At 68.8% G+C, this 40,746-nt stretch carries 33 protein-coding genes and 1 pseudogene; 10 read left to right on the top strand and 24 right to left on the bottom strand.

Annotated features, from left to right (window positions below; all coding sequences use genetic code 11):
- The coding region (locus ACFFIA_RS00245) for a transposase (RefSeq protein WP_377243413.1) at positions 1–700 on the top strand (700 nt) is incomplete at its 5' end.
- A gap of 79 nt (positions 701–779) precedes the next feature.
- Here ACFFIA_RS00245 and ACFFIA_RS00250 read toward each other — a convergent pair.
- From ACFFIA_RS00250 to ACFFIA_RS00300, 11 genes and pseudogenes are all read right to left on the bottom strand, one after another.
- Complete coding sequence (locus ACFFIA_RS00250; protein ID WP_377243416.1) at positions 780–1,031, bottom strand: hypothetical protein; 252 nt, start codon at positions 1,029–1,031, stop codon at positions 780–782.
- Positions 1,032–1,167: 136 nt separating this feature from the next.
- Positions 1,168–1,428: pseudogene (locus tag ACFFIA_RS00255) on the bottom strand (LysE family translocator); the annotation flags it as partial.
- Positions 1,429–1,465: 37 nt separating this feature from the next.
- The gene (locus ACFFIA_RS00260; RefSeq protein WP_377243419.1) at positions 1,466–2,878 is read right to left on the bottom strand and encodes an FAD-dependent oxidoreductase; all 1,413 of its coding nucleotides are present in this window, start codon (positions 2,876–2,878) and stop codon (positions 1,466–1,468) included.
- Entirely contained in the window at positions 2,871–3,773 is a 903-nt protein-coding gene (locus ACFFIA_RS00265; RefSeq protein ID WP_377243422.1) for a dihydrodipicolinate synthase family protein, read from the bottom strand. The genes ACFFIA_RS00260 and ACFFIA_RS00265 overlap by 8 nt, the downstream gene beginning before the upstream one ends.
- A gap of 26 nt (positions 3,774–3,799) precedes the next feature.
- Positions 3,800–5,440: an FAD-dependent oxidoreductase gene (locus ACFFIA_RS00270; protein ID WP_377243425.1), complete on the bottom strand. Its 1,641-nt coding sequence runs from the start codon at positions 5,438–5,440 to the stop codon at positions 3,800–3,802.
- Between the two features lie 36 nt (positions 5,441–5,476).
- The gene (locus ACFFIA_RS00275; RefSeq protein ID WP_377243428.1) at positions 5,477–6,313 is read right to left on the bottom strand and encodes a carbohydrate ABC transporter permease; all 837 of its coding nucleotides are present in this window, start codon (positions 6,311–6,313) and stop codon (positions 5,477–5,479) included.
- Positions 6,306–7,292, bottom strand: a complete 987-nt coding sequence (locus ACFFIA_RS00280; RefSeq protein WP_377243431.1) for a carbohydrate ABC transporter permease — start codon at positions 7,290–7,292, stop codon at positions 6,306–6,308. Before ACFFIA_RS00280 ends, ACFFIA_RS00275 begins: the two co-directional genes overlap by 8 nt.
- Positions 7,289–8,533 carry an ABC transporter substrate-binding protein gene (locus ACFFIA_RS00285; RefSeq protein WP_377243434.1) on the bottom strand — a complete coding sequence of 415 codons (1,245 nt, stop codon included), beginning with the start codon at positions 8,531–8,533 and terminating at the stop codon, positions 7,289–7,291. The genes ACFFIA_RS00280 and ACFFIA_RS00285 overlap by 4 nt, the downstream gene beginning before the upstream one ends.
- A 58-nt stretch (positions 8,534–8,591) precedes the next feature.
- Positions 8,592–9,302, bottom strand: a complete 711-nt coding sequence (locus tag ACFFIA_RS00290) for a FadR/GntR family transcriptional regulator (protein ID WP_377243437.1) — start codon at positions 9,300–9,302, stop codon at positions 8,592–8,594.
- Complete coding sequence (locus ACFFIA_RS00295) at positions 9,277–10,353, bottom strand: exo-alpha-sialidase (RefSeq protein ID WP_377243439.1); 1,077 nt, start codon at positions 10,351–10,353, stop codon at positions 9,277–9,279. Before ACFFIA_RS00295 ends, ACFFIA_RS00290 begins: the two co-directional genes overlap by 26 nt.
- A gap of 2 nt (positions 10,354–10,355) precedes the next feature.
- Positions 10,356–11,507 carry a sialidase family protein gene (locus ACFFIA_RS00300; RefSeq protein WP_377243442.1) on the bottom strand — a complete coding sequence of 384 codons (1,152 nt, stop codon included), beginning with the start codon at positions 11,505–11,507 and terminating at the stop codon, positions 10,356–10,358.
- Between the two features lie 227 nt (positions 11,508–11,734).
- Between ACFFIA_RS00300 and ACFFIA_RS00305 the strand changes: the two genes are divergently transcribed.
- Both ACFFIA_RS00305 and ACFFIA_RS00310 read left to right on the top strand, forming a co-directional pair.
- On the top strand, positions 11,735–11,878 hold the full coding sequence (locus ACFFIA_RS00305) for a hypothetical protein (protein ID WP_377243445.1): 144 nt from the start codon (positions 11,735–11,737) through the stop codon (positions 11,876–11,878).
- A 255-nt stretch (positions 11,879–12,133) separates the two neighbouring features.
- Entirely contained in the window at positions 12,134–12,424 is a 291-nt protein-coding gene (locus tag ACFFIA_RS00310; RefSeq protein WP_377243448.1) for a hypothetical protein, read from the top strand.
- 315 nt (positions 12,425–12,739) lie between these two features.
- Here the strand turns inward: ACFFIA_RS00310 and ACFFIA_RS00315 are convergent, their stop codons facing one another.
- Together ACFFIA_RS00315 and ACFFIA_RS00320 are read right to left on the bottom strand one after the other, a co-directional pair.
- Positions 12,740–13,240 (bottom strand): hypothetical protein, encoded by a 501-nt coding sequence (locus ACFFIA_RS00315; RefSeq protein WP_377243450.1) that lies wholly within the window; start codon positions 13,238–13,240, stop codon positions 12,740–12,742.
- Complete coding sequence (locus tag ACFFIA_RS00320) at positions 13,233–13,565, bottom strand: hypothetical protein (RefSeq protein ID WP_377243452.1); 333 nt, start codon at positions 13,563–13,565, stop codon at positions 13,233–13,235. The genes ACFFIA_RS00315 and ACFFIA_RS00320 overlap by 8 nt, the downstream gene beginning before the upstream one ends.
- A gap of 134 nt (positions 13,566–13,699) precedes the next feature.
- On the opposite strand from ACFFIA_RS00320, the gene ACFFIA_RS00325 reads away from it, so the two are divergent.
- The 6 genes from ACFFIA_RS00325 (at position 13,700) to ACFFIA_RS00350 (ending at position 21,886) form a co-directional block, all read left to right on the top strand.
- Positions 13,700–14,617, top strand: coding sequence for a DUF6615 family protein (locus ACFFIA_RS00325; protein WP_377243454.1), 918 nt, complete (start codon positions 13,700–13,702; stop codon positions 14,615–14,617).
- Between the two features lie 247 nt (positions 14,618–14,864).
- On the top strand, positions 14,865–15,149 hold the full coding sequence (locus ACFFIA_RS00330) for a hypothetical protein (protein ID WP_377243456.1): 285 nt from the start codon (positions 14,865–14,867) through the stop codon (positions 15,147–15,149).
- Between the two features lie 101 nt (positions 15,150–15,250).
- Positions 15,251–15,697 (top strand): helix-turn-helix domain-containing protein, encoded by a 447-nt coding sequence (locus ACFFIA_RS00335; RefSeq protein ID WP_377243457.1) that lies wholly within the window; start codon positions 15,251–15,253, stop codon positions 15,695–15,697.
- Positions 15,698–15,701: 4 nt separating this feature from the next.
- Complete coding sequence (locus ACFFIA_RS00340; protein ID WP_377243459.1) at positions 15,702–16,808, top strand: Dyp-type peroxidase; 1,107 nt, start codon at positions 15,702–15,704, stop codon at positions 16,806–16,808.
- 107 nt (positions 16,809–16,915) lie between these two features.
- Positions 16,916–21,346, top strand: a complete 4,431-nt coding sequence (locus tag ACFFIA_RS00345; RefSeq protein ID WP_377243461.1) for an RHS repeat-associated core domain-containing protein — start codon at positions 16,916–16,918, stop codon at positions 21,344–21,346.
- 36 nt (positions 21,347–21,382) lie between these two features.
- Complete coding sequence (locus ACFFIA_RS00350; protein ID WP_377243463.1) at positions 21,383–21,886, top strand: hypothetical protein; 504 nt, start codon at positions 21,383–21,385, stop codon at positions 21,884–21,886.
- Positions 21,887–22,779: 893 nt separating this feature from the next.
- On the opposite strand, the gene ACFFIA_RS00355 is transcribed toward ACFFIA_RS00350, so the two are convergent.
- The 11 genes from ACFFIA_RS00355 to ACFFIA_RS00405 form a co-directional block, all read right to left on the bottom strand.
- Positions 22,780–24,228, bottom strand: coding sequence for a TIGR02710 family CRISPR-associated CARF protein (locus ACFFIA_RS00355; protein ID WP_377243465.1), 1,449 nt, complete (start codon positions 24,226–24,228; stop codon positions 22,780–22,782).
- 2 nt (positions 24,229–24,230) lie between these two features.
- Positions 24,231–26,411: a hypothetical protein gene (locus ACFFIA_RS00360; RefSeq protein WP_377243467.1), complete on the bottom strand. Its 2,181-nt coding sequence runs from the start codon at positions 26,409–26,411 to the stop codon at positions 24,231–24,233.
- An 8-nt stretch (positions 26,412–26,419) separates the two neighbouring features.
- Positions 26,420–28,843, bottom strand: coding sequence for a hypothetical protein (locus ACFFIA_RS00365; protein WP_377243469.1), 2,424 nt, complete (start codon positions 28,841–28,843; stop codon positions 26,420–26,422).
- Entirely contained in the window at positions 28,843–30,387 is a 1,545-nt protein-coding gene (locus tag ACFFIA_RS00370; RefSeq protein WP_377243471.1) for a hypothetical protein, read from the bottom strand. Before ACFFIA_RS00370 ends, ACFFIA_RS00365 begins: the two co-directional genes overlap by 1 nt.
- The gene (locus ACFFIA_RS00375; RefSeq protein ID WP_377243473.1) at positions 30,371–33,622 is read right to left on the bottom strand and encodes a DEAD/DEAH box helicase; all 3,252 of its coding nucleotides are present in this window, start codon (positions 33,620–33,622) and stop codon (positions 30,371–30,373) included. Before ACFFIA_RS00375 ends, ACFFIA_RS00370 begins: the two co-directional genes overlap by 17 nt.
- Positions 33,619–35,013 carry a protein kinase domain-containing protein gene (locus ACFFIA_RS00380; RefSeq protein WP_377243475.1) on the bottom strand — a complete coding sequence of 465 codons (1,395 nt, stop codon included), beginning with the start codon at positions 35,011–35,013 and terminating at the stop codon, positions 33,619–33,621. Before ACFFIA_RS00380 ends, ACFFIA_RS00375 begins: the two co-directional genes overlap by 4 nt.
- Positions 35,004–35,741, bottom strand: a complete 738-nt coding sequence (locus ACFFIA_RS00385; protein ID WP_377243477.1) for a PP2C family serine/threonine-protein phosphatase — start codon at positions 35,739–35,741, stop codon at positions 35,004–35,006. Before ACFFIA_RS00385 ends, ACFFIA_RS00380 begins: the two co-directional genes overlap by 10 nt.
- A 1-nt stretch (position 35,742) precedes the next feature.
- On the bottom strand, positions 35,743–36,411 hold the full coding sequence (locus ACFFIA_RS00390) for a vWA domain-containing protein (protein WP_377243479.1): 669 nt from the start codon (positions 36,409–36,411) through the stop codon (positions 35,743–35,745).
- A gap of 34 nt (positions 36,412–36,445) precedes the next feature.
- Positions 36,446–37,648: a TIGR02710 family CRISPR-associated CARF protein gene (locus ACFFIA_RS00395; protein ID WP_377243481.1), complete on the bottom strand. Its 1,203-nt coding sequence runs from the start codon at positions 37,646–37,648 to the stop codon at positions 36,446–36,448.
- 861 nt (positions 37,649–38,509) lie between these two features.
- Positions 38,510–39,481 (bottom strand): ATP-grasp domain-containing protein, encoded by a 972-nt coding sequence (locus ACFFIA_RS00400; RefSeq protein WP_377243484.1) that lies wholly within the window; start codon positions 39,479–39,481, stop codon positions 38,510–38,512.
- A gap of 26 nt (positions 39,482–39,507) precedes the next feature.
- The gene (locus tag ACFFIA_RS00405) at positions 39,508–39,783 is read right to left on the bottom strand and encodes a hypothetical protein (protein ID WP_377243486.1); all 276 of its coding nucleotides are present in this window, start codon (positions 39,781–39,783) and stop codon (positions 39,508–39,510) included.
- Positions 39,784–39,924: 141 nt separating this feature from the next.
- Between ACFFIA_RS00405 and ACFFIA_RS00410 the strand changes: the two genes are divergently transcribed.
- Entirely contained in the window at positions 39,925–40,428 is a 504-nt protein-coding gene (locus ACFFIA_RS00410) for a Scr1 family TA system antitoxin-like transcriptional regulator (protein ID WP_377243488.1), read from the top strand.
- Positions 40,429–40,746: the final 318 nt, after the last annotated feature.

Genomic DNA, 40,746 nt, shown 5'->3' on the forward strand with positions numbered 1-40,746 from the left:
GATCGCCGGGGAACGCGACCCGAAGACCCTCGCTCAACTGGCCCGCACACGCATGCGCACCAAACTGCCCCAACTGCAAGAGGCGTTCGTCGGCCGCTTCAGCGAGCACCACGCGTTCCTGCTGGCCCGGATGCTCGCCCAGATCGACACCATCAACGCCGATATCACCACGATCGAGCAGCGCATCGCGGAGCTAGTCGCCCCTTTCGCCGCGGCGGTGACCCGCCTGGATGAAATCCCCGGCGTCGCGACCACCGCCGCCCACGCCATCCTCGCCGAGATCGGGGTGGACATGACCCGATTCCCCACCCCCGGCCACCTGGCCTCCTGGGCCAAGTTCGCCCCCGGCGTCAAACAATCCGCTGGCAAGAACAAAGGCAACGGCGCCACCGGGCACGGCAACCCATACCTAGCCCGCACCCTGGGCGAAGCCGCCGTCGGCGCGTCAAAAACCAGCACCTTCCTCGGCGAGCGCTACCGCCGCATCGCCAGACGCCGGGGCAAAAAGAAAGCCGTCGTCGCCATCGGCCGATCCATCCTGACCATCATCTGGCACCTACTCAACGACGAGCAAGCCAGGTTCATCGACCTCGGACCCGACCACCACAACACCCGTACCGGCACCCAACACGCCATCCGCAACCACATCCGCAGCCTAAACGCCCTCGGCTACCAGGTCACCCTCCAACCCGCCACATAACCACACCAGCAACCCTCGACCCGGCTCCGCTGCGCTACACCGGGACGCTGCCGCACGCCCAGTAACGCTCATTTTCGGATTAGTCCTTACGGCCGCTGACGGCCAAACCGACGCCGAGCCCGACCATCGTGAGACCCGCTGCGCCAACCAGGTCCAAGTGCCGGGCGGAGCGGGCGAACCAGGACAGGACCGTACCCGCCGCCAAATCCCACACGGAATCCATCGCCAGGGCGATCGCGGCGAACACCGCGCCCAGGACCACCATCTGAAGGCTGGCATGCCCGGCGGACGGGTCGACGAACGGCGGAAGGATCGCCGCGAAGAACACCACCGTCTTCGGGTTCGTTACGCCAACGATGAATCCCTACACCAGCGTGCGACCGCCACCGATCGGGGGCCGCCTGCGCCGCAAGGGCCTCCCGCAGTGCCCGGCGGTGCCTGATCGCCTGGATCCCGAGGTAGATCAGATATGCGGCACCGGCAAGCTTGACGGCGGTGTAGATCACGGCGGAGGTCTGGACGATGGCACCGATACCAACAGCGACGGCCGTGGCCGCAGTGAGGCTGCCAGCCGCCCCGCCGACGACGGTCGTCAGCGCGGCCCGCCGGCCGTACGCCAGGGCGCGGCTGATCGCGAACAGCACCGCGGGGCCCGGTATCACTATCAACACGAACGACACGAGCGCGAAGGCGGCCAGACGATCAGGCGATGGCATGCGCCCAGGCATGACGATCAGGCAACCACTTCCGCCGCGCGGACTCACGCTAGTCGATGATCCCGATCCGTTCGATCAGGTCCGGGTCGGGTTCGGGGAGCGTGGCTCGCAACACGGCGCCGCCGCGCAGCAGTGCCGCTTGCAGCGGCCCGATCGGCACGTCGCGGATACCCACCCGGTTGTGCACGGCGTGTGCGGCCGCTGTGCCGACCGCCTGCCCCTGGGCCATGCACGTGGTGATGACCCGCGTCGAGCCGATCGCCTCGTGGCTCGCCGACATGCACTTGCCCGCCACGAAGAGGTTTTCCACCCCGCGCACGGTGAGGGCTCGCAGTGGGATGTCGTACGGGCGCACTGAACGCGAGTCGACCCAGCTGCCGTCGGGCGTGTGGATGTCGATGTGGTACGCGCCCACCGCGACGCCGTCGTCGAACGTCCGCCCGGCCTGGACGTCGTCCGTCGTCAGCACGTAGTCGCCCATGATGCGCCGGCTCTCCCGGATGCCCAGCATGGGGGCGATCTCCAGCAGCCGGGCCGATTTGAAGCCGGGCAGCCATTTAACGAAGAAGTTCATCAGCGGCATCACCTGCGCGTACGCGTCGGCGTACGCATCGGAGAGCGAATCGGCGTCGATCGGGTCGAACACCGCGACCTTCGTCGTGACGGCGACGAGTTCGTCCGGCGGGTGGGTCTTGACACCGACCACCCTGCTGGCGGGAACGTCGAGCTCGCCGGCCTCGGTGGCCTGCTTGATGAGCCCCGCGAAGCCGCCCAGCACGATGACCTGTTGCGTGGGCAGGCGTTCCCGCAGCCGGTCCAACGCCACGGGGTGGTCGGCGAGCAGGTCGCGGAAGCCGATGTCCGCACGCATGAGTCCGGCGACGAACTGCTCGCGGTCGATACCGCCGACCCGGAACACGAGCGTCGGCGCCTGGACGCGGCCGTCGGCCGTACGGCCCTTGGCCCAGTCGGCGCCGGCCAGCGCCGACAGGTCGCCGTCGCCTGTCGCGTCGACGAACACGTCGCCGGCGACGAGCTCGGAGCCGGACTTGCGCTGGACGACGACGCCGGTCACCCGGTCACCGGCGCGGACGACGTCGACGAGCAACGTGTGCAGCATGACGCGGACGCCCGCCTCGCGCAGCAGGCGCATCGCCACGCACCGGTAGACGTGGCTGTTCATGGACACCGCCGACCCGCACACCGGGTCGAGCGTGATCTCGGACGCTTCGCCCAGCGCGCGCAGCTCGGCGACGATCTCGCCGGCGATGCCGTCGACCACCTGCTGGTAGCGGCGGGAATGGAAGCCCAGCCACGGCAGGATCGCCGAGTTGCCGCCGACGAACCCACCGCTCTCGATCAGCGTGGTGGGAACGCCGGCACGCCCGGCCGCCAAGGCGGCGGCGAGCCCGGCGGCGCCGGACCCGACCACCACTACCCCGTCGACGCTCCGCTCAGACATGGCGTTCCTCGTCGGCGATGGCGGCAACGGCGGCCGTGGCCACGAGCGCGGCGGCGGCGGGGTCGAGCCGGGGAAGCCCACGCGCCGGATGAGGGGTGCACAGGCCTCGTTGGGCCACCGCGGCCTTGAGCCCGGCCAGCCAGTAACCCGGGCGGTACACCTCGCAGGCCCGGTCGAGCGCGGCCTGCAGGGCGTCGACCGTCTCCGCCGCCCCGTCCTTCCCGGCTCGCACGAGTGCACAGGCGACCGCCGGGGTCAGGTTGGCGATGCCGGGCACGGCACCGGCCGCGCCGGCCAGCATGCTGCGCCCGATGAGGGCCTCCGCGCCCTGCAGCACGGCGACGCCGAGCTGCCGCGCGGCTTCCAGCATGCCCTGGAACGCATCCCAGTCGCCGCTGCTGTCCTTGATGGCGACCACGTTGGGTGCCTGCCGCACGACGGTGGTCAGTATCGACGGGGTGATGACGCTGTGGGTGGCCGGCGGGATGTTGTAGAGGACGACGGGTAGGTCTGTCGCACCGGCGATGTGTACGAGATGGTCGGCGACGTGGCGGTCGTCGTGCAGGAAGTAGTACGGCGCGGTCGCGACAACCGCGGCTGCCCCGGCTGCCGCCGCGACCTCCAACGCCTCCACCGCCCGCCGGACACTCGGCTCGCCGATCCCGGCGAGCACCGGCACCCGTCCGCGAGCGGCCTTCACGAAGGCGCGCACCGTCTCCTCTCGCTGCGCCGGGGTGAGCGCCGGTCCCTCGCCGCTGGAGCCGAGGACGAACAAACCGGTGACGCCGGCATCGACGAGGTGGTCGGTCAGGCGGTGGATCGCCTCGACGTCGACCTCGTCTTCCGGGGTCAGTGGGGTGATCACCGGCGGGATCACGCCGTGCAGGTGCAGCATGCCTCTCCTCAATGTGGATCTTCGGGTCAGTAGGGCCGCACGTCCGGCGGCCAGCTCAGCTCGACGCCCCGCGCGACGAGATATTTCTGGAAGTCCTCGCGGAGGGCGTCCGTGTCGCGTACCGCCACGGGGGACACGCGCTGCTCGACGCAGAACGCCGCGAGCGCACCGGCCGCCTCGCCGATGTTCCACTCCACCGGGTGCACCCGGTAACAGCCGTTGGTGATGTGGGTGGTCCCGATGTTCTTGGCCGCAGCCACCAGGTTGTCGACGTCGCCGCTCAACAGGGCGCCGAGCGGGATCTCGAACGGCCAGGCCGGGTCGTACCGGCGGTCCCCGCCCTTCGTCGAGGGGTGAAGGTCGATCTTGTAGCTGCCGACGCCGACGCTGTCGCGGTACCGGCGCACACCCCGGTCGCCGCGGACCGACTGGGCGATGTCGTTCTGCGTGATGGTGTGCAGGGCCCGTAGCCGCCGGCCCTCGCGGATGTAAGGCGCCATGGCGAGGCCGTCGGGCGTTCCGGTGACGTCGCCGCGCAGGCGCAGGCCGGGGAAGCCGGTGCCTCCGTCGGCCCGCGGCGCCTCGGTCTGTAGCCAGTAGAAGAAGCTCAGGCTGAGCTGCCGGGCAGCCTCGATGTTGGCCGCCGCGACCTCCGGTGCCACGTCCACGATCGAGCCGTCGATATAGTCGTTGGCCGAGCAGTTCACGAGCGTGATGTCGCTCGGTGGAGCGGGGTCGAAGTTGCCCCGCGCGATCAGCCGGCGGAAGCGCCAGATGTCCTCGGTGGCGACGTAGGCACCGTTGTCGCCGAAGCGGCCGCGGTGGCTTGCCGAGACGATCACGCCCGCGTCGGTCGCCGGGTCCGGGTTGGGGCGCAGCACCCGCCGTCTCCGTTCTTCGTCGTCGGCCGCGGGTCGCGGCCAACCGACCTGAGGGGCGGCGCGCACGGGAGCGTCCGGCGCGGTCCAGCGTCCGTACTGCTCGGGCTTGTCGATCGTGTGGTCCTCACCGTCGAGGTGGTCCATCGCGAAGCACACGGTGAAGCCCTGCATCATCTGCGGGTCGCCATGTTCGGGGGCTCCGGGTTCGCCCGTCTCCCGCTGGCTTTCCGTGCCGGTGACGTAGGGCACGCGGGCCAGCGGCAGCAGGTCGCCGGTCTCGGTGGCGTCGAGCACGTACGCCGCGGTGAACCACCGGGCCTGACCGGTCCCGTCCGCGAAGCGCACCGCGCGCACCCGCGGGCCGTCGCGCTCCACCTCGTCGGGTACGAGCCCGGTGATCACCCGGAGCCGCCCGGACGCCTCGTGTGGCGACAGCATCTCCCGCAGCACGGCGAGAGCGACCCGGGGCTCGTGGCACAGGGCGCTCACCGCACCGCTGCCCGGGTTGAGGTGGACCGACACCCGCGCCCGTTGGGACAGCGGACAGTGCTGGCGGTAGTGGTCGCGTACGGCCGTCCGGAACCGCCGGTACGAGGCTGTCGCGCCGAACCGCTCGATCCACGGGTGCTCGTCCGGCGGCACCGCCTGTGAGGTCAGCTGCCCGCCGATCCACCGCGTCGGCTCGGTGAGGACAACCGTCGCGCCGGCGTCGGCCGCGGCCAGCGCCGCGGCGACGCCGCCGACACCGCCGCCGACAACAAGGACGTCCGCGTCGAACGCCGTCATGCTCGTACCCCTTCCGCTGAGCCGTCGCCGGGTCGGCTAGGCCTTGACCGCACCGGTCGTCAGACCCTTGATGAACTGCCGCTGCATGATGAGAAGGCACAGCAGCAACGGCGCCGTCGAGATCACCGTCCCGGCCGTGATCGCGCCCCATGGCGACTGCTGGACGACGGAGAAGTTCAGCTGCGAGTGCAGGAACGCCAGCCCTACCGGCATGGTGAACTGGGACGAGTCCGTCAGCATGACAAGCGGCAGCAGATATGCGTTCCACGCGTTCAGGAACAGCAGCAGGCCGGCCGCGCCGAGTCCGGGCCGTACGAGTGGCAGCGCGACCCGCCAAAACACCCGGAACTCGCCACAGCCGTCCAGCCGGGCGGCGTCGAAGAGCTCCTCCGGCAGCTGGCTGAAGTACTGCCGCAGAAGGAAAAGGACGAGCGCGTTGGCCGCCAGCGGCAGGACCACCGCCGCCCAGGTGTTGAGCAGGCCGATCTCTCGCATGATCGTGAACTGCGGGATCACCGTCGCGTACTCGGGTATGGCGAGGCTCGCGAGCACCAGCGCGAAAAGCACCGTGCGGCCGCGGAAGCGGTACCTAGCGAACCCGAAGGCCGCGAGCGCGGCGACCGCCAGACCGAGCACGGTCGTCAGCAACGAGATGCCGAGCGTGTTGAGCATCCACCGCGGGATCAGCGTGTCGAACGCGGCACCGTAGTTGGCCAGGGTGATCGACGTCGGGATCAGTGACGTGTCGCCGAGCTGGCTGTCGGGTTTGAGCGAGGAGACGAGCAGCCAGTAGAGCGGCAGCGCGGTGAAAGCAACCAGGAGCGTGACGGCGGCGCCGCGGAAGAGCCTCCCGCCGAGGGTGGTGTCACGCATGGTCCGCGCTCCGCAGCACCCGGTTCACGATCAACGTACTCGTGATGATCGCGACGGCGAGGACGGCGGACGCCGCGGCACCCTCGCCCAGGCTGAACTCCTCGAACGACGCCTGGAAGATGTACATGACCGCGGTCAGGGTCGACCGGGCCGGACCACCGTCGGTCAGGACATCGACCTCGGCGAACAACTCCCATGCCGCGATGCTCGAGGCGACGAGGACGAACGCCGTCACCGGTTTGAGGAGGGGGAAGGTGATGTAGCGGAACTGTTGCCAGGCGCCGGCGCCGTCGAGGGAGGCCGCTTCGTAGTACTCCTCCGGGATCGACTGCAGGCCGGCGAAGAGGATGACCGCGTAGTAGCCGAGGACGCGCCAGATACGCAGCAGGACGATGGACCACGGTGCCAGGTTCGCGTCGCTGAGGAACATCACCGGTTCGAAGCCGAGCGACTCCAGCGTGCCGTTCACGAGACCGACCCGCTCGTTGTAGAGCAGGTCGAACACGAGCGCTACGGCGATGAGCGACATGGTGATCGGCGCGAAGACGACGATCTGTACGAGGTTTGCGGTGCGGCGCTTGAGCTGCCTGAGGAGCACGGCCACGAACAGGCACAGCGGCACGAGCGCGAGCAGGAAGACGACGAGCATCCGGAACGTGTTCGACATGGCCCGGCCGAACAGCGTATCGGTCAGCACGGTGGAGAAGTTGTCGGTGCCGACGTACTCCGGGGTCGCGCCGAGCGGCCAGTCGACGAACGCCATGCCGAGCGCGAACAGTACCGATCCCGCGCCGAACGGAAGGAACAGCAGGAAGAACGGGGTGATGAACAGGTACGGAGCGACCCGCGGATGCCTACCCGGGCCGCGGGGGCGGTCCGGCCGGGCCGGTCCGCCCCTTCCGGTCCGCCCGCCCGACGCCCGCCGGCGAACCAGCTCGCCGACCGCCGCCGAGCGACCCAACAGTGCCGGCCGGGTCATAGGGCTTCGAGCTCCGAAATGATCGCCTTGACCGCCTCGCTGGGCGACTTCGCACCGCTGTACGCCTGGTCGACCGCGGCGGTGATGGCACTTTCGGTCTCCGGCCAGTTGAAGAAGTGGAACGGCGGGTAGGGCACGCTGCCGAGGTCCTTGATCACGCTCTGACCACCGAAGTAGGGGTCGGCCTTGTCGAGGTCGATCTTGTCAGCCGCCGGCTTGTAGGCCACGATGCCGATCGTGTCGATCTGGGCCTGGAGCCCCTCGTTGGTGAGCCACCACATGATGAAATCACGGGCGCCCTGGGGATTGTCGGTGTTCTTCAGCCCCGCGAAGAGGCTGCCACCGAACACCCCGGTCGTCTGTGCCGCGCCCGGCGACCAACGGGGCCAGGTGACCAGCCGCCACTGCCCGGACTGGTCGGGCACGTTCTTCTGCAGGTTGGTGCTTCCGACGCCGTAGTTCATCGTCCAGCCGACGATCTGCTCCTTGCGGATCGCCTCCCAGAACGTCGGGTCGGTCCACACACCGCGGTAGACGAGGCCCTCCTTGTCGAGGTCGACCATGAACTGGAGGGTCTGCGCGGCGAGGTTGGCGTCGGCGGCCAGTTCGCCGCGCTCGTTCCACCACGTGCCGCCGCGCGAGTTGTAGAAGGCGTTGAACATGTTGGCGCCGTTCGCGCCGGGCGGTTGGATGAACATGTACTGCTTGCCGCCGGAGGCCGCCTTGAGGCCCCTGGCGACATTGACGATGTCGGCCCACGTCGGGTCGTCCGGGACTTTCAGGTTGTGCTTGGCCAGTGCCGCCTCGTTAATCCACAAGCCCATGTTGCCGGGCCCCATGGTGAAGGAGTTGATCTCCTTGTCGTTGCCGACGAGGATGCCGTCCGCGAAGTTGTCCTTCTGCGGACCCAGCTGAGCCGTCATGTCGAGGAACTGACCGGTCTTGAACAGCCCGCCCGACTCCCGCAGCGGAAGATGCACGACATCCGGAAGGCCTTCGCCGCCCTGCAGTCCCACCACCAGCCGCTTGGAGACGTCGCCGACGGGCACCTCGACGACCTTCACCTCGTAGTCGGGATAAGCCTTGGCGAACCCCGACTCGATGACATCCGGCATCGTGCTCGAGAACGTCCAAATCTCCAAGGTCTTGTCGCCGCCCGCGTCGCCGGACCCGCCGGACGAACAGGCCGACAGGGCCAGGCCGAGCGTCGCCAGTATGGCCAGTCTTCGCTTGTACCGCATGCATGTCTCCAATCGCCAAATGGTCAGCGATCACAAGTCGCTTGGGTCGAACCGGTGTCTAGCCCGGCTCGCCGGTGTTGAGCCGGTGTCTTATGTCGTCGAAGTGACGGATCATGGCTTCGACGACACCTTCCTGCTTTGTCAGGGCCTCGACGATGTCGAGGTGCACCTCGGCGATCGCCGGCCCGTCAGGCGAGGCGGAGGTTTCGGCCGTTCGCAGTCGATGGAAGATCTCCCAGAAGAGATCGATCATCTGGGTCACGAGGGCATTGTCGAGCGGCTCGTAGAGCCGCCGGTGGAATTGCCGGTCGAGGTCGGCCAGCTCCGGTCCGCCCGGCTTGGCGCGGGCCATCGACTCCGCCAACCGCCGGAGATCCGCGAGATCGCGACGGCGGATCCACTCCGAGGCGCGCAGGATGAGGCCCTCCTCGAGGCCGGCGCGCAGTTCGAGCAGATTTCGCAGGTCGCGGTGCTGGAGCTGGAAAGCGTAAGGCAGGTTCTCGATGATGGGTTTGAAGGAGAACGGTTCCACGAACGTGCCCTCGCCGTGGACCGTCCGCAGCACACCGATCGTCTCCAGGCCCTTGACCGCTTCGCGCAGCGAAAGGCGGCTAAGGCCGAAGGTGGCCGCCAGCTCCTCTTCCGGCGGCAGCCGGTCGCCGGCGACGAGCCGGTTGTCGACGATGTACGTGCGCAGCTTGTCCTGCGCGTCCCGGTACTTCGGTGTCTTCATCGGACGATGCTCATGACGTAAGCCAGTCCATGTCAAAGCGGACGACGTGCAGGGGAGCACCGTTCGACGCGGACGTCTCGTTCGTCATGTAGACGACAACGATGGTGCCGTCTTTCGCCACGGCGACGTCCGAGTAGCGGACCGACGGCGCGCTGCCGGTGATCAGCTTCTCGTCGATCCAGGTCTGTCCTTCGTCGACACTGCGACGCACGTACAGCTGGCCGGACCGAGTGACCGTCATGATGAGTGTCTGGTTGTCGTAGCGGTCGAAGCCGAGGTTGTTGCTGGCGCCGAATGAGTGTTGGACGGTTCCGTTGTTCGAGTAGAAGTCGGCGATGCGTATCTTGCCGATCCGACCGTCGGTCGTATTACCGGTCCGCCATGGCACCAGGGCGGTGCGCGAGATCGCGCCGTCGATGAAGTACGGCTGGGCCTTCGTCTCGACCGTGCCGGCGAACTCCGGCGTCGCGGTCCAGCTGGCGCCGCCGTCGTCGCTGTAGAGCAGGCAGGCCCGCCCCGGCACGACGATCCTTCCGGTGCCCGGCAGGAAGGTGAATCCCTTGCCGCCGTTGGAAGGCAGCCCGTTGGTGTGGGCACTTGTGATCGTCGGTGTGGTGACCGGTCCCCAAGTGTCGCCGTCGTCCGTGCTGCGGCGCTGGTGGACCGTGAGCTGGTCGGTCGACCAGTTCTGCGGACCGACGGCGTACATGATGACCAGGTCGCCGTCGTTCCGGTAGAGCACGGGGGCGTAGCCGCATTGCCCACTCGGTCCGGCGGTCTGGTAGACGTAGCGCATCGGGCCCCAGGTCTGCCCGTTGTCGGTGCTGTGAAACGTGACGATGTCCGCGGCACCCTTCTCGTGGTGTCCACCGGGGACCGTGGTGGTGTACCGCACCTGCGCGGCGATCGTCAGCGACGTGCCGGTGTTGGCGATGATCGCCGGCAGCATGTGGTTGCCTGCGGAGATCTGGCCGACGTCGTCGAAGAATCCCGCGGTCCGGGCCGCGGCCGGCCGCGCGCGGGTCGCCACGGTGGCGGCCGAGAAACCGAGTGCGGCGGCTCCGACGATGAGTGTCCGTCTGTCCATGTTCAGCGTCCTTGTCCGGAGGGAAGAGGCATCGTGACGCGGTCCGCCGATGGGCCCAGCAGCTCGCGGAGCGAGAGGGTTTCGGTGGCGAGGTCCCACCGGCGGGTTTCGGGATCGGTGATGCTGAAGGCGAGAAGTACCCATCCATCGACGAGTGTCCAAGCTGGATAGTGGTACCAGAGTTGGTCATGCGCGTGCAGGGTCGGACCGCGCCGCCAGGTGTGCCCGCCATCGGCGCTGATCGATGCCACGAGGGTGTTTCGCGGTCCCGACATCCGGGCGTCAGGATCGAACCCGGCGTTGTGCAGCAGCAGCAGGTACCCGCCCGCGGCCAGCAGGACGCTCGGCGCAGACGGAGCGCCGACGCCCAGGGGAACCGGCAGCGACCAGGTCTGGCCGCCGTCGGTCGACCGGCTGCCGTAGACGTCGCCGAGCGCGGACCGGCCGGCCAGCAGAAGCTCGCCGCCCTCCACCTCGACGACGGAGCTCTCCCAGAGCCCGCTGAGGTGTCCTGCCCGACGTCCGGCGAGAGCGATCCGGGCCGTGACGTGCCACGTCGCGCCGCCGTCGTCCGACACCGTGATCACCACCTCGGCGACATCACCGGCGACCTGATGGCAAGGCTGGACCAGCCGGCCGGACGCAAGCTTCAGCATCCGGTGGTGCGACGCCGTGACGTAGCCCGCGATCCCGGTCATGTCGACCGGATCTGTCCAGGTCGACCCGCCGTCGGTCGAGCGGCGGAACAGCCGGCGGGCGGCTGCCGGGCTCTCCCGCACCGAGTAGCTCAGCCCGATGGTGTGGTCGTCGACCGCGAGCAGCGAAGGCTGCATGGTGTTGATGCCCGCCGTGTTGGGAACGAGGACCTTCGGCTCTCCCCACGTCGAGCCGCCGTCCAGCGACTCGAGGAAGCGAATCTCGGCTGGGTTGTTATCGCGCGAGTAGCGCCATTCCCGTCCCACCGCGGTGTCGGGCACCACCACATCGGGCGCCGCCGCGAACGCCGACCAGGCGAGCACGGTCCGGCCCGGCAGAACAAGCCAGGAGGCCTCGCTGTGGCGAGGCTCCGCGCGGGTGGCGGGCACAAGCATCCTCACGTCCACCACCTCGCCTCCCGCTCCGGGCCGCCGAACAGAACACCGTCCGCCGGACATATGATGTATGGCTCCAGTCATCTGATGTCCAGACGTTACCGTCAGATGTCTGCCGGGTCAACAGGTGACCTTGGAAGGCGGCAGGACGCTGCACGCTGTTGCTCGAACAGCACCGAAGGGCACCCGTTTGGGGACCGCGGTGGTTTACAGGTCAGCACATCCCACACCTACGACAGCAGCGAGTTGCTCACCGAGGTCGCCCGCACCAGCAGCCACAACCTCACCTGATGCGCCAGCGCGAGCTGGCACCGCTGCTGACCCGATCACCACAGCAGCGCCGCGGCGGGATCGACCACCCCTGGCCACAACCGCTGCCGCCAACCTGGTCCGGACAGTTCGACCGCCCCGAACCGCTGCCCTACATCCGCTGACCGATCACCCGTTGGTGTGCTCTGAACCGAGATTCCCCTCATCGGCGCCCGCGCAAGACGGGATGGGCAACGTGAGGATATGCCCGACCACCTTGTCATCTCACCGGGCGGAACCAGCGAGGGTCGCGCTGAGCGCCTGGGTGAGCAGGCTTCGCGGACCGGAATGCCGATCTGGGATGCCGATACCGGCAGTACCGTGCATCCTGACGGAACGATCACGCCACCAGCGCAGGCTGGATCGACCGAGGATTAGAGGTGGCCTCGATTCGCCAACTACCCTCCGGCAACTACCAAGCGGCAGTTCTGCTTGCTGGCGGCACCCGCACCACCCAGACGTTTCCGGACGAAAACACGGCGCTGGCCTGGGCAATCGAGATGGAGACCGAGCGTGATCGGCTTCGTGACCAAGCACGAAACCGCAGCGTAAATGTGCATGTCACGGCTCTGTTGGCGAAACTTGCGCACTTGGCCGACAAGAGACAGCTAACCGTCGAACACCGCGACAGATTGCGGGCCATCACCAGATCAATCCGCGCCGCGTCGTAGGAAAGGGTGGCCACATGTGGAGTGGATCAGATCTGGATCGATTCGATTGGAGCCTCTCACGGATTCGGACCGTGCCTACCGTCCCAGGCTCATCGCTCCGGAACATCCACGCTGGCGATGCGCTCACCCGTGAGGTTCGTGCGCGAGCTATGACCGGGGTGGTTGGTTAGTCGGTGGTCATTTCGGCCTACAGCAACCCGGCAAGTTCCGGCCGAACCGCCCGTGATGATGTTCCGGCTGATCTGGCGCTGTGATTGGCGCCCGTCGCCAGACGGGTTGGAGGTCAGCCAGTTCGCCCGCGCCAGTACCAGCGTGTCACGCCTGCGGTCCCAGACTGCGTCGGCGGGCCCGCACCGTGAAGCGAGGACCGACCCCGCTGTAGCCACCGCTGGTGGCGACGTCCCAACCGCGTTGTTGGCGCATCTGTTCCGCGAACGCGCGAAGATCACGAATCGTACAGCCGCAGTCGAGCCGGACCTCGACGGAGATGTAGGTGCCGTTCGGATTGCGCTCAAACTCGTCGACCTGCCAGCGGACCTGGTGCTCATGGTCTACCAGGCCGGTGCGGGCCTCGTCATGAACCCACCCCATACCACGCGCATACTGATCGAGATCATCGATGGCGAAAAGGTCACTGCGGTAGTTGCCCGGCCAGACCGCGAACAGGCGCGACTGCCCCGCCAGAGCCCGCTGGCAAGCGGCCCTGTCGGCGCCCTGCGACACCGCGCCGCCGGCTGCCACCTCGATGTAGCACATCGTGCCCAGTTCGTACGGGAACTCCGTGCCCATCGCACCCGCGCTGCGCGGCTCAGCCATCGCGCAACCAAGCACTCGCCTGGAAGCACGCGGTAAGCCACAGCGCCTCCGGCTGATTCAAGATCACGTCACCGATGATCGGGACCCGAGCGAACGCCGAAGACTCCGAGACACCTTCGATCCCGATCCGGAACATATCCGGGCTGATCCGCAAAGGCTCCCAACCCAGGTCGCTGTGTAGTAGCACCGCCTGTGCCTCGCCGGACCGCTGCACGAACACCAACTGTTCTCCGTGCTGATTGACGAAGTAGCCAACGTAGTCCCTATCGCCGAAGGCGCCGCCCGATATCGAGGCCAACGCCGCTACCAGGTCGGTGCGGCTCATCGTAGCTCTACCTCCCCGTGAAGCCGAGCTAGCTATGCTCGGCTGCGGAGCCTTCGCAGTCAAGCCCACACGCCGACCGGCATCGGCAACGGCGGCGACTCGATCAGCACCCCCGATGCTGCCATCATGGCCCGGTGACCGAAGCGGCCGCTGAGAAGGCGCGACAAGGACTGATGCGCGAGGCGCTCGCCGACGTGCTACTCGACCGTGCGGTCTGGACCCACGCCCGCCTGACCGCCGGCCGCCAACACGGCGTCGACCTGCACGAGGAGACCATCACCCAGGACCTGCTCCTGGATATCGCCCGCGCACTGCCAGACCTGCAGATCAAGACCTACACCCGAGCTCAGGAAGCCCGCATCGGCGGCGACTGGCAATGGGATTGGTGGTTCGGCGGCTACCGATGGTTCGGACTCAGGCTGCAAGCCAAACGTCTCAAACGCATTCGCCGCAAGGGGCTCGGCTACGACCTCGGATACCGAGTCGGCGCACGCCGCACCCGACAGGTCGACCTCCTCACCGAGGGAGCCCGGCGCGACAACATGGATGCCGCCTACGTCCTCTACAACGGTCCAGACCTGGACCTCACGTTCGACTGGGTATGCCATCGACTGCCCGCGAGCGCGCCCTTCTTCGGCGTCAGCATCCTGCCCGCCGAAGTGGCACGACAGTTGGCCGACGCGAACACGCGCGACCTCGCCACCGTCGCCGGCCACGCCCGCCCATGGTCGTGCCTGGCCACCTGCCCCTTCGGCGGCTGCACCAACCAAGGGCCATGGCGACGCTGGCCACCCGACGACTGGCCCGACGGTGTTGAACGCGATCTTGCCGAGCAAGTGGCCGCGAGCTTCCACCGGATCGCGATGCAATCCCGCTACCGCCAAGACTGGGGACCTCAACAGGAACAACGGCTGTACCAGCGCGTCCAGGCCGCCACCACACCCGACCGTAACCAATACATCCACCAGCTCCTGGATACGGGCAACATCGCCGCAGCACCACGGCAGGTGATGGCTGTAACGATCTTCGATGAAACCCGCCGTCGGGCCTGACACGGGTCGGGAAATCCGGCCCGCAAAACATCGACTTGGCGCATCTGAGCTCAGAGGCGACTCGAACCCCAACACGGTGTCGGAGTTTGAAACCCAACAACTCGGAGCGGGCACCATCTCTGCCCTGAGAGTTTGAACGGGGCGACGGCCATCGTGGACATGCGCCTCCGGTGGCATCGCTGCCCAGGCCGAGCAGACCGCGCAGGCGCAGACCGACCGTAAGCCGGCCGCACAGCGGGAGCTGAACGTGCGCTACGAGGCCCAGCCGAACTTCTACTTGGCGTGGGACGGTGGCTGGCTGCCGTTGCAGTGGGATGGGTGGTCGTGGCTGCCCAGCGCGGTCCACGTCGCCGGGGATGGGAAGGTCACGGCCGGTCAGGGGCACGGCTGGCGGCGGAGTCCACACCGGACGGGTTCGTGCCGGACCGGTGGGCCGGGCGGCGACGAGCTCGCCCCCGCCCACCGCGCGCCCACCGGCTCCCCCGACCAGCTGGCCTACCAATACGGGCAAGTAGCCGCAGTCTGGTGGTGACGCCTAGCCATGACCGTGACGGTGCGCGAGCGAGGGAAGACAATGAGTGATTGTTGTGATTACACTACTGGCCGGGAGTCCTTTCCACGGGGAGGCTTGGGATGACCGTTGCACCGCGGCGTACGACCACGGGCAAGCAGGCAGATCCGGCGCAGAAGTTGACCATAGAGCTCGCGGCGCAGTTGCGTGATCTTCGGAGACGGACGGGTAAGAGCCTGCGTGAGCTGGAGCGGTCCACCCTGAGCAGCGACTCGTCGCTGTCGCGCTACCTGGCCGGTCGCGCGTTGCCGCCGTGGCAGGTGGTCGCTGTGCTCTGCGAGGAGGGCGGCGGCGACAGCGCGCGGCTCCACGATCTGTGGAGCCGGGCCCGGCAGGCGCGGGCGACGGCGCGGATCGGTGACCAACCTCCACCCGGTGAGCAGTCTCTACAGTCGACAGTGGTGTCGAAGGTCGGTGTCCGGCGGCTTCCGCTGCGGTGGCTTGTCGCGGTCGCCGCGGTCGCTGGCGTGGTCGGCTTGCTCGCCCGGCGGCGTCTCGCCCGCGCCTGACGTGGTGGCGGACGACAAGCGGGTGCCGCGCCGTGCGGTGTTGGCCGGCGCCGCAGCGGTCGCGGCCGGCGGCGCCGGTGTCCTCGCGGCCTCCCTCACAGCCCGTGACACACCGGCCACGGGCCTTGTCGCCCATCAGCCCGGCATTGTCACGCCGCCGCCGGACAGGGCGGTCCTGGCGGCGTACGACGTGCGGGCTACCGACCGCGCGGGCCTTGTCGCGCTTTTCCGGCGGCTGACCGATGCGGCCCGTGGCTCCGCTGCAGAGGTCATGGTCGCGGTCGGGGGGTCGCTGTTCGACGGCAGGTACGGCTTGGTGGCGGCCCGGCCGCGCCACCTCACGCGCATGCCGTCCTTTCCTGGCGACGTGCTCGACGATGCCTCCTGCCATGGCGATCTGCTCATTCAGTGTTGCGCCGCCGGCGCGCCGCAGCCGCTCACCGACCCGGACCTGGCGCCCCGGTGGCGGATCGACGGCTTCCGCGCGGAAAACACCGTGACCGCGAACGGCCGCCCATCGACGCGGAACCTGTTCGGTTTCCGGGAGGGTGCTGGCAATCCTGACCCGGGGGACGCCGCCGAGATGGAGCGGCTGGTGTGGGTGCGGCCTGGCGGCGAGGAGCCGTCGTGGACGGCCGGTGGCACCTACTTGGTGGCCCGGCTGATCCGCTTCGCCACCGCGCTGTGGGACGCCGACCCGGTCCAGCGCCAGGAGGCGATCTTCGGCCGCCGCAAGAGTGACGGCGCGCCGCTGGGCCGCGACCGCGAGGACGCTGACTTCGACTACGCCGACGATCCCGCCGGGCGGCTCGTCGCCTTGGACGCGCACATCCGCCTGGCCAACCCGCGCACCCCGCAGACCGAGGGCAGCCGGATCCTGCGTCGCGCGTACTCGTACCGCCGCGCGCTGGACGCCGCCGGCCATCCCGACGAAGGGCTTGTCTTCGTCTGCTTCCAGCAGGACCTGGAGCGCGGCTTCGCCGCGGTGCAGCGCCGCCTCGCCGGGCAGCCCCTGGACCGGTACATCCTGACCATCGGCGGTGGCTACTTCTTCGCGCTGCCCGGCGCGGAGCCCGGCGGCTACCTGGGCCGCGCACTCCTCGAGCCCTGATCGCGGGCCTATCCCAACCTCGTCCCCGGTGCGGCCTAGCGCATGGAGGGACGGCCTGGGACGGCTGAGGATGAGGCGTCCGCTCAGGCGAGTCACGGGGAGTCGCTATGAAGATGGGTCCGGCTGCCGCGGTCGTGTCGTTGCTCGCGGCCGGGTTCCTGGTGGCGCCGGAGGCGCCCGTCGCAGTCGCCGTCCCGCCACCGGCCACCGTGCCGGCGGCGGCCGCCCAGGCCCCACCCCGTGCCGCCGCCGCGCTGCCGTCCAACCCGGTCGACTACGCGTACGACGGCGCGGGACAGCTGCGCGGCGTCACCCAGCCCGCGGCCGGCGGGCAGAGCGCGCGCTACGGCTACGACGACGGCGGCAACCTGCTGTCCATACAGCGGTCCGCCTCCAGCGCGTTGACCGTGATCAGCGTGGTGCCGAGCCAGGCACCCGCTGGCGCCACCCTGACGATCTCCGGGACCGGCTTCGCCACCACCGCCTCGGCCAACACCGTGCGCTTCAACGGCACGGCGGCGACCGTCACCCAGGCCACCGCGGTGCGCCTCACCGTAACCGTCCCGGCCGGCGCGACCAGCGGCACGGTCACCGTGACCACCTCTGCGGGCACCGCGACGAGCGCACAGCCGTTCACCGTGGCGGCCGCGGTGCCCACGCCCACGGTCACCGCGCTCAGCCCGACCCGCGCGGCGGCCGGTGCCACCGTGACGGTCACCGGCACCGGCTTCGACACCAGCCCGGGCGGCAACATCGTCTCCTTCGGACGGACCCGCGCCCGCGTGACCGCGGCGACCGCGACCAGCCTGACCGTGACCGTGCCGGAGGCGGCCGGCTCGGGCAGGGTCACCGTGGCCACCGCCGGCGGGAGCGCCACCAGCGGCAGCGACTTCGTGGTCGTGCCCACGCCGTACGCGAGCACGGCGATCGCCAACACCGGCGTGCTGCCGATCGACACCGGCAGCGCGTCGATCAGCGTGCCGACCGCCGGGCAGGTGGCGCTGTGGCGGTTCCACGGCACGAAGGGCCAGCGGCTGAGCCTCGGCCTGACCGGCTCGACGTTCCCCAGCAACGACTTCCGGGTCGCGATCTTCTCACCGTACGGGGCGCCGTTCGCCCGGGACGAGTTCAACGAGCCCTGGCACTACGCGGCGTTCGCCGCCGACCCCACTCCCACCCGGTTCGCCGGCTCGATCCTGGCCTGGAACGGCGACGGTTGGGACCTGCGCATGCGCGACGGCACCGTGTACGTCTTCGGCGACGAGGCGCCGCTGCAGGAGATCCGGGACCGCTACGGCAACACGGTGACGATCACCCGAGCGCCGTCCGAGCCGGACGCCCTGGGTGTGGTGCGGGCCAAGGGACCGATCACCCAGCTCACCTCACCGAACGGCAAGTGGATCAAGTTCAGCCACGACTCCGCCGACCGGATCACCCGCGCGGAGGACAACATCGGCCGCGCGGTCTCGTACACCTACGACACCTCCGGCCGCCTCGCCACAGTGACCGACGCCAACGGCGGCCAGACGGTGTACACGTACGAGTCGGGGCGGCTCAAGACGATCCGGGACGCCCGTAACATCGTCTACCTCACCAACGTGTACGACGCGAATGGCCGCGTCCAGGAGCAGACGCTGCCGGACGGCGGTACCTACCAGTTCGACTACGTCACCGACGCCAGCGGCCGGGTCACCCGAACGGACCTGACCGACCCGCGTGGCCATGTGCGGCGGGTGACGTTCAACGCGGCCGGCTTCAGCACCAGCGACACCGCCGCCCACGGTACGCCGCTGGCGCAGACCCTTCAGACCACCCGTCACCCCACCACCAACCTGCCAACGTCCTATCTGGACGCGCTCAACCGCCGCACCGACGTCGGCTACGACGCGTACGGCAACGTCACCAGCGTCACCGAGCTGGCCGGCACCGCTGGCGCGCGCACCACGACAATCGCGTACGGCGGCCCGTTCGACCAGGTCAGCAGCGTCACCGACGCGCTCACGCACAGCACCCTCTACGCGTACCAGGCCAACGGCGCGCTGCGCACGGTCACCGACCCGATGTCCCGGGTGACCACATTGGACAGCAACGAGGGCGGGCAGATCACCAAGGTCACCGACAACGACGCCAAGGCCACCACCTTCGGGTACGTGCTGGGCGACCTGACCACGGTGACCGACCCGCTCGGGCGGGTGAGCCGATGGGCCAGAGACGGCATCGCGCGCCCGGTGCGGATCACCGACCCGCAGGGCAACGTCACCCGGGTCACCTACGACGGGTTCAGCAACGTCCGCACGGTCACCGACCCGATCGGGCGGCTGACCGACTACCAGTACGACCCGAACGGCAACCTCACCACGGTCACCGACCCGCGCCAGAATGCCACCGAGTACGGATACGACTCCTCGGACCGGCTGCACACGGTGACCGATCCGCTGGACCGGGTCACCACGTACGACTACGACGGCAACGGCAACCTCGAGACCGCCACCAGCGCCCGAGGGAAGGTCACCTCGTACGACTACGACGAACTGGACCGGCCCGAGCTCGTGCGGTACGGCGTCTCCGGGACCACCACGCAGGAGAGCCAGGTCGCCTACACGTACGACGCGGGCAACCGGGTGCGGACGGTCGTGGACTCGGCGGGCGGCACCACCACGATCACACCCGACAGCCTCGACCGGGTCACCCGAGTGGTGAGCCCGCAGGGGCAGGTCGACTACACCTACGACAATGCCGACCGACGCGCCACCATGGCGGTGTCAGGACAGCCCCAGGTGGTCTACGGGTACAACAACGCCGACCAGCTCACCAGCGTCGCCCGCGACGCCGAGACCGCCGCCATCGGCTACGACACCGTCGGCCGCCGCAGAACCCTCACACTCCCCGCCGGCGTCACCCAAACCTACGGGTACGACCCGGCCAGCCAGATCACGTCGATCACATACACCCGCGGTAGCAGCACCCTCGGCGATCTCACCTATGACTACGACGAGACGGGCAACCCGATCCGAGTCGCTGGTAGCTTCGCCCGCGGCACCATACCCGCCGCGTACGGCCCGGCCAGCTACGACAACGCGAACCAACTCGTCACCAACGGGGTCTCGGCCCACGCCTACGACCCGGACGGCAACCTCACCTCCGACGGCACCGCCACCTACACGTGGAACGCCCGCGACCAACTCACCACCTACACCAAACCCGGCCTGACCGTCTCCTACGGCTACGACGGCCTGGGCCGTCGGTCCAGCCGCGACACCGGCGGCGTCAACACCAACTACCTGCACGACGGGCTCAACGTCGCACAGGAGTACACCGGTACAACGCCGTCGGCGCGCCTGCTCACCGGCGGTATCGACGAGGTGTTCAACCGCACCACCACCGGCGGCGACCGATCACTGCTCACCGACGCACTGGGCAACACCATCGCGGGCGCAGACAGCGCGTCGATCGGCGTGGAATACACCTACGAGCCGTTCGGCGCCACCACCGTCACCGGCACCGACCTGGGCAACCCGACCCGCTTCACCGGCCGAGAGGACGACCCCAGCGGCCTCTACTACTACCGGGCCCGGTTCTACTCACCATCCGCAGGCCGGTTCATCAGCCAAGACCCCCTCGGGCTCGGCTCGGGCGACACCAACCCCTACACATATGTGTTCAACCAGCCCACCAAACTCATCGACCCGATGGGCACCAAACCCCAAGGCTCCGGCGACTGCCTGTCCAACAGCTTCACCGCCGGCACACAGGTGTTGATGGCCGATGGCAGCCGCAAACCGATCGAGCAGGTCAAGCCGGGCGACAAGGTGATGGCCACCGATCCGGAGTCGAGTGAGTCCAGTGCCCGGCCCGTCACCGCGGTCATCAAGGGCGACGGCGCGAAGACGCTAGTCGAGGTGACCGTGCGCGGCCAGGACGGTAGCGAGCGTCCACTGACCGCGACTGATGGCCATCCGTTCTGGGTCGACGACGACGGCCAGGCCGAGACCCCGGGCGGCCGGTGGATCGACGCGGTCGAGCTGCGGCGTGGGCAGTGGCTCAAGACCGCCGACGGCGACCTCGTCCAAGTGGCGGGCATACACGCCCACACCCAACACGCCGCCGTCTACAACCTCACCGTCGAGGGACTCCACACCTACCACGTGGCCGCCGGCGACACGTCGGTCCTGGTGCACAACTGCGGCGACGCGTACGAGTGGGCGAAGCCCAACGCACCCATCGACGTCCTCGAGCCCGAACACCGGTGGGACCCGAGCAAGGGAACGCCGGTCCTCGGCCGCCTGCGGGACACCGAAATAGTCGAAGGCTGGCCCGACTACACGTACCTGAAGCTGGACCGCTGGAACATTGCGCGGAACGACGCCTACATCCAGACGATCATCAACCAGCGGGGCAGTGTCCTCACGGTATCCCCCACGAAGGGTAACTACTGGAACAAGAAGCGTCAGGAGCCCACCGTGTACGCCCGGGAGATACAGCAGCTGCTCCAAGCCGGCTACCGGTGGCAGGGTGATTACCTCATGCCGCCTGTGTGACCATGGTGTCGTCTACTACGGGACGGGAGGTGGCCGGTGGGTGCGTTCGCTCGGCTGCGCGACAAGCGGTTCAACGGTTATCTCGCGTACCGCGTCCCGCATGAGCTCGACTCCATCGTGGACGCCGCAGTGTCGGCGTACCGGTCGGGATCCGAGGGCGCGCGGCGTCAGCTGACCGGTGACCTCAACGCGGATGCGGCCGCGGTCCTGAGCGTCTACGGCGAGCGCATGGCGGTCCTGGCGGTGCGCACCCGGTCGGTGGAGCCGCTTCGACGCGGACTCGTCGGGATGGGGCTCGCCGAAGGAATCCTCGACGACTACCGGGACAACCTGATCGTGCTCGCGGCGGTCAACCACAGTGCGGACACCGTCGGCATCGGGCTTACCAACCTGATCGACGACGTCGAGGCTGACCTGTCAGAGCCTGCGCTCGCGCGGTTCCGCGACTTCGCTCAGTGGCGTGACGACGAAAAGTCCCTCCACGCGATGGGCCGGCGCACCAAAGGCGAAGGCGACTCCTTCCGTTACGTCTCTGGCTAACCTAGCCTGCGTCCGTGATCGTGAAGGTGGCAGATCATCGGCGTGTGGGTTAGGCGAAGTGCCTCTTCTGCAAGGAACCTGTCGGTGTCGAATCGAACAGGGTCTCTGGCGGAAGGGGCACTTCGCACGTGCGTGGTCGAAGGATCTTCAGGTCACTGCGGACGGTACGGGTGGTGTCGCACGTCGGTGAGGTGCTGCTGCGGATGCTGGCCGATCCGGTCGGCCTGGCCGAAGAGGCCGGACTGCCCTGTGACGAGAGGTTGGCTGTAGCGGGTGTGTGAAGCGGGATCGAGCAACGGTGCCAGATGTCGTTCATTGCCGGACGTGAGAGGACGTCATCGGCGGGCGGCTGCAGTGGGGGGTGTTGTTCCGCTGCGGCACGTGCGGCGGCGGTGAGTCGGAGGCGATCGGTGAGCCGCTCGCCAGCCTCTCGGCTCGCGCCGCGGCGCTGGTGTCGCAGGGGCAGACGGGCGCCGGGGCCGAACTGGAGCTGCCGGCGCTCCGGCTGGCGGAGGTCGGTGCCGACGACCATCGCCAACGACGATGCGGGCTGACCGACGGATGCCGACGACCTCCATCCGCTGAATCGTGATCGTGGACATCCGGCGGGTGGTGCAGGCGTGCCCACCGAACCTGACACACCTGTTCTCGATACCAAGGTCGCCGCCAGCAACCTGGTTGATGCTCTATCGGCCAGCGGAATGAGACTGCCATGCACAGGCGCCGACTTCCCCCGGTACGCCAGTGCACATGGTCTTTTGTAAGCGATGTGGTCTGCGTGGCTAGTTGACCTATGTTGTCCATGCAGGACACGTCGTCGGTGACCTTCGGTTACCCCCGTATTGCTCGTCGGAGTGTCCTTGCCATCATGGGTCGGGGCGGGAACGCACGGATCATCGGTCTGTATCTACGAACTTCAGTCGTTCGCACAACGCCCGCACGTTCGTACGCGTGCCGTGCAACTGCCAGAACACGGACAGCAGGTGCTCGGCCCGCGCGCGGAGGCGTTCGGATTGGTCCGGGGTGACGGTGCGGTATCCGTGCGCCAACACCGAATTGTTGCGGATCTCGGCAAGATCCCGCAGGTTGGCGATCGCGCCGGGGCTGTTCAGCTTCGCCTTCAGCATGTACTCGTCATCGAGGGAGTACAGCAGGACGGCTGCGTGGATCAGGCTCACCCGGGACGGCAGCGCCCGGTTGTCCTGGCCACCGGTCTCCACCACCGCCCGCTGGTACGCGGCCGCCACCTCGTCGGGGTCGCCGAGGAACCCGTAGTCGGGGTTCTTGCAGGAGAAGTCGCGAAAGCTCAGCTCGAGCCGGCGCGACAGGCACCCTTCGATGGTGCGGTAGAACAGTAGCGCGGCGAAGTCGTGCCGGCCGATGTCGGCATAGTGCTTGCCGAGTACGTGGAAGCAGACGAGCAGCGCGGCGGGATCCGGCGGGTCGGTGGTCAGGGACCGGAGAAAGGTCACCTGTTCCGCGACACGCCGGCTGGTCTGCTGCGTCAGCTCGCGATGCGCCGCCTTGCGCGCCGCCTCCACCGCCTTGACGCACTCCGGCAGGCTCGCCAGGTCCAGGTCGCACCAGGCCCGATACAGGCCGCTGAGCGCGCGCATGAACCGGGCCCGGCCCGGCTCGGCGATCTGCTCACACAGCTCCTGGTATTGGGCGTAGGCGCTGCTGAACCCGCCGCCGCGAAACGTCTCGAGCGCTGCCGCCATCTCCTGCTCGCCGAAGAGCGCGGTGGGATTGTCCAGCAGCAGCGGACGTTCGTCGCCGGGCACGACGCGGCGGAACTCCTGGTCGTACTCACCGTCCAGATAGCACAGTCCGAGGTTGAGCTGCCAGGCGGCGAGCGCAGCGGCGGCACTCATCACCTTCTTGCCGCCGGTGATGTCGATGATGGCGGACGGTCGCCGCCCGTCTGACGCGGCCCACCTCGCCAGCTCGGCCTTGACCTCCCGGTACACGCCCTGCGGGTCCGTGGGCTCCACGGAACGGTGCGAGAAGTCCTGAAAGCGCAGGCGATTCGGCCCGATGACGTGGGTGGCGATGACATCGACGCTGGCATTGGCCTGCGCCGAGTAGATGACGAGCAGCCGAGCCGGCCGGATCAGCTCGTACGCCAGGATCGTGGTGAGCGGTGAGAACCCGCTCATGCTGATGAGCAGATCGACCGGGCGGTGCAGGGCCGGGTTCTGCTCCCGCACCCGGGCCACCACGTCATCGAGCATGTTGGCGAGAAAGTAGGACGTCGCCTGTTCCAGGGGTGTTCCGTCGCCCCACTGCTCGTTGCCGCGCAGGATCTGGCGGAGCGTGGTGTCGGCGTCAACAGCGACCATGCTCATCTCCGGGGTGTCGTGGATTGAAGGGCGATGCATCGGTGGCATTCCCGGGCGGTTTGCGCCCCGGCGCCGCAATGGCCGCACGCCGGACAGATGTACCCGGCCCCGGCGCCGGCCTGCCGGCAGGGGGTGGCGAGGACCTCGTTGCCGAGCCCGCTCGCGGTGGAGGAGGCGCCGGACGAGGCCGGTCGCATGTGGACGATCGGAAAGTGCGCGCCGCAGGAGGTACAGGACCGGTTGCCCCATTCGCTGGAGCAGCGGCGGCAGGCGATCCAGAACGTCCTCGCTTGCGACTGGAAATCGGTGCCGGGATTCGCTTCGCGCGTACATACCGGGCAGCGGGCGAGCCGGCGCACGGTCGCGAGTGCGGCCCGCAGCGCACCGGTGAAGGTCTGCACCGCGGCGTCTCGCTCGCGCCGTCGCGCCGACGGCAGGCGCTCGGCCCGCCAGCGCTCCACGAGTTCGTCGAGCCTCTGCGACTCCGCGGCGCTGGGCGGGCGCCGCAGCACCAGATGACCGGACCCGGCGGCAGCGGCAAGCCACGGCGAGCAGGTTGGCACCACGTCGCCGTGCAGGTCCGTCGAACAGCGTACCGGCGGCGGGTACGCCGCGGCGTCCGGCGCGAACCGCGCCCACTGGAGGGCCCGCGTGACCCGCTCCACGCTGTCGATCTCGGTCGGCACCGCGGACAGCAGGCCCACGCCGGGACGCCCGGGCAGGTCGTTGCCGACGCTGTCCGCCCGCCAGGGTGACATCGACCGCAGATCAGCCCGCTCCGCCCGGGTGCCGGGATAGACCACCACCCGGAGCGGGCCGCCGGGCCGGCGGTGCCGGTCGAGCTCGTCGACCAGCGTCCGGAGATCGGTGGCCTCGGGATCGGCGGTGAGCGGGTGTGGCAACGGGACGAAGACCACCAGCGGGTCTGCGTCCCGACGCACGGTCAGGGTGCCGTCCGGGCCGCATCGTAGGGTGAGCGTGTCGTCGTCCAGGCCGGCGTAGTGGACGTCTGGTCCACCGGGGACCGGCACGTGCGGCGTCACGGCGCGGTACCCGAGCGTTTCCAGCGAGCGCGCCACGAGCAACGTGACGAACTCGCCATAGTTGTCGCAGAGCCGGCGCGGTGACACCGCGTCGCCCAGTCCCGCCTCGCGGTTGACCCGCGCCCACGCCCGCCAGATCTGGCCCACCCGCCGGTAGTCCTCGTGGAACGTGAGCAGGTTGGTCGGGCGTAGCTCGGCGGGGAGCTCGACCTGCCGGCGCACCCGCCGGTCCCGGTACAGCCGGGAGGCGTGGAGTCGCTCGACCCGCCGGCGGCGCTCCCGGTTCTGGGCGAGCCGGTCAGCCACGTCCGCGCTCAGCGCGTTGTAGTCGACCAACTCTCCGAGCAGCGTCGACAGGCGGTGGCCGGCGCGCCATGGGCGGCCCTGGAGTTGGCGGCCAAGATCCTCCAGGCCCTTCAGGGAGTCGCTGGCCCCCTCCAGCTTCGCCTGCCGCCATTCCAGGAACTCGACGAGATGGTCGACGAGCTGGAGGGCTGCCCGGTTCTCGTAGAGGTCCGTGTCGGGCTCGTTGTGGACGGCCCGCAGCCGCTTGGGAAACACGCCGCCGATCGTGCGCTTCTGCCAGTCCTCGGTGTGCTCGGCGAGAAAGTCGATCGCGTCCGGCGCCATCCGCCGCGTCCGGGACAGCGGAAGGACCACCGCTTCCCGGCGCAGCCGCGCCTCGGGCCGCTGGCAGACCGCCTCCAGATGGCCGAGGTGCGCGTCGATCTCCCGCTCGAGCACCGCGACCGGATCGTCGTCGCGGGCGCCGCGCAGTTGGGCGAGCACGTCGGTGGCAAGCGGTGGCACGGCGGCCCAGCGCTCGTACGGACGCTCGTGCGGCGCATCCGGCGACGGCGCTCGCGCGACCGCGTCGGCGAGCGCGGCGCAGACAGCGGCGACGTGCGACGCGAGCTTCGGCCCGGGCAACGCTCCCCGCGGGAAGCTCCCGGTGCGGGCGCTGCCCGACGCGGTGGCCGACCAGCGCGCGGAGGCGGTCGGCACGATCGGCGAGTACGCGGGTGCGTCGCGGCCGTTTACCGAGCCGGGTACCGCCAGTGCGTACCGACCGAGCAGCGGGCGTGCCGGTAGCCGGCCGACCAGCTCCCCGGTGATCCGGTCCCAGAATCCGTTGGGCATCCGCGCTGTCAGCTCTTTTCTTCGATGAGCCGGTCTAGGAGCGCCTTGGTCGCGTCGGGCGAGGTGACGACGCGACCCTCCTTGCCCAGCTGCGGCCACCTCTCTTCGATCAGCTTCTCCAGGTCCTGTAGCTTCTCGGCGCGCAGGTTGTACCGGCCCTGGAGCCGGCGAAGGACGCGGGTGGCGAGGATGTGGTCGGTGGCCTCGCCGATGTCGCCGCCGGCAGCCACGACGACCGGGGCGAAGTCGCGGATCTGCTGCTCCAGCCGTGGACCCCAGCCGATCCCGAAGTCGTCCGCGAGCCGGCTGGCGAGTTCGGTCCGCAGAAACCGCACGACCGCGTCCTGGGTGGCTCGATGGTCCTTCCACGCCTTGCCGAAGCTACTCATCAGCGCTTTGTGCGAAACCGGCTGCCGAGCCTCGACCTTGCGCTCGGCAAGCTCCGGCGGCGTCGTCGGCAGCTCGATCACGTTCGCGCGGTCGTAGGTCTTGTCCGCGAACTGCACCGTCGTCTCGTCCTGGTTGGAGGTGCCGAAGAACCAGACGTTCTTCGGCACCTCCAGGTGCACACCCTTGTCGATGACGAGCAGCTCCGCCTTCGGCTGGATCGCATGGGTACTGAGCTGTAGGCGCAGCGGCGCACCCACATTCTCCAGGCCGGAGAGGATGTCGGCGAAGTACTGCTCCGGGTGGGCCAGGTTCATCTCGTCGAGGATCAGGAAGAACGGCCGGTTTCTGTGCGCCGCGCAGGCGGCCTGGTAGATCGCCTTGGTGAACGCCGTCTCGTAGTACCGCCGCTCGAACGCGTTCAGGTGACCGACCAAATCTTGCCGGTCGCGCCAGCCGGCCTGTACCTCGATGACCTCGTAGGCGGCCCCGATCGATGCCGCGAACGCCTTCGGAAAAGTGGTCTTGCCGATACCGCTGATGCCCTGGAGCAGATGCAGGCGGCTCATAGCTAGCCCGCCGAGCAGGCAACGGATGTCCCGGTCGCGATACGCCAGTTTCGTGTTGCCGCGGCGGTGCGTCCGGTCGGCGAGGATCCGCTGCTGGATGTACTCCACCAGCTTCGCCAGGTCCGGCGGCGTGTCGTCGACCGGCAACTCCGTCTGGAGCTCGGCGTTGGCGTCCAGCTCGTCCAGGCCGGGAAAGGGCCTCGTGGCGTGCGCGTTGCTCAGCAGGTCGTCCAGCTCGGCCCGCTTGTCGCTGAGCATCTGCTGATGGACGTTAACTGAATGTTGGAGGGCGTCGCGGTGTTCCCGCAGCTCCTCGAGCTCCGCGTTGGCGGTCACGTACGAGTTGTTCTCGCTGCGCAGCTTCGCGATCGCGAACTCCAGCCGGCCGCGGACCACCTGGCACTGCTCGTGGTCGCGCAGCGTCTGCTCGAGCAGCTCCCGGTCTGCCGTGCCGGGCATGCTGGCGATCCGCTGGCGCAGCTGCTCGTTTTCGGCGGTGAGGTGGATGACGCGCTGATGAAGGGCTTCGGGTGCGGCGTAGCCGGTGTTTCGTAGCGCCTCGTCGCGTTCGAAGATGCGCTGCTCCAGCTCGCGGGCGCGCTGTAGCACGACCTCGTACTCCTGCTGTAGCCGCTCCCGGTCGAGCTCGAGCCGCTTCAGGGTGGCGGCCACCGTCAGCTGCGCCTTCTCTCGCTCGTACGCGCGGTCGTCGTCCAGGTTCTCCGCGCCCGCTCGCACCTGCCGTTCCAGCTCCTTGAGCTCCGTGACCCGCGCCTCCACCTGCGCGCGCCGCTCCGCCAGCTCGGCCTCGGCCTCGGCTCGCATCCGGTCGATCTCGGCGACCCGCCGGCGGCGTTGCTCGTCCAGCTCCTGCCGGTGGCCGTCGAGGTCGGCGTACAGCTGTTTGCGCTGGGCCTCCAGCTCACCCAACATGTGACCGCGCTGTTCGCGCAGCCGGCGCAGGTGCTCCCGCTCCTGTTCCAGAAAGCCCGCCTCGGCGTCCAGGCGACCCTGCTCCACTTCGGACGCTTGGTCGTTCAGGGCTCTTTCCCGCCGGTCAAGGCGTGCCCGCTCGGCGGCCAGCTCCCGTTCGGCGTCCTCGCGCCGGGTTCGCGCCTCGTCGAGGGCAGCCCGTTCGGTCGCGAGATCGTGCAGGGCTGCCTTCGCCCGCGCGTCCGCTTCGGCGACACGCTCCCGCTCGTCGCCCAATGCCCGACGTTCGTCGTCCAGAGCGGCGCTCTCGCCGTCGAGCCTGGCCCGTGCCTTCCGGTACAGCTCGGCCTGCCTTCTGGCCTCGAGCCACGCCTCCTGCGCGGCGCTCAGCGGTACGTCATCCGGCACCTCCGGTGGCGGACCCGCCACGACGCCCTCCCTCTCCGCGATCTTCAGGGCGTCCCGGCCAGCCCGCTTGATCTCCCGCTTCAGGGTCTCCGCCTGGTTCGACTTCTGCTGGCCGCGGGGGTTTCGGGTGACCATCAGACTCCTTCGCTGGTCGTCGGGTAGAGAAGCAGGTGCGAGACGGTCCAGTACGTCGCGTCGACCACCTCGTCCGCCTCTTCGGCTGTCGGCTCGCGGTCCTGCTTGTGGGCTCCGTCGTTTCGTAGGTAGGTCGCGCGGTCGAGCCGGTCGCACAGGTCGGGACGGCGCCGCAGGGCGCCCCGCAACGGATGGCCGGCGTGCTCCAGACAGGCCAGGAGCGCGGCCACCACGACCGGGCGAAACGAGGGCAGGTGCCCGTCGCCGGCCCGGGCCACCTGGTCGTGGGCCAGCCGGCGCATGCCGCCGGGCACCGCGCCGATGCCCAAGAGGTCGCGGGCCCGATTGAGCCCGTCCTCCAGAGTGGACGGTCCGAGGTCGTCGTGGCGCAGCGTGGTGAGGACGGAAGGGCTGATCGGGTACCGCGTGCAGAGCCCGGCGAAGACGTGCTCGAGCACCTTCCCGGCGTCGTTCACCGCGGTCTGCCGGCGCCGACCGCCGACGGCGCCCAGCAGCCGTGCCTCCGCGAGGCTGGCTTCGACCTCGACCAGGAGTTTGAAGATCTGTCCGTGGACCCGCTGGTGGACGCTCGCGCCCAGCCGGTGCTCGACCACTACGGCTGCCTCGGCGCGTTGACGCATGTACTCTGCCTGCCGCGCGGCGGCGTCGCCGGTCGAGAGCTGGCCCTCGATGCCGCTGACGAGGGCGGCCAACCCGGCGTCCTCCGGCACGCGCAGGCGTAGCGACTCCTTCAGGAACGGGTCCGGCCAGCCCGAGAACGGGTCGAGGACCTCCCAGTCGGCGCTGGTCATCGCGTCCTCAGGTAGATAGACGTACGTTGTCAGCAGCACCGGATCGGGCTGCTCCGCGACGAACGAGACCCGGGAGATCTGTGCCGGTGACACCGTCGCGGGCTCGTCCGGCGCGGCGCCCGTACCGGAGGGGGCGGGCTTGCCGGCGTCGGCCCCGGACCGGGCCGCGACGACGATCTCCTCCGGGCGGGGCCGCCGCGGCCGGACGATGCCGCGTGTGCGCGTGACGACCGGGCGGACGGTGGGGGAGTCACGGCGGATGTCCAGCCGTAGGCGAGGACCGCCACCCGTTCCGTAGTCGACGTGCGCATAGTCGAGCGTCTCGGCGGCCGCGCGCCAGAGCCGCTGGAGGGACGGCGGGCCGAACGGTTGCTGGAACACGTGCACCAGTCGCAGCGTCGACGCGTCCCACGCCTCGCCGGCCAGCGCGGCCGTACCCTGTCTGGTCAGGTTGCCCTTGGCGTCGATCAGTCGCTGCTGCTGGAGGAGGCCCATGATCTGCCGGCAGAGGTCGGGGTGCAGCATGGTTCGGGCGGCCAGCTCGCGCGACCGGGTGACGCCGGCCTGGCAGAGCCGGGCGATGACGCTCATGAAGGGATCGAGGCGCCGGTCGGTCGAGGTCGGGGCGAGCACCCGCCAGCACCACGCCGGCCACAGCAGCCACTGCCCGCCATCCGGTGGGTTGCGGATGCCGACCGGGTCGAGGATCGGCGCGTCAGACGGGAAGGACACGGCCGTACCGCCTGTCGTCGCAGAGGGTTCGGAACATGACCAGGCCGCCGACGTCGTCGTTCGCGCCGTCGAACATGGCCCCGTCGCCCACGGCGATCAACAGCCGCTTCTGGCGGCTCATCGCCACGCACAACCGGTTGGTGAGCATCAGGTGGCCGTACTTCTGGCGATTGGCGAGCGGCCGGCCACCCGCCAGGCTGTTGCTTCGGGTCACGGACAGCAGCACGATGTCGAACTCCCGTCCCTGGAAGGCGTCGACAGTGCCGATGTGGAGCCGGTCGGCGAGTTCGCCGGTGGCCTGGTACCGGCCTTCGACGCGGCTGGCCAGCCCGACCGCCTCGAGAGAGGTCCAGATGGCCTGTACCTGCGCCCGATAGAACGCGATCACGCCGAAGTTGTGGGCGGCGGGCGCCTCCCTGCTCAGCCGGACCAGCTCCTGGGCGATCCAGTCCGCCTCTGCCGGACGGGACTTGCTGCGCCCACCCACCTCTGGGCCGTGCCGCCGCAGGCTCAGGTCGGCCCACACCGCCACCGCCTCGCCGTACCGCTGGATGCCGTGGTGCAGCGCGTCCGTGTTCGGGCCTGAGCCCAGCTCGGTGTCCTCGGCGTAGAACGCCCGGCTGACGAACGTGCCGAGCACCCTGTGCATACGAAACTGGGTGTCGAGCGTGATCTCTCGCTCGACCTGACCGTTCTTGGTCTTCGCCGTCCGCAGGTACTGGAAGAGCCGCTCGAACATGCTCTGCTTGAGCGCGGCGAGCATCTCGTCGTGTGCCGACGACTCGAGTTCCCGTTCGATGTCCGGCTCGAGCATGTGCGGAAGCTGGCGGTGGTCGCCGACCAGGATGACGCGGCGCGCCGCTAGGCACAGCGGGATCATGAGGTCGAGCGGGTTGGCGCGGGCGGCCTCGTCGACGATGACGGTGTCGAACACGATGTGGTTGCCGGAGACCTGCTCGGCCATCGCCCGTGAGCTCGACTGCTGGCACGTCGCGGCGATGACCGCGGTGAACCGCGTGATCGCTTCGCCGACGGCTTCGGGGTCGTTCTCCAGCTCGGCCAGGTACTGCTCGAGTGCGGCGGCCACGCCGTCCGGTGAGACGGCGAGGCGTTCCCGCAGGCTGCGCACGACCGCACCGAACAGGTCCAGCACCTCCTCGTCGGCCGTGACACCCAGCGGCGCTTTTGCCGGCGCGAGGAGGTCGAGCAGCCGGTCTCGCAGTCGCGCGAGGCGATCCAGGAATGGTGGCGGGCCGGCTCCGTCGAAGCCAGCCGCTTCGGCCAGCAACGCCAGGTCTTCCTCGGCGATGCCGGCCCGCTTTCGCAGGCGCAGGTGGGCCTTGCGGGCGATATGCGGGCCGTCGTCGGCGAACGCGACGGGATCGAAGCGGATCGCGGCGATCGCCCGGCGCAGCGGCTCCAGCTCGTCCGGTGCCACCTCCGGCCGTCCAGCGGCGGTCAGGTCGGTTCTGACGTTGGCCAGACGGGCCCGGAGGGCGACCGGAAGGTACTCACCCGCCAGGCTCTCGACCTCGCGGACTAGGTCTGCGGTGCGCTCGGGTGGCGGCGGCTGGCGGCCGTAGCCGACCGCCAATGCCTCCACCGCGCGGGTCGCCCGCAGGAGATGTCCGCTCGGTGGCAGGCTCTCGCGCAGAGCGTTGGCCTTCCGCTCGCACCACTCGCGCACCCATTCGCTGGTATCCCTGCCGTCGCGCGAACCGATCTTCACCGCGGGCAGGCCGAGCACCTCAGTCCGGCGTACCACCTCCTCGACGGCGTCGTGCTGGAAGCTGCTGACCAGTACGCTGTGCCCCACCGTGCCCTGCTCCTTGCCGAGCTGCACCAGGCAATCCTGGATGGCGGTGATGACGCTCGTCTTCCCGGTGCCGGGCGGGCCTTGTATGAGCGCGATGTCCGGCGTGTTGAGCGCGATCCGGACGGCCGCCTCCTGCTTCTTCGTAAAGCCGCGGTACGGCGCGAAGGCGGCCAGCTCCTGCGGCTGGATCGTCCTGGTTGGTACGTCCGCACCGCGCACCGGCGTGCCTTCGAGGAGCAGTCCGAGCTGTGGCATCGGCGTGCTCAGAGTCTCGATCAGACGCCGCGCCTTGAGCTGCCGCCCGAGCCGGACCCGGTCACCCACGAGGCTGAGGTAGACGTCGCCGGTCGGCGGCGGCGGGGTGAACTTACGGTCCCTCGGCACACGCAGCGAAACAGTGCACGCGCTCGCGTTGACGGCCGCGACCGACCCACTGAAGGCCGCGTCATCGCCCTGATCATCGATCTTCAACCGGCCGTCCTTGAGACCGTCGGGCGCGTTCTCGGAAGCCTCCAGATCGGTGTGGTCATCGCTGAGGCGGGACAGGAACGCATGGCCCTTCTCGGGCTCGAGGTGAAGCCGGAAGGTCCGGGAGTCCAGCCGGTCCACCCGGAAGTAGGGGGCGAAGCCGAGGGACAGCGCCCGGTCGACGATCTGGATCCGCTCGCGCTCGCTGTACTCGTCCCAGTGGTTGAGGTACTGCTCGCCCGAGCCCATCAGATCCCGGAACTCGTCCCGGTGGACCTCGCGGACCTGCGCGGCACGCGTCACGTCCCGGAACGCGATCCTCGCGTGCACAAGGGTCAGGGCGACCGGCCTGCTCCGCCGCCCGGACACGCGAACGACGTTCCTCAGCAGCGGCCGGCCGTCCTTATGCGTGATGTTGGCGACCACGGTCTGCCCGTGTAGCTGGAAGCCACGTTCGGAGTCCACTTGGGACGGTCCGGCGGAGGCGAGCAGCCGAGGTTGGCGGTGCGGGTCGGCGGGTACCGCGATCAGGAACTGGTCGGAGAGCCACTCCCCGACCTGGTCCAGGGTGCGCCGACTGGGCAGGAACCGAAGGGCGGATCGCAGGCCGTCGTCGTCGATGCCGACGACGACCTCCCGGTCCCACCGCGCCGTGTGCGCGAATCGGTGAACCTGGACCACAATCGTGCCGTCCTGCCCGACCTTGCTTACCCACGTGATGCGGGGGAGATCGGTGTCGACGACGGTGTCGAGTAGATCCTGATCCCCGGGTTCGGCTCCGTCCACCCGCCAGGCGTCGGTGCCCGCGCGCAGCAGGACGCCACCGTCGGCTCGGGAGGCACGCAGGCTGACCTCGTCGCCGATCTTGATCTGACGGCTGGAGACGTTACCGCCGAGGAGCCTCAGCGTGATTGTCTCCGCCTTGCCGTACGGAATATTGTTGATCTTCATTGTGGCCCTCCCGCTTCCACCGCGAAACACAACCACCGGTCGGGGCGGCCCGGTCGGACGACGCGCACGCTCCACATTGCCCGGTCGCTCGTCGCCCGCAGGCTCGCGACCTTGTCCCGCTCCAGCACGCGCGCCTCGCTGCCGTCCGGCGCCACGAGGTCGACCACCCGCTCGGTGTGGTTGACGATCTTCAGCCGGTCACCCTCCCACCGGAGTTGGAACATCAGTCCGGCCGGGTCGGCGACCGCACCGAGTACCGCACCGCGGGTCAGGTAGAGCTCCTCGCCCGCGACCGAGACGAGATGGCCGCGCTCGCTGTGGGTGCCCCGACCAGGTTCATCGGCGGGGTCGCCGGCCACGTCTACAACGACCCACACCCGCAGCACCGCCGGGCGGGGGGCGTCATCGCACCAGGGGCACCGGTACACAGCCAGGTCGAAGTAGTAGGACATGTGGCAGGCGGGGCACGACACCGTCGCACCGGCGGCGGCCCGCAGCAGGTCGGCCCAACGGCCGACACCAGGGCGGCGGTCACGACGACGTGGCCCATCCACGAATGTGGACCGGAACGCGGAACTCAGTGCCGGCCCGATGACGAGGTCGCGTGGCTGGATTCCGCGGGTAGACCGGTTGGACGAGTCGTCCGGGTGATCGACGAAGGGCTGACCGCCGTCGTACGCCTCCGCCTCGGCCTCCTCGTCCTCGGCGCCGTACAGCTCGTCGCCGATGAATGGATGGTCCTGGGTGAGCAGCTCGTATGCGATCACCGCGAAGGCGAACGCGTCGCTGAGGCTATCCGCCCGCCGCGAGGCAACCGGCCGAAGCTCGGGTGCGCGGTACCTCGGGGTACAGACCGGCCGGCCCGGCGCGCTGGCGTAGGCCACGTTGTCGGTATCGATGAGCCACACCTGGTCGCGGTCGACACGCTCAGAGATGAAGATGTTGTTAGGCGACGGGTCCTGGTAGACCAGGCCGCTCGTGTGCATGGCGGCGAGCACATCAGCGACCCGGGCCAGCAGCCGTAACCGTCGCCGGAGGCCGCCGGTGTCGCGGTAGTGCTCGATCGCACGGGCGCCCGAGGGCACCCTGTTGAGCTGGCTCAGCGGCACCATGCCGTTGAGCAGCTCCATCACGTACCCGGTCAACGGCGGCGCGAGCGTGTCGATCGGGCGGGCGACCGGCAGCCCGTCCAGCGGCAGCCGACTGACCACACGCAGCCGCTGCGCCCAGTCGGCGCTCTGGTCCGCAGTAGTCTCCCGAAGCACCTTCACGGCGTGCCGGCCGCCGGCCACCTCGTACACCGATCCCTGGCCGCCGCGGCCGAGCTCGCGGACCAGCTCCAGGGTCGCGCGGCTCGCCGTGCGTACCCGGCACGGCAATGTCAGGAGCACGCGTCGTCACTCCGTTCCGCCCAGTGCAGGGCCAGTGTCTTGTCGTCGAAGTGCCCCGGTGTCGGCCAGGCCCTCAGCTCCGCGCAGAGCCGCCGGTGCCGCTCGGCCGGGGGCAGCGGCACGAACTGCCGAGCCAGCTCGGTGACGAACCCGGCGACCTGGTCGGGACGCAGGTCGTCGGCGACGCCGTCCGTGGCCATGAAGACCCGGAACCCGGCCGGCGGCGAGAGCAGCCAACGGCTGTGCCACGTCGGCGGTCGGCCGGAGCCGAGTGCGTCGGTCTCGTTACCGAAGCCGGGTCGCTGCTGCACCAGGGGCTCGGCCGTCGCGCCTGTCTCGACCGCGATCAGCCCGTCACCCACCTGGCCAAGCAGGACGCCGCCGGATGTGTGGACCAGCGAGAGCAGTACCGTTGTGCCGCACTCGGCCGGCTCCAGGGGCTCGACCTCCTTCCGCCAGTGCTCCTCGATGCGGCCAAAAAGGTCCGCGGGGTCAGGGACGCCGGTCACCGCCAACTCGCGGACCGCCCGATGGGCGGCCCGGCAGGCCGCGACGGCGCCGAGGCCGCCGTGCGGACGCGAGCCGAGCCCGTCGGCGACCACGACCAGCGAGCCGAACCGGCCGGCGGTACCGCGCCAGGCATCCTGCTTCGGCAAGCGGCGGTGTCGGTGCCCCGGGCCGCGCACCGAGGCCCCGAACCAGGTCGGGGCGATCGCACGCGTCCCCACGTCAGTCGATGACGACGTCGGCGGAGCGGCCGGCCAGCGGCGGTGGCCGATAGTCCACCTCGCCGCCGGTTGCCTGCTGGCTGACGCTCATCGTCAGCCAGTCGAAGAACTCCACGATGCGGTGTACCTTCTCGGCCCGGAACACGCCTTCCTCGCCGGCGCTCGCGAACCGTTCGAGCACCAGCGTCGCCTCCTCGTCGACGTCGTTGCCGATCGCCACGGCGAACCTCGTCGCCTTGCCGGCGCGGGGAGCCGCCAGCAGGCGGTCGAGCGGCGCCTCCCAGTCGTCGTTCGGCCGGCCGTCGGACGCGAGGACCAGCACCGGCCGGGCCGAACGGCTGGGCACCTGGTCCCGGTCCTCGAGCAGGTCGGTGGCGATCCCCAAGGCCTGGCCCAGCGGCGTCGGACCTTCGGCCGGCATGTCGTGCCAGACGAAATCACACGCCGGTGTCGGCGGATGGTGCAGGCGTGCCGTGCCGCCGAACGTGATCACGCCGACCGTTATCTCGTAGGTCGGCTCTTTGAGGTCGGCGAACGACCGGACCATCTCGCTGACGCAGCGGTTGAGCGTCTCGATCTTGGATTCGTGGCGCATGCTTCCGCTCACGTCGGCAAGCAGGAGCACCGGGAGCTGTCGAGGGGTGGTGGTGACGAAGTCCTTGAGGGGCATCAGATTCCTTAGGTGTCTAAGCCGGGGTGCGCTGTCATCGGTCGGGGCGGACGAACCGCAACCGCTTGTAAAGGCTGTCGACGCCGTCGCCGTCGCCGTGCAGGTCCCAATACGCGCGCAGGAGGTCCGTCGCCTGTTTGTGCAACGCGCTCGCCTGCTCGCCGGAGACCGCCTCGAAGCCGTGGGCAAGCACCGACTTGTTGCGCTTTCTGGCCAGCTCCTGCAACCGCGTCAAGCCCTGGACATCGGCGAGGGCGCAACGGGCCACCATCTCGTCGCCCTCGGCCGCCAGCAGGACCGCTGATGTCATCAGCGCCAGCCGGTTGGGTGTCGGCGTGCCGCCGCGCCGGCCTAGACGTCGGGTGAGTGCCGCGTACCGCTGCCGGGCGCCGGCCGGGTCGTCGAGGAACGCCCAGTCGAAGCGGTCCGGGTTGAGCCGTGGGTAGCGCTGGGTTAGGCGTGCGGTCAGGCAGCCCTCGATAGTGCGGTAGAAGAGCAGCGTCGCGAAGTCGTGCCGATCGAGCTCCTGATAGTGCAGTCCCAGTACGTAGAAGCAAAGCAGTTTCGCGTTACGGTCGCCGTCGATCAGTCGCTGGACGAAATCCAGCTGCCCGGTCAGCACCGCCAGATGAGTCGTGGTCAGATCGCGGCGGGCGTGGCCGAGGGCACCGCGCACGGCTATTGCCGCCGCGGGCAGTGCGCGAAGATCTAGGTCGCACCACGCACGGTACATTTCGCTCAACGCCCGCATGAACCGCGCCCGCCCAGGTACCTCGATGCTGTCGCATATCTCGTCGTATCGACGGCGAGCCGCTTCGAACGAACCGGCGCGGAAAAGCTCCAAAGCCCGGGCCAACTCCTGCTCGCCGAACAACGTATTTGGATCGTTAAGAACGATCATCCGATCGCTGCCGGGAGTCGTCTGTCGCGTGTCGGGATCGTACTCGCCTTCCACATAGCTCAGATCCAGCTTGAGCTGCCATGCCGCCATCGCGGCGGCCGCGCTCATCACCTTTCGCCCGCCCGTTATATCGATGATCGCGTATGGCCTGCCTCCCGTCATCGAGTCGAGCCGGTCGAGCTCCAGCTTGACGATGCGGTAGATCTCGATCGGGTCGATCGGGTCGATAGAGTAGTGTTCGACGTCCTGTGGCCGCAAGGGTCCAATAGGCTTAGTCACCCAGTTGTAGATCGCGTCGATACTACTTCGTGCATCCCTGGACACGATCAGGATCATTCGTTGTGGACGGAGAAGCTGGTGCGCCAAGATCGTTGGCTGCGGCGTGAATCCACATAGGCTGATAAGCAGGTGAACCGGCGCCCGGGGTGGGTCGCTCACTAAACGCGCTCGTTCTGTTACCGGCACGAGTAGCTGATCAAGATAGAAACGCGTCGCCTGGTCTGCCGCACTGCCGGCTCCGTACGTCTCCGTTCCTAGATGTATGCGGCGGTACCTGGCGATGTTCTCGACGAATGAGTCACTGGAACCAAGATCCACGAACGCAACTCCCACAGGACTTGCCGCCGGTCACAGCGCAAGAGATTTACGCTACCCGGTCGAGTTGACACGCGGTAGTCCCAGACCTGAATATCAGCCAGAAAGCGTTACCTTCGGGTTTGCCAGGACCGAGGTTGGAACGCGAGACGGTGGCGGTCGGCTTCGCCCTGCCGGGAGTAGGGCGACTGTCCGGGCCGCAGTTGCCGTCAGGTTGGCCGCGTCTGGGGCGGTGCACAATCCGAGGCCGGCACGTGGCGACACCTTCGGGACTCGTGGTGGACCGGCTGCTGTCTGGTAGGTGGTGGAGCGAATCAGGTGCGGGTGGATTGAATCGCGCCCGGGATTCGCCGACGCCTGTGCCAGTGACCGTGAGGTGTCACGACGCGCGGTGTTGGCGGGTGACAGTCTGGGCGAGTTTGCGGTGGGCGCCGGCAAGGCTGCGGGTTTGTGTGATCCCGGCGATGGGGTTGCTGCTGTTGGGTTTGACGAGGTCGCCGCGGCGTACCCAGACGTCGTTGGGTCGGATCAGGGGGACGTTTGACGATTTTGGAGGCGCCGCTGGCTCGCGAGGACTGCTGGAGACGCCAAGCGTGTCCGCAACTAGCGGTTCAAGTCGTCTTGATCAGCGTCGGCGACTGACGCTGGGTGCCTCGGAATGGGCCGGTTCCGGGATTTACCAAGGCAGTGCGTGTCGACCTGCGCCGTCCCGCTCAGGAAAGCGGCGTAGGCTCGGTCGATTCCCTCCGAGCTGGCACCGATGCCCGCTAGAGGAGTGGCAGAGATGTCGATCACCTGCCACCGCGAGGTCGTCCAGTTTTTCATGAGGTGCACGCTAGCGAGACCATAGTTCATCGCTTTGGCCGCAGCGACGGCGATGTCGACAAGCGGTTCCGGCACTTGACCGACATGCAGTGGACGCGATCTGTCCCATCGGGGGCGGCCCAGCAGGTCACTCGGATCGACTTCGGCGAGTTCCTGGGCGGCCCCGACCTGGTCGCCGAAGACGAGAAGCCGACGCTGTTCACCGGCCGGCACGAGCTCTTGTGCCAGCAACCGCACCCGTTTGTCCGCGGCTTTTCGGACGGCGTCGTTGAAGGTGCTCCGGTCGCCGATCACCGTCCTCGACCGGCCCTTGCCGCCGGAAACCGACTTGAGGACGAAGGGGAGATCGAACAGCTCACACAGTTCGGGAAACGCTGCCATCAGATGGTCTTGGGGGAGGTAGACCGTGGCGGGTACCGGAACCCCACGGTTCGCCATCCGTACGTATTTGTACAACTTCGTGGGCGCGTCCAGGCCGCAGACATTGACCGCGTGGACCCCTTGGACATGTAGATAGTCCGCGACGGCGTTCAGCAGGGCTGCGGCACCGCGCGGGTGGGACAGCATCTGAACGGATGCGAACCCACTCAGGTCCCGCCCGCCGACCGCCTCGGTCATGCGGACGGTGCCGTTGCGCAGGCGGACGGTGATGTCCTCGATGCTACGGAACGCCACGCGCTTGCCCAGTCGGCGCATCTGCTCCTGGAAGTTTGCGCTCGTGCCGAGCTCTCCGCTTTCCAGGAGCAGCACCGCTTCAGCGCGAGGGCGCCCATCCACTATTGACCACCCTTTTGCTGGTACTGGCCGACCATCGTGGCGGCGCGCTGCTCGAGTTCGTCGGCGCCGACCACCTCGTCGGCGGCGATTCCCAGCGCCTGACGCAGCGACTGATCGACGTCGTCAAGCAATGCGTCGATGTCGTTGACCAGTTCTCCTGCCTGCTCCGACACTTCCTGCGCTGCCGCGGCTCCGTCCCCTGATGTCGGCGCTTCTGGCTCCACCTCGTGGCTTTCACGTTCCGTCCGGTCGCGGTGCTCCTGCTCGCGTGACACCAAACCTCCCGTAGCTCCGTTCGGTGTTCGTACGACGACAGCCAGCCGAGACTGGTTCACCGCCACCTGTCGACGGCCGTTCCTGCCGGCCTCGGCGACTACACCAAGGTCGGCACCGACCTGGCCTTCCAGCCTGAGGTTGTGATCGGGGTCACCTCCGCGCCACCGATCGGTCACCACCGCGATCCGGTCTCGGACGCTCAGGTGGACTGGTGGGTACGCACCTACCGGGACCGGCAGCAGGCCATGCACGACCGGGTGACCAGCGTCCGAGCGGTACTGGGCCAGTCGGTGCTGCGCCGGCCGGTCGACGGCCCCACCGGCACCCTGCCGGCCCAGCGCGAGCACCTGACCAAACTGCACGGTGACGGCAGCGGTGGTGTGCAGGTGCGGGTGCTGCCGGCCCAGGCCGGTTACGTGCCGTGGATGGACGGCTGGTTCACCATCTTCGAACTGCCCGAGCCCTATCCGCGACCGGTGGCCTGCACCGACCACCACCGTGTGGCCATCCACGAAGGCCCCGCGGCTGAGCAGTACGCGGGCGTGTTCGACCAGCTCTGGACCGCAGCGCTGGGGCCGAGCGAGTCGGTCGCGTTGATCGGACGCCTGACCAACGACCTATCCATCTATTCGACCAACCAGTAAGGGAGAGGGGCACTGCCGTGCCGACGAAACGGGAACAGTTCGTGCAGACCATCCGCGCCCAGTACCTGGGCGAGCAGATGCGTAGCCTGCGGGAGGATCGTGGGCTGACGTTGAAGTACATCGCCTCCTACCTGGGTGTCGAGTTCTCCAGTAGGGTGGGCCACGCGGCGAGGTTCCTGTGGTTGGCAGGTCCTTTTCCGCGTGGCCTCCCTCCGAACCGGACGTGATAGTTTCCTGATCATCCGGCTCTCCAGTGACTATGGCGTGAGTGTCGCGGTTGGTCCTTTGTGGATGTGGTCGTGGCAGGGTTGACATACG

The sequence above is a fragment of the Phytohabitans kaempferiae genome (assembly GCF_042433955.1).
In the GTDB taxonomy this organism is placed as follows: domain Bacteria; phylum Actinomycetota; class Actinomycetes; order Mycobacteriales; family Micromonosporaceae; genus Phytohabitans; species Phytohabitans kaempferiae.

What these genes read in the sequence shown, in the direction of transcription:
- ACFFIA_RS00305 (WP_377243445.1), top strand. Translation starts at nt 11,735, where the DNA reads ATGCGCCAGCGCGAGCTGGCACCGCTGCTGACCCGATCACCACAGCAG.
- ACFFIA_RS00360 (WP_377243467.1), bottom strand. Translation starts at nt 26,411, where the DNA reads ATGCCCAACGGATTCTGGGACCGGATCACCGGGGAGCTGGTCGGCCGG.
- ACFFIA_RS00295 (WP_377243439.1), bottom strand. Translation starts at nt 10,353, where the DNA reads ATGGACAGACGGACACTCATCGTCGGAGCCGCCGCACTCGGTTTCTCG.
- ACFFIA_RS00355 (WP_377243465.1), bottom strand. Translation starts at nt 24,228, where the DNA reads ATGGTCGCTGTTGACGCCGACACCACGCTCCGCCAGATCCTGCGCGGC.
- ACFFIA_RS00300 (WP_377243442.1), bottom strand. Translation starts at nt 11,507, where the DNA reads ATGTCCGGCGGACGGTGTTCTGTTCGGCGGCCCGGAGCGGGAGGCGAG.
- ACFFIA_RS00395 (WP_377243481.1), bottom strand. Translation starts at nt 37,648, where the DNA reads ATGATCCTGATCGTGTCCAGGGATGCACGAAGTAGTATCGACGCGATC.
- ACFFIA_RS00280 (WP_377243431.1), bottom strand. Translation starts at nt 7,292, where the DNA reads ATGACCCGGCCGGCACTGTTGGGTCGCTCGGCGGCGGTCGGCGAGCTG.
- ACFFIA_RS00365 (WP_377243469.1), bottom strand. Translation starts at nt 28,843, where the DNA reads ATGGTCACCCGAAACCCCCGCGGCCAGCAGAAGTCGAACCAGGCGGAG.
- ACFFIA_RS00375 (WP_377243473.1), bottom strand. Translation starts at nt 33,622, where the DNA reads ATGAAGATCAACAATATTCCGTACGGCAAGGCGGAGACAATCACGCTG.
- ACFFIA_RS00335 (WP_377243457.1), top strand. Translation starts at nt 15,251, where the DNA reads ATGACCGTTGCACCGCGGCGTACGACCACGGGCAAGCAGGCAGATCCG.
- ACFFIA_RS00285 (WP_377243434.1), bottom strand. Translation starts at nt 8,533, where the DNA reads ATGCGGTACAAGCGAAGACTGGCCATACTGGCGACGCTCGGCCTGGCC.
- ACFFIA_RS00320 (WP_377243452.1), bottom strand. Translation starts at nt 13,565, where the DNA reads ATGAGCCGCACCGACCTGGTAGCGGCGTTGGCCTCGATATCGGGCGGC.
- ACFFIA_RS00275 (WP_377243428.1), bottom strand. Translation starts at nt 6,313, where the DNA reads ATGCGTGACACCACCCTCGGCGGGAGGCTCTTCCGCGGCGCCGCCGTC.
- ACFFIA_RS00260 (WP_377243419.1), bottom strand. Translation starts at nt 2,878, where the DNA reads ATGTCTGAGCGGAGCGTCGACGGGGTAGTGGTGGTCGGGTCCGGCGCC.
- ACFFIA_RS00390 (WP_377243479.1), bottom strand. Translation starts at nt 36,411, where the DNA reads ATGCCCCTCAAGGACTTCGTCACCACCACCCCTCGACAGCTCCCGGTG.
- ACFFIA_RS00315 (WP_377243450.1), bottom strand. Translation starts at nt 13,240, where the DNA reads ATGGCTGAGCCGCGCAGCGCGGGTGCGATGGGCACGGAGTTCCCGTAC.
- ACFFIA_RS00265 (WP_377243422.1), bottom strand. Translation starts at nt 3,773, where the DNA reads ATGCTGCACCTGCACGGCGTGATCCCGCCGGTGATCACCCCACTGACC.
- ACFFIA_RS00270 (WP_377243425.1), bottom strand. Translation starts at nt 5,440, where the DNA reads ATGACGGCGTTCGACGCGGACGTCCTTGTTGTCGGCGGCGGTGTCGGC.
- ACFFIA_RS00345 (WP_377243461.1), top strand. Translation starts at nt 16,916, where the DNA reads ATGAAGATGGGTCCGGCTGCCGCGGTCGTGTCGTTGCTCGCGGCCGGG.